At 34.4% G+C, this 56,348-nt stretch carries 69 protein-coding genes and 1 other RNA gene (2 of these 70 only partly in view); 43 read left to right on the top strand and 27 right to left on the bottom strand.

The genetic code is table 11. The features are described from left to right. The 8 genes from H7F21_RS06955 to typA all read right to left on the bottom strand — a co-directional run. Window positions 1-509 carry the start of an O-antigen translocase gene (locus H7F21_RS06955; RefSeq protein ID WP_185788470.1) on the bottom strand. It extends 781 nt beyond the left edge of the window, so 509 of the gene's 1,290 nt are visible here — the first part of the coding sequence; its start codon is at window positions 507-509; the stop codon falls past the left edge of the window. A 15-nt stretch (window positions 510-524) separates the two neighbouring features. Continuing rightward, window positions 525-1,832, bottom strand: coding sequence for an O-antigen translocase (locus H7F21_RS06950; RefSeq protein ID WP_185788469.1), 1,308 nt, complete (start codon window positions 1,830-1,832; stop codon window positions 525-527). Further along, entirely contained in the window at window positions 1,833-2,936 is a 1,104-nt protein-coding gene (locus tag H7F21_RS06945) for a DegT/DnrJ/EryC1/StrS family aminotransferase (protein WP_185788468.1), read from the bottom strand. It lies immediately after the preceding gene. Beyond that, on the bottom strand, window positions 2,936-3,778 hold the full coding sequence (locus H7F21_RS06940) for a FemAB family protein (protein WP_246431430.1): 843 nt from the start codon (window positions 3,776-3,778) through the stop codon (window positions 2,936-2,938). The genes H7F21_RS06945 and H7F21_RS06940 overlap by 1 nt, the downstream gene beginning before the upstream one ends. Window positions 3,779-3,897: 119 nt before the next feature. Then, window positions 3,898-5,067: a sulfatase-like hydrolase/transferase gene (locus tag H7F21_RS06935; RefSeq protein ID WP_185788467.1), complete on the bottom strand. Its 1,170-nt coding sequence runs from the start codon at window positions 5,065-5,067 to the stop codon at window positions 3,898-3,900. A 299-nt stretch (window positions 5,068-5,366) separates the two neighbouring features. Beyond that, a complete protein-coding gene (locus H7F21_RS06930; protein WP_185788466.1) occupies window positions 5,367-6,749 on the bottom strand; it encodes a class I SAM-dependent methyltransferase in 1,383 nt (460 codons plus the stop codon). A 5-nt stretch (window positions 6,750-6,754) separates the two neighbouring features. Further along, complete coding sequence (locus H7F21_RS06925) at window positions 6,755-6,949, bottom strand: hypothetical protein (protein ID WP_185788465.1); 195 nt, start codon at window positions 6,947-6,949, stop codon at window positions 6,755-6,757. A gap of 81 nt (window positions 6,950-7,030) precedes the next feature. Beyond that, window positions 7,031-8,830, bottom strand: a complete 1,800-nt coding sequence (gene typA / locus H7F21_RS06920) for a translational GTPase TypA (protein ID WP_185788464.1) — start codon at window positions 8,828-8,830, stop codon at window positions 7,031-7,033. A gap of 192 nt (window positions 8,831-9,022) precedes the next feature. Between typA and H7F21_RS06915 the strand changes: the two genes are divergently transcribed. Next, window positions 9,023-9,382, top strand: a complete 360-nt coding sequence (locus tag H7F21_RS06915; RefSeq protein ID WP_185788463.1) for a hypothetical protein — start codon at window positions 9,023-9,025, stop codon at window positions 9,380-9,382. A 38-nt stretch (window positions 9,383-9,420) separates the two neighbouring features. After that, entirely contained in the window at window positions 9,421-10,233 is an 813-nt protein-coding gene (kdsA, locus tag H7F21_RS06910; RefSeq protein ID WP_221892435.1) for a 3-deoxy-8-phosphooctulonate synthase, read from the top strand. Here kdsA and H7F21_RS06905 read toward each other — a convergent pair. Together H7F21_RS06905 and H7F21_RS06900 are read right to left on the bottom strand one after the other, a co-directional pair. After that, entirely contained in the window at window positions 10,223-10,609 is a 387-nt protein-coding gene (locus H7F21_RS06905) for a DUF1801 domain-containing protein (RefSeq protein ID WP_185788462.1), read from the bottom strand. The genes kdsA and H7F21_RS06905 overlap by 11 nt on opposite strands. A 6-nt stretch (window positions 10,610-10,615) precedes the next feature. After that, window positions 10,616-10,960 carry a hypothetical protein gene (locus tag H7F21_RS06900; protein WP_185788461.1) on the bottom strand — a complete coding sequence of 115 codons (345 nt, stop codon included), beginning with the start codon at window positions 10,958-10,960 and terminating at the stop codon, window positions 10,616-10,618. Between the two features lie 111 nt (window positions 10,961-11,071). On the opposite strand from H7F21_RS06900, the gene H7F21_RS06895 reads away from it, so the two are divergent. The 12 genes from H7F21_RS06895 to H7F21_RS06840 all read left to right on the top strand — a co-directional run bounded on the left by H7F21_RS06895 (window position 11,072) and on the right by H7F21_RS06840 (window position 19,271). Then, window positions 11,072-11,680, top strand: coding sequence for a hypothetical protein (locus H7F21_RS06895; RefSeq protein WP_185788460.1), 609 nt, complete (start codon window positions 11,072-11,074; stop codon window positions 11,678-11,680). Beyond that, the gene (locus H7F21_RS06890) at window positions 11,677-12,048 is read left to right on the top strand and encodes a hypothetical protein (RefSeq protein ID WP_185788459.1); all 372 of its coding nucleotides are present in this window, start codon (window positions 11,677-11,679) and stop codon (window positions 12,046-12,048) included. The genes H7F21_RS06895 and H7F21_RS06890 overlap by 4 nt, the downstream gene beginning before the upstream one ends. A 33-nt stretch (window positions 12,049-12,081) precedes the next feature. Next, window positions 12,082-12,375 carry a winged helix-turn-helix domain-containing protein gene (locus tag H7F21_RS06885; RefSeq protein WP_185788458.1) on the top strand — a complete coding sequence of 98 codons (294 nt, stop codon included), beginning with the start codon at window positions 12,082-12,084 and terminating at the stop codon, window positions 12,373-12,375. Between the two features lie 5 nt (window positions 12,376-12,380). Then, a complete protein-coding gene (locus tag H7F21_RS06880; RefSeq protein WP_185788457.1) occupies window positions 12,381-13,139 on the top strand; it encodes an oxygenase MpaB family protein in 759 nt (252 codons plus the stop codon). A 53-nt stretch (window positions 13,140-13,192) separates the two neighbouring features. Then, window positions 13,193-14,578 (top strand): DUF4153 domain-containing protein, encoded by a 1,386-nt coding sequence (locus H7F21_RS06875; protein ID WP_185788456.1) that lies wholly within the window; start codon window positions 13,193-13,195, stop codon window positions 14,576-14,578. Next, window positions 14,565-14,906 carry a hypothetical protein gene (locus tag H7F21_RS06870; protein ID WP_185788455.1) on the top strand — a complete coding sequence of 114 codons (342 nt, stop codon included), beginning with the start codon at window positions 14,565-14,567 and terminating at the stop codon, window positions 14,904-14,906. The genes H7F21_RS06875 and H7F21_RS06870 overlap by 14 nt, the downstream gene beginning before the upstream one ends. Further along, window positions 14,903-15,421 (top strand): Coq4 family protein, encoded by a 519-nt coding sequence (locus H7F21_RS06865; RefSeq protein WP_185788454.1) that lies wholly within the window; start codon window positions 14,903-14,905, stop codon window positions 15,419-15,421. Before H7F21_RS06870 ends, H7F21_RS06865 begins: the two co-directional genes overlap by 4 nt. Continuing rightward, the gene (locus H7F21_RS06860) at window positions 15,418-16,032 is read left to right on the top strand and encodes a SanA/YdcF family protein (RefSeq protein WP_185788453.1); all 615 of its coding nucleotides are present in this window, start codon (window positions 15,418-15,420) and stop codon (window positions 16,030-16,032) included. Before H7F21_RS06865 ends, H7F21_RS06860 begins: the two co-directional genes overlap by 4 nt. Continuing rightward, window positions 16,029-16,427 (top strand): ribosomal maturation YjgA family protein, encoded by a 399-nt coding sequence (locus H7F21_RS06855; protein WP_185788452.1) that lies wholly within the window; start codon window positions 16,029-16,031, stop codon window positions 16,425-16,427. The genes H7F21_RS06860 and H7F21_RS06855 overlap by 4 nt, the downstream gene beginning before the upstream one ends. Beyond that, entirely contained in the window at window positions 16,390-17,055 is a 666-nt protein-coding gene (locus tag H7F21_RS06850) for a DUF1361 domain-containing protein (RefSeq protein ID WP_185788451.1), read from the top strand. The genes H7F21_RS06855 and H7F21_RS06850 overlap by 38 nt, the downstream gene beginning before the upstream one ends. 112 nt (window positions 17,056-17,167) lie before the next feature. Further along, window positions 17,168-18,838: a M48 family metallopeptidase gene (locus H7F21_RS06845; protein ID WP_185788450.1), complete on the top strand. Its 1,671-nt coding sequence runs from the start codon at window positions 17,168-17,170 to the stop codon at window positions 18,836-18,838. A gap of 46 nt (window positions 18,839-18,884) precedes the next feature. Next, window positions 18,885-19,271, top strand: coding sequence for a hypothetical protein (locus tag H7F21_RS06840; protein ID WP_185788449.1), 387 nt, complete (start codon window positions 18,885-18,887; stop codon window positions 19,269-19,271). A gap of 1 nt (window position 19,272) precedes the next feature. On the opposite strand, the gene H7F21_RS06835 is transcribed toward H7F21_RS06840, so the two are convergent. Next, on the bottom strand, window positions 19,273-20,481 hold the full coding sequence (locus tag H7F21_RS06835) for an NAD(P)-dependent oxidoreductase (protein ID WP_185788448.1): 1,209 nt from the start codon (window positions 20,479-20,481) through the stop codon (window positions 19,273-19,275). A gap of 128 nt (window positions 20,482-20,609) precedes the next feature. Between H7F21_RS06835 and ssrA the strand changes: the two genes are divergently transcribed. Continuing rightward, window positions 20,610-21,003, top strand: a transfer-messenger RNA (tmRNA) gene (ssrA, locus tag H7F21_RS06830). A gap of 213 nt (window positions 21,004-21,216) precedes the next feature. Here the strand turns inward: ssrA and H7F21_RS06825 are convergent. Beyond that, window positions 21,217-22,107 (bottom strand): carboxylesterase family protein, encoded by an 891-nt coding sequence (locus tag H7F21_RS06825; protein WP_185788447.1) that lies wholly within the window; start codon window positions 22,105-22,107, stop codon window positions 21,217-21,219. Window positions 22,108-22,346: 239 nt separating this feature from the next. On the opposite strand from H7F21_RS06825, the gene H7F21_RS06820 reads away from it, so the two are divergent. From H7F21_RS06820 to H7F21_RS06800, 5 genes are all read left to right on the top strand, one after another. Beyond that, on the top strand, window positions 22,347-22,493 hold the full coding sequence (locus H7F21_RS06820) for a hypothetical protein (RefSeq protein WP_185788446.1): 147 nt from the start codon (window positions 22,347-22,349) through the stop codon (window positions 22,491-22,493). Window positions 22,494-22,705: 212 nt separating this feature from the next. Further along, the gene (msrB, locus tag H7F21_RS06815; protein WP_185788445.1) at window positions 22,706-23,158 is read left to right on the top strand and encodes a peptide-methionine (R)-S-oxide reductase MsrB; all 453 of its coding nucleotides are present in this window, start codon (window positions 22,706-22,708) and stop codon (window positions 23,156-23,158) included. Beyond that, window positions 23,158-23,703, top strand: a complete 546-nt coding sequence (gene msrA / locus H7F21_RS06810) for a peptide-methionine (S)-S-oxide reductase MsrA (protein ID WP_185788444.1) — start codon at window positions 23,158-23,160, stop codon at window positions 23,701-23,703. Before msrB ends, msrA begins: the two co-directional genes overlap by 1 nt. Further along, window positions 23,696-23,938: a DUF7672 family protein gene (locus tag H7F21_RS06805; protein WP_185788443.1), complete on the top strand. Its 243-nt coding sequence runs from the start codon at window positions 23,696-23,698 to the stop codon at window positions 23,936-23,938. Before msrA ends, H7F21_RS06805 begins: the two co-directional genes overlap by 8 nt. Window positions 23,939-23,950: 12 nt before the next feature. Beyond that, the gene (locus H7F21_RS06800; protein ID WP_185788442.1) at window positions 23,951-24,679 is read left to right on the top strand and encodes a nitroreductase family protein; all 729 of its coding nucleotides are present in this window, start codon (window positions 23,951-23,953) and stop codon (window positions 24,677-24,679) included. A gap of 1 nt (window position 24,680) precedes the next feature. Here H7F21_RS06800 and H7F21_RS06795 read toward each other — a convergent pair whose 3' ends face one another. The 5 genes from H7F21_RS06795 to H7F21_RS06775 all read right to left on the bottom strand — a co-directional run bounded on the left by H7F21_RS06795 (window position 24,681) and on the right by H7F21_RS06775 (window position 28,881). Next, window positions 24,681-26,657, bottom strand: coding sequence for a protein-disulfide reductase DsbD family protein (locus H7F21_RS06795; RefSeq protein ID WP_185788441.1), 1,977 nt, complete (start codon window positions 26,655-26,657; stop codon window positions 24,681-24,683). A gap of 139 nt (window positions 26,658-26,796) precedes the next feature. Further along, a complete protein-coding gene (locus H7F21_RS06790) occupies window positions 26,797-27,207 on the bottom strand; it encodes a rhodanese-like domain-containing protein (RefSeq protein WP_185788440.1) in 411 nt (136 codons plus the stop codon). Window positions 27,208-27,243: 36 nt separating this feature from the next. Continuing rightward, the gene (locus tag H7F21_RS06785; RefSeq protein WP_185788439.1) at window positions 27,244-27,567 is read right to left on the bottom strand and encodes a rhodanese-like domain-containing protein; all 324 of its coding nucleotides are present in this window, start codon (window positions 27,565-27,567) and stop codon (window positions 27,244-27,246) included. A gap of 95 nt (window positions 27,568-27,662) precedes the next feature. Continuing rightward, on the bottom strand, window positions 27,663-28,325 hold the full coding sequence (locus H7F21_RS06780; RefSeq protein ID WP_185788438.1) for a thioredoxin family protein: 663 nt from the start codon (window positions 28,323-28,325) through the stop codon (window positions 27,663-27,665). 7 nt (window positions 28,326-28,332) lie between these two features. Further along, complete coding sequence (locus tag H7F21_RS06775; protein ID WP_185788437.1) at window positions 28,333-28,881, bottom strand: TlpA family protein disulfide reductase; 549 nt, start codon at window positions 28,879-28,881, stop codon at window positions 28,333-28,335. A 229-nt stretch (window positions 28,882-29,110) separates the two neighbouring features. On the opposite strand from H7F21_RS06775, the gene H7F21_RS06770 reads away from it, so the two are divergent. From H7F21_RS06770 to H7F21_RS06705, 14 genes are all read left to right on the top strand, one after another. After that, window positions 29,111-30,511, top strand: coding sequence for an anthranilate synthase component I family protein (locus H7F21_RS06770; RefSeq protein ID WP_185788436.1), 1,401 nt, complete (start codon window positions 29,111-29,113; stop codon window positions 30,509-30,511). A 153-nt stretch (window positions 30,512-30,664) separates the two neighbouring features. Continuing rightward, window positions 30,665-31,231: an anthranilate synthase component II gene (locus H7F21_RS06765; RefSeq protein WP_185788435.1), complete on the top strand. Its 567-nt coding sequence runs from the start codon at window positions 30,665-30,667 to the stop codon at window positions 31,229-31,231. Window positions 31,232-31,315: 84 nt separating this feature from the next. Then, on the top strand, window positions 31,316-32,311 hold the full coding sequence (trpD, locus tag H7F21_RS06760; RefSeq protein WP_185788434.1) for an anthranilate phosphoribosyltransferase: 996 nt from the start codon (window positions 31,316-31,318) through the stop codon (window positions 32,309-32,311). Between the two features lie 268 nt (window positions 32,312-32,579). Beyond that, window positions 32,580-33,365: an indole-3-glycerol phosphate synthase TrpC gene (gene trpC / locus H7F21_RS06755; protein WP_185788433.1), complete on the top strand. Its 786-nt coding sequence runs from the start codon at window positions 32,580-32,582 to the stop codon at window positions 33,363-33,365. Beyond that, window positions 33,362-33,985 carry a phosphoribosylanthranilate isomerase gene (locus H7F21_RS06750; RefSeq protein WP_185788432.1) on the top strand — a complete coding sequence of 208 codons (624 nt, stop codon included), beginning with the start codon at window positions 33,362-33,364 and terminating at the stop codon, window positions 33,983-33,985. The genes trpC and H7F21_RS06750 overlap by 4 nt, the downstream gene beginning before the upstream one ends. A gap of 88 nt (window positions 33,986-34,073) precedes the next feature. Continuing rightward, a complete protein-coding gene (gene trpB / locus H7F21_RS06745; RefSeq protein WP_185788431.1) occupies window positions 34,074-35,255 on the top strand; it encodes a tryptophan synthase subunit beta in 1,182 nt (393 codons plus the stop codon). 151 nt (window positions 35,256-35,406) lie between these two features. After that, a complete protein-coding gene (gene trpA, locus H7F21_RS06740; RefSeq protein WP_185788430.1) occupies window positions 35,407-36,168 on the top strand; it encodes a tryptophan synthase subunit alpha in 762 nt (253 codons plus the stop codon). A gap of 255 nt (window positions 36,169-36,423) precedes the next feature. Beyond that, window positions 36,424-36,879 (top strand): tRNA (cytidine(34)-2'-O)-methyltransferase, encoded by a 456-nt coding sequence (locus H7F21_RS06735; protein ID WP_185788429.1) that lies wholly within the window; start codon window positions 36,424-36,426, stop codon window positions 36,877-36,879. Between the two features lie 23 nt (window positions 36,880-36,902). Next, a complete protein-coding gene (locus tag H7F21_RS06730; RefSeq protein WP_185788428.1) occupies window positions 36,903-37,268 on the top strand; it encodes a hypothetical protein in 366 nt (121 codons plus the stop codon). An 85-nt stretch (window positions 37,269-37,353) separates the two neighbouring features. Further along, a complete protein-coding gene (locus H7F21_RS06725; protein ID WP_185788427.1) occupies window positions 37,354-37,530 on the top strand; it encodes a hypothetical protein in 177 nt (58 codons plus the stop codon). Window positions 37,531-37,627: 97 nt separating this feature from the next. Beyond that, complete coding sequence (locus tag H7F21_RS06720) at window positions 37,628-38,053, top strand: EF-hand domain-containing protein (protein WP_185788426.1); 426 nt, start codon at window positions 37,628-37,630, stop codon at window positions 38,051-38,053. A 285-nt stretch (window positions 38,054-38,338) separates the two neighbouring features. Continuing rightward, window positions 38,339-38,812 carry a hypothetical protein gene (locus H7F21_RS06715; protein ID WP_185788425.1) on the top strand — a complete coding sequence of 158 codons (474 nt, stop codon included), beginning with the start codon at window positions 38,339-38,341 and terminating at the stop codon, window positions 38,810-38,812. A 10-nt stretch (window positions 38,813-38,822) separates the two neighbouring features. After that, window positions 38,823-39,359, top strand: coding sequence for a hypothetical protein (locus H7F21_RS06710; RefSeq protein WP_185788424.1), 537 nt, complete (start codon window positions 38,823-38,825; stop codon window positions 39,357-39,359). Between the two features lie 100 nt (window positions 39,360-39,459). After that, window positions 39,460-40,350, top strand: a complete 891-nt coding sequence (locus tag H7F21_RS06705) for a YitT family protein (protein ID WP_185788423.1) — start codon at window positions 39,460-39,462, stop codon at window positions 40,348-40,350. On the opposite strand, the gene H7F21_RS06700 is transcribed toward H7F21_RS06705, so the two are convergent. The 3 genes from H7F21_RS06700 to H7F21_RS06690 form a co-directional block, all read right to left on the bottom strand. Next, on the bottom strand, window positions 40,347-40,571 hold the full coding sequence (locus H7F21_RS06700) for a VF530 family protein (protein ID WP_185788422.1): 225 nt from the start codon (window positions 40,569-40,571) through the stop codon (window positions 40,347-40,349). The genes H7F21_RS06705 and H7F21_RS06700 overlap by 4 nt on opposite strands. Before the next feature lie 66 nt (window positions 40,572-40,637). Further along, a complete protein-coding gene (locus H7F21_RS06695; RefSeq protein ID WP_185788421.1) occupies window positions 40,638-40,856 on the bottom strand; it encodes a DUF6500 family protein in 219 nt (72 codons plus the stop codon). 3 nt (window positions 40,857-40,859) lie between these two features. After that, a complete protein-coding gene (locus tag H7F21_RS06690; protein ID WP_185788420.1) occupies window positions 40,860-42,149 on the bottom strand; it encodes a DEAD/DEAH box helicase in 1,290 nt (429 codons plus the stop codon). Window positions 42,150-42,457: 308 nt separating this feature from the next. Between H7F21_RS06690 and H7F21_RS06685 the strand changes: the two genes are divergently transcribed. Continuing rightward, window positions 42,458-42,877: an outer membrane insertion C- signal gene (locus H7F21_RS06685; protein ID WP_185788419.1), complete on the top strand. Its 420-nt coding sequence runs from the start codon at window positions 42,458-42,460 to the stop codon at window positions 42,875-42,877. On the opposite strand, the gene H7F21_RS06680 is transcribed toward H7F21_RS06685, so the two are convergent. The 5 genes from H7F21_RS06680 to H7F21_RS06660 all read right to left on the bottom strand — a co-directional run bounded on the left by H7F21_RS06680 (window position 42,874) and on the right by H7F21_RS06660 (window position 46,920). Continuing rightward, window positions 42,874-43,551: a uracil-DNA glycosylase family protein gene (locus H7F21_RS06680; protein WP_185788418.1), complete on the bottom strand. Its 678-nt coding sequence runs from the start codon at window positions 43,549-43,551 to the stop codon at window positions 42,874-42,876. The two genes, H7F21_RS06685 and H7F21_RS06680, sit on opposite strands and share 4 nt — an antisense overlap. Then, window positions 43,551-44,276, bottom strand: coding sequence for a hypothetical protein (locus tag H7F21_RS06675; protein WP_185788417.1), 726 nt, complete (start codon window positions 44,274-44,276; stop codon window positions 43,551-43,553). Before H7F21_RS06675 ends, H7F21_RS06680 begins: the two co-directional genes overlap by 1 nt. A 31-nt stretch (window positions 44,277-44,307) precedes the next feature. Further along, a complete protein-coding gene (gene yaaA, locus H7F21_RS06670; protein WP_185788589.1) occupies window positions 44,308-45,066 on the bottom strand; it encodes a peroxide stress protein YaaA in 759 nt (252 codons plus the stop codon). 265 nt (window positions 45,067-45,331) lie between these two features. Then, a complete protein-coding gene (locus tag H7F21_RS06665; RefSeq protein WP_185788416.1) occupies window positions 45,332-46,363 on the bottom strand; it encodes an RluA family pseudouridine synthase in 1,032 nt (343 codons plus the stop codon). Between the two features lie 5 nt (window positions 46,364-46,368). Further along, window positions 46,369-46,920 carry a PASTA domain-containing protein gene (locus H7F21_RS06660; RefSeq protein WP_185788415.1) on the bottom strand — a complete coding sequence of 184 codons (552 nt, stop codon included), beginning with the start codon at window positions 46,918-46,920 and terminating at the stop codon, window positions 46,369-46,371. Window positions 46,921-47,055: 135 nt separating this feature from the next. Between H7F21_RS06660 and H7F21_RS06655 the strand changes: the two genes are divergently transcribed. From H7F21_RS06655 to coaD, 3 genes are all read left to right on the top strand, one after another. Next, window positions 47,056-48,033, top strand: a complete 978-nt coding sequence (locus H7F21_RS06655; RefSeq protein ID WP_185788414.1) for a D-alanine--D-alanine ligase — start codon at window positions 47,056-47,058, stop codon at window positions 48,031-48,033. Between the two features lie 45 nt (window positions 48,034-48,078). Continuing rightward, window positions 48,079-48,687, top strand: a complete 609-nt coding sequence (locus H7F21_RS06650) for a zinc ribbon domain-containing protein (protein ID WP_185788413.1) — start codon at window positions 48,079-48,081, stop codon at window positions 48,685-48,687. Window positions 48,688-48,750: 63 nt separating this feature from the next. Beyond that, window positions 48,751-49,212 carry a pantetheine-phosphate adenylyltransferase gene (gene coaD, locus H7F21_RS06645; RefSeq protein ID WP_185788412.1) on the top strand — a complete coding sequence of 154 codons (462 nt, stop codon included), beginning with the start codon at window positions 48,751-48,753 and terminating at the stop codon, window positions 49,210-49,212. A 168-nt stretch (window positions 49,213-49,380) separates the two neighbouring features. Here coaD and H7F21_RS06640 read toward each other — a convergent pair whose 3' ends face one another. Together H7F21_RS06640 and alaS are read right to left on the bottom strand one after the other, a co-directional pair. Next, window positions 49,381-50,331 (bottom strand): GSCFA domain-containing protein, encoded by a 951-nt coding sequence (locus H7F21_RS06640; protein WP_185788411.1) that lies wholly within the window; start codon window positions 50,329-50,331, stop codon window positions 49,381-49,383. Window positions 50,332-50,367: 36 nt separating this feature from the next. Then, a complete protein-coding gene (gene alaS, locus H7F21_RS06635) occupies window positions 50,368-52,983 on the bottom strand; it encodes an alanine--tRNA ligase (protein WP_185788410.1) in 2,616 nt (871 codons plus the stop codon). Between the two features lie 227 nt (window positions 52,984-53,210). Here alaS and H7F21_RS06630 point away from each other — a divergent pair, with 227 nt between their 5' ends. The 5 genes in view from H7F21_RS06630 to H7F21_RS06610 are tightly spaced (at most 12 nt apart) and all read left to right on the top strand, a layout consistent with a single transcriptional unit that may run on beyond the window. Next, a complete protein-coding gene (locus tag H7F21_RS06630; RefSeq protein WP_185788409.1) occupies window positions 53,211-54,182 on the top strand; it encodes a M23 family metallopeptidase in 972 nt (323 codons plus the stop codon). A gap of 1 nt (window position 54,183) precedes the next feature. Continuing rightward, complete coding sequence (locus tag H7F21_RS06625) at window positions 54,184-54,513, top strand: MerR family transcriptional regulator (protein WP_185788408.1); 330 nt, start codon at window positions 54,184-54,186, stop codon at window positions 54,511-54,513. Window positions 54,514-54,525: 12 nt separating this feature from the next. Continuing rightward, complete coding sequence (locus H7F21_RS06620) at window positions 54,526-55,125, top strand: LemA family protein (protein ID WP_185788407.1); 600 nt, start codon at window positions 54,526-54,528, stop codon at window positions 55,123-55,125. Between the two features lie 9 nt (window positions 55,126-55,134). Continuing rightward, window positions 55,135-55,572, top strand: coding sequence for a TPM domain-containing protein (locus H7F21_RS06615; RefSeq protein WP_185788406.1), 438 nt, complete (start codon window positions 55,135-55,137; stop codon window positions 55,570-55,572). Then, on the top strand, window positions 55,572-56,348 hold the 5' portion of the coding sequence (locus H7F21_RS06610) for a TPM domain-containing protein (RefSeq protein ID WP_185788405.1). It continues 54 nt past the right edge of the window; only the first 777 of its 831 coding nucleotides appear in the window; it begins with the start codon at window positions 55,572-55,574; its stop codon lies beyond the right edge, outside the window. The genes H7F21_RS06615 and H7F21_RS06610 overlap by 1 nt, the downstream gene beginning before the upstream one ends.

Genomic DNA, 56,348 nt, shown 5'->3' with positions numbered 1-56,348 from the left:
GCTGTAGCTAATAAGTAGCTTATCAGTTCTATTTTGGCGTATTTCTTATAGTCAGATAGTCCGCTTACAATCCCATTAATTGTTCTATTAATAGCAATACAAGGTACGATTGCCGCCAACAGTTTAAAGACATATGAAAACTCATTAGATTTAAAGAGGTAGTTAGAAAAATAACTCGATCCAAAGAATAATACTAAACTAGATACTAAGGATCCCAGAATTACAAAGACGGTGGCTGTAGAGAAGAGTTTGGTCAACTCAGGTTTATCTTCCTTAAGTTCTGCAACATATTTGACGATACCACTAAACATTCCCAATGTTGATGTGCTAGTTAACATTGCGATAGCATTGCGCACTTGACCAATACTTGCAATACCGGCTTCACCGACCGTAATTGCCAATAAACGCTGCACAAAAATTGAAACAATTAACCTAATAAAAATGACAATGGCATTAAGCGAAGTAATCTTAAATACTATATTACCGCTAAGAAATTTTGGAAGCTTCACGTTAGTTTTATTTTTTTAGTAGTCATCTATTCCTTCTTCATTTAAAACACCAAATAAAGAACTACCAAAAATCAACAATATTATACCAAAATGCATTAAATAACTTAAACAATGTCCCATGACGGCACCTTTTAGTCCAAAAATATCTATGAGATAAATACTAGAAACATACATGATTACAAAAAGAAATATTTCAATAATTATAAAATGCGCAAACATTTTCTTGGCCAAAAATTGATAAGCTATTACCATGGACATGACACGCATAAAATCACCTAAGATTTGATATCCGAATAAATCCTCAATAGGCCTAAATTCTTCAGTAAACAATATAGTTACCAGGAAAGATCGCGTCAGATATACAATTAGTAAGATTAAGGCGAATATTGGTAAAACCGTTTTATAAAAGCTAAACACCTCTTTTCTAAATTCTTTTTTAGAATCAATTTGAGTAAAACGCGGTAAAATATAAAGAGCCATTAGAGAATAGATAAACATAAGATAATAGTCAGAAACGCGATTTACTGCTTCCCAATAACCAGCCTCTTTTATTCCAATTTCGTCAATAATATAATTCCTTATAATTATTAAAACAACTGGTATAGCAATTGAAGACACCAAGGCCATTATCATGTTAGGACTTAATTGTTTTAATACTGAAAAGTCTATGCTAGTGATTTTAATGTAAGGCGCTAGATTCTTTCTAAATACAATACCGACAAAAGTAATAAGTAAGCTCAATGCTGGCGTAATCACAATGGCCAATAAAGCACCATCAATTTTGTTCTGCCATATTAACAAAATAGTAACCAGTAAGCCTAGAACCTGGCCAATAATATTTATAACTAAGAGTATTCTATATTTTGAAAACCCATTCATTATGCAAAACAAAAACATATTCAAGGCATAGAATGGTAATACAATAGCCAATACTTTTATGATATACTCGTAGTCATTGTTAAGAAAGATCAGCTCATTAATATATTGGGCATTGTAAAAGCAAACGAATGCTAAAAATACAGATGAAAAAAAGCCAAAATAAAATACGGTTGATAGTGTATTGGTAAGCTTGTCAATATTGGTTTTCGTTCTGCTTATAAATTTCACAACACCATCATACAAGCCTGCAATAGCCACTGACTGTATCGCACTTAAAAAATTCCTCAGATTGCCTATAAGCGCCATGCCTTCCGGACCTATGAAAACGGCAATACATTTAGAAATTATAATCCCAGCAATAATCTTAACACTGATATTTGCAGTGTTAAGGCTAGCTGCTTTAATCAGTACCTCAGAATTTATATAATTAAAAAACTTCTTCAATTAGTAGGTGTTTACAACTTCTATGACAGAACGAACTTCTTCTCTAGCCATAACTGGGCTAATTGGCAAACTTATAATTCTTTTATGAATTTGTTCGGTTGTAGGTAATTTTAAATGGGAAAATCGATGCAGCGCATCTTGCTTATGAGGCGCAATCGGATAGTGAATCAACCATCCTATGTTATGTTTATCAAGAAATTTCGTGAAATCTGCTCTATGCTCTACTTCTACCACAAAAGCATAAAATACATGATTGGATGACCCATTGTAAAATGGTAATTTTATTTTTGGATTATTGATATCATTAAGATACTGCTTTGCAATCACACGACGTCTTTGGTTGTCGTCATCTAGGCACTTTAGCTTTATACTTAAAAATGTCGCCTGTACGTCATCCAATCTACTATTGTAACCTATAATGTTGTTTTTATATTTTTCTTTGCTGCCATAGTTCCTCAATAATTTGAGTGTTTCATGTAGTTCTGAATCGTTTGTAGTTATAGCTCCACCATCTCCCAAAGCGCCTAAATTTTTACTTGGGTAAAAACTAAATGCAGCTGCATCACTTAAGTTACCAGCTCTTGTAGATTTGGAATTTGTCATCGCTCCATGCGCTTGAGCTGCATCTTCAATCAGCAATAGATCATGTTGATTTGATAGATGTCTTAATTCTTCTGCTTCTGCCAGCTGACCATAGAGATGCACCATTATAATGGCTTTAACATCCTTAGTTAGTATTTTTTTAACTTCTTGAAGCGAGAGGTTATGAGTATCTGGATTGGGCTCTACCAAAACAGGTTCTAAATCAGCATGCAATACAGACAATATAGTAGCAATGAATGTATTTGCGGGAACAATGATCTTATCCCCTTTTTTTAATTTACCTAATTGAATATATCCTTTTAAAATTAAGGTCAAAGCGTCTAATCCATTGGCTGTACCAATACAAAATTTAGTGCCACAGTATTGAGAAAATTCTCTCTCAAATGTTGAAACATTTTCCCCTAATATAAAATGTGAAGCATCTAAAGATCTACTAAATGCTTCCTGAAATTCCTTGCGAAACCTATTATTTATTTTACGAAGATCTAAAAATGATATCATTACAATTCCAATTTATAAAAGTCTTGGGAATAAACCTCACATCCCAATTCCTCTTTTTGCTTTAATAGGCCCTTATTGTAACCCAACTCATTGTTCTCCGTAACTGTGCCCATGGAGAAAAAGTTTTTCTCAGATCCCTTATACTTATAGATGAGATGCAAAAACAAATACTCTAGAGCACGTTCTTTTTCACCTTTATTTGTCGTTGCTCCATATTGTGATTTAACAATTGGTCCTTTATCAAAAATGGTGATTCCTGCCAAAATATCATCATTTAAATAAATATTGAACTGCCTTACATGATTAGGAAATCGTGATCTCAAAAGGGTTATTTCTTCTAAATTATGAACTGGAGTTGCTTTGTGCTTCTCTTTTAATCGTGGTACTAAAACCATATTCCAAAATAACGAAAAATCGTCAGTCTCCTGTATTACAAACCCTTTTGCATGATTCTTTCTGTAATTTTTAAGTTTGGTCTTATGAATGGCGAATGGCTTGCTGTAATCGATTGCTAAAACCTTGTCTGTTCTATAAACTTCTGCATTTTTATTTGTTAAGGGTATCTCCAAAATATCAATGCCATCATTATAATAAAACTGAGGTAGATTCTTTATATAAAGTGCTTTTATATCTTTTTGCTTCAGGAAATTTGCAACAGCATCAATTATTTTTTCCATATTGGTTATTTCAGAATCGCCATTGATTATAATACCTCCATAAGTTAGGCCTAGATGCGAAAATACCTCATCATCAATTTTATTTGCAGGGAGCACTGCAACGAGTTCATCATCTTCGTAAATCATCAAAGAGAAATCCTGAAACCGATCGCTGTGATAATCCATGAAATTGCGATGGAATAAAAAAGAAGCTTGTTGAGCATTCAGCAAAAATTTATCCCAAACACTATGATCATCTTGCGTGTATTTGCGTATTTCTATAATGATATTGTCCCTTTAATTATTTATTGAATTATTCTACCCTCACCATCAATAAGCTTTTTCACACGCTTTATTCCGAGTGAGTTCAGTCTTAAATTGTAGCTAGAATCATCCTCTAAAGATTCTAAATACTTAGGATTTTCACTTAATGCCGAAAATAAAACACGAAAAATATTCACATTAGTCCTTAAAGCTGTATCATAGTTTTTAATCAAATTTCCATTCCACTTTATTGCAGAAATATTTGAAAAAGTCGAGGTAATCAATTCTGACTCCCTAGCCGAAAACAAATGATTAAAACTTTTTAATCCAACCCAACCGCCATGATCCGCTAAAATTATGATTATACTATTTTCATCATGCTCTGTAATATACTTAATCGTTGTCTTCAACCATAAATTCACTTCTTTGATTCTCTCTATATATCTATCTCGTTCTTGTACTACAGATTCATCGGTTTTATAAAAACCTACGTGATGTGGCAATAATTTCTCTACAAAGAAGAATTTTGGATTATCGCTATCATGCATCACCAACTTTAAGTCAGCTAGAACATCCTTAACCGTATCGTCCCCTTTGCTATTCAACGGAAAATCATCTATCGCAATATTATAATAATCAAAAACTTCTTGTTTTTTATTTTGTTGAAAGTATTCATCCTCAGCTATAAAATAGGTTTCATAGCCATTATTTTTAAAAATATTGGCTACCGCATTGGACGTTGTTATAGATTCTCTTGCATTAGCCATCTCTATTTCTGGAAAAATCATATCTGCGAACTTATGATGTTTCATATTAAACAAAGATGCATTCGATGTTAAGCTAGCTGGATAATTACTCCTGAAGTTATCATAAACTTTAAACTCGTTATTTCGTAACCAATCAAATAAATCATTTTGATAATTGTATGGACTTTTTTCCATCGTGCTTTGTGCAACATAACCATCAGGTTGAATCATATAAACGTTAGGAAAAGATTTGAATTGCACATTTTCAATGTCATCACTTTGCCTTAACCAATAATCTGGTTTTACATCTTCATACATATGAATAACAGTTCTAAAAAAAGAAAGACTTGAAAAGGCAAAAAAGAAAACTACAATCTTCTTATAGTTCTTTCTAGGATTTCGCCAAAGAAAATAGCCTAAAACTGAGACAACACAAAAAAGAGCCATTCCGCGGTTAAAATTCATAAAAAAAGTATACCACAAAAACAAAAATGCAAAAAGCAATACTAGAACCAGCAGTGCATGGCTAACATGCTTCTTTATAGCTATTGTATTGTTGAAACTGTAGTATATTGATAAACAAATTAAAAACGACGTACCCAAGAAAGACAAAGTGAAGTATCCTAAATGTAACCAAGAATTAACGGACCAATAATTATTTGCATAATGAAATATCATTGGTGTAAACCCACATATAAACGCTAAGAGAAATGGCGCCTCTTTTTCACTATTGATAAAGCTAATAATTTTATCTCTAAACCTTTTCATTGTTTAACTTCCATTAAAAACAAAATACGCTCCGAATCAGCGACCACTTCTTCTTCAAGAATATTAAAATACTTCTGATAGGAATTCTTGAATTCTACCAAATTATAAAACCCAAAATGATCCTTAAAATCCATCTTATTTTTTAAAAGTCGCTTTACCCAAGAATCCTCACGTTTAGGAAACTCAATAATGAGATGTTCTGAGAACGTGGCGAAAAACTCAGCAGATCGATCAAAAGGTACATTGCCAGATAAAGACATATGATGTATCACGGCCAATGCCAGGGTGATATCTGGAGCGAACGCCTTAACACGATCCAAAAACGAATCACGCTCCGTATTATTAAGACCAATTGCCGCTGATGGATTTAATACATCCAACACAAAAGGAAGCATATAATCTTCCTTGGCTAATTTCATCGTTTTATGATTAAAGTCTATAGCATTATTATCAATATCGCAGACCAAAGCGGTTTCAACGGATTGTTCTAGCTTTCTTACAAACGTACCATCGTTACCTCCAATATCAATCAAACTTTTTGGTTGTAAGGTGTTTACCCAATCATTGATAATTCTAGATTTCTCAACGAATGCCTCATCCGAATAGTTGATTTTATCGTAATAATTACCCCATTCCGAAGCTTCCTTTAATTCTAATTTCTTAATATAACCATAAAGACTCTCAATAATATTGAGTTGCCCCTTTTTTGTAAGTTTTCCTGCCTTTGCCTCTCCTTTATAGTCTTCGTTATGTTTATCTTCCAACTTGGCCAGTAAATGGATATTAGAATATAACAGCGGGCTCAATTTGGTCTTTAAAGGCAACATTGAGCTTATCATCTTTACCGGAATACCATCAATAAAATTACTCAATAACTTTAACTGCTGCGCACCATGATAATGTGCTAAAACCAATGGTCCAAAGAAATGCATGATAAATTGCTTATAGGCGCGCCACGGTGAATCCTCCTCATAAAAATCAAAAGATAAGGTATCAATAAATATCGCCTTGCTTTTATGAAAGGCAATATTGAAAGCCGTTGCATCCTTTAAAGAGAAACCATGCTCTAAACTATATTTCTGAAGTCTTAAGATTAGCAAAGCGGCTTCTTTATACATATTGAAGCTCCACTCGTAAGGATACGTTATAAAAGGGATTTTCTCTGCTTGAATGACAACATTGTCTTCGGAACTTGAAATCTCCTTATGAGCAATGAGCAAATCATTTTTAATAAGGTTCTGGTAGAAACCGCTATCTCTCAATGCTTTATATTGCTCAAAATATATTGGATTTATGACACGATTTATTTTTCCATCCTCAACAAAAATATAACCGGAAGGATCTCTAAACGAAGAAGCATGAGCGTTTTTGGCGTTCACTTGGGTTAGTTGTTTTCTTTATCGGAATCTTTAATATCTATATCATCAAAAACATCGTCCTCAATTGGTTTGCCTATGCCTAAAAACACTTTGATCTTATGCATCAGGTTTTTGGAGAAAAGAATCACTCCTGCAACGGCAGCTATAATAGTTTGAATTATCATAGCTCCTAAACCTGGATCGAAATAAAGAAGTGTCATATTGCTTTTTTTGTAAATATAAGAAAACAAAAAAGAGAATGTAAAATACATTCTCTTTAAATATTTAGTTTATAAACTCAATTATAAATTCTTGTTACGCTTACGATCTACCTCTTTCAATAAGACCTTACGTAATCTTAAATGATTTGGTGTTACCTCAACATATTCATCTTTCTGAATATATTCTAAAGCTTCTTCTAAGGAGAATTTAATTGCAGGTACAATCTTAGCCTTATCATCAGCTCCAGATGAACGCACATTACTCAATTTCTTGGTCTTTGTGACATTAACTACCATATCATCTCCACGAGAATTCTCACCTATGACTTGACCCTCATAAATATCTTCTCCCGGATCTACAAAGAACTTACCTCTATCCTGTAATTTATCAATAGAATAAGGAATAGCTTGTCCGTTTTCCATTGATACTAAGGATCCATTCTGACGTTCTGGTATTCCACCTTTAAGAGGTCTATAGTCCACAAAACGGTGGGCCATAATAGCCTCACCAGCCGTAGCAGTTAACAATTGATTACGTAAACCTATAATACCTCTTGACGGCACAATGAATTCACAGACCATACGATCTCCTTTGGCTTCCATACTCAACATTTCACCCTTACGCATCGTCACCATTTCTATAGCTTTACCAGATACATTTTCTGGTAAATCGATAGTCATTTCCTCAAATGGTTCGCATTTTATACCATCAACTTCTTTAATAATAACTTGTGGCTGACCAATTTGGAGCTCATAACCCTCGCGACGCATCGTCTCGATTAAAACCGATAAATGCAATACACCACGACCAAATACCATGAATTTGTCTGCGCTATCCGTTTCTTCAACCCTTAACGCCAGGTTCTTTTCAAGCTCTTTAGTCAAGCGCTCTTTAATATGTCTTGATGTTACAAATTTTCCATCCTTACCAAAGAATGGTGAATCGTTTATGGTAAATAGCATACTCATTGTAGGCTCATCAATCGCAATAGTCTTTAGACCTTCGGGATTTTCTAAATCGGCAACGGTATCGCCAATTTCAAAGCCTTCCAAGCCAACAATAGCACAAATATCACCCGCTTGTACGCCATCTACTTTCTTGCGTCCTAAACCTTCAAACGTATGTAATTCCTTAATCTTACTTTTTACGATCGAACCATCCCTCTTTACTAAAGAAATTTGCTGATTGGCTTTTAAAGTTCCTCTTGTTAAACGGCCAATAGCAATTCGTCCTGTAAATGATGAAAAGTCTAAAGAGGTAATCAACATTTGTGTCGTTCCTTCCTGAATTTTTGGTTCCGGAATATGCTCAATAACCATATCCAATAGAGGCTCAATATTTTCAGTTTCATCTTTCCAATCGTCACTCATCCAGTTGTTCTTTGCAGAACCATAAACCGTAGGAAAATCCAATTGCCATTCTTCAGCACCTAGTTCGAACATTAAATCAAACACCTTTTCGTGAACTTCGTCTGGTGTGCAATTTTCCTTATCGACCTTATTTATGACAACACAAGGTTTCAGTCCTAGATCAATAGCCTTTTGCAATACAAAACGTGTTTGTGGCATTGGTCCCTCAAATGCATCAACCAACAACAAAACACCATCAGCCATGTTCAGAACACGCTCTACTTCTCCTCCAAAATCCGCGTGACCAGGAGTATCAATAATATTGATTTTAGTATCCCTGTAAACGACAGAAACATTTTTTGAGGTAATGGTTATTCCGCGCTCGCGTTCCAAATCATTATTATCTAGAATCAAGTCTCCAGTATTTTCATTTTCGCGGAATAACTGACAATGGTACATTATCTTATCTACCAAGGTAGTTTTACCGTGATCAACGTGCGCAATAATGGCAATATTTTTAATCTTAGTCATAACAGATGCTGATTTAAAGCGCGCAAAGGTACATCTTATTATTGGCATTGCGTTAATTATATGTTATATTTTGGAAATCAGACAATTTGAGTTCGTATCTTACGTTAAAATCATATGATTAATAGTAGCAGCCTACGTTGAAAATCAAAGGCTAATTGGACTATTTATTCTCTAGTGGCTTACATTTTCACGATGCATACAATTAGCAAATACACCAAGTTTATTCCTTATCTGTATTTTTTATCAGTAATCGTTTGTTGGTTTACTGACGTTAATAAACTTGAAGGTATTTCAGCCTATCCTATTTTGTTATTTGGCATTCCATTTATTTGGCAATTGATTAAACCCAGCGGAAAATTAAATTTTTCCTTAGGCATTGTGTTTGTCTGCTTATCGTCTTATCTCATATTAGCTTATCTCGCTGATATCTTAAATATTGTAGATTGGTCCGAATCGGCTAAACGCATTTTATTTTATGGTGGCGCATTGGTCGTTGGGAATTTTGTAATGTCACTTTGGATCATAAGAAACAGTATAAAAAAGGTGTTTTAAAATGTTATCTTTGTGGCTTAATATTTAAGTCTTAAGCTTTGATTTCTATTCCAAAACTAAAACATACCGACTCCAATAATTTCTTTTTACTTTGTGGGCCTTGCGCTATAGAAGGGGAAGACATGGCACTTCGTATTGCTGAGAAAGTCATTACCATTACGGACAAACTTGAAATTCCATACGTTTTTAAAGGTAGTTTTAAAAAAGCCAACAGAAGTAGAATCGACAGTTTTACAGGAATAGGCAACGAAAAAGCACTAAAAATTCTAAAGAAAGTTTCAGAAACTTTTGACGTCCCAACTGTTACGGATATTCATGAAGTATCTGATGCTGAAATGGCTGCGGCATTTGTAGATGTATTACAAATACCTGCGTTCTTAGTGAGACAAACAGATTTGGTCGTTGCAGCTGCAAAAACAGGTAAGGTAGTGAACCTTAAAAAAGGACAATTTATGAGTCCTGAAGCCATGAAGCATGCCGTTCAAAAAGTAAAAGATGCTGGTAATGAAAACGCATGGATAACAGATAGAGGTACCATGTTTGGTTATCAAGATATGATTGTGGATTTTAGAGGTATCCCAACCATGAGAAAATATGCACCTACGGTATTGGATGTCACCCATTCTTTACAGCAACCCAATCAGAGTATTGGAGTTACTGGTGGACGACCAGATATGATTGAAACCATCGCTAGAGCTGGTGTTGTAAATAATGTCGATGGTTTATTTATTGAAACACACTTTGATCCATCCAACGCTAAAAGTGATGGCGCCAATATGTTACATTTAGATAATTTAGAACCTTTATTGACCAATTTAGTAGCCATCAGGAAAGTGGTTGCTACCTTTTAGATTGTTTAGGCTTTAAAATTAGTTTAAACGGATTTGTGTTGATCTCCAATTGCTTTTGAAGCACGTATACCACGACCTCATCATTAATATCTTCTACGGATTTATAGCGTAGTGACCGTATCGATTTTCGATTGGCATCGACAAAATATTCAGTAAAGGCATCCATTTGGTCAAAGTGCCAAAAAGCTAGATCTACATAATCCTTGGATTGATTAAAATAGCATAGGGGAATACCATTGCAATAGTAAAAAGGGATTCGCCATTTATATAATAATTCAGAGTCTGGAGCTACGGCTTCAACAATAGCTTGTAGTTGAAGTAAGATAGATTTATAGGGTTCTTGCTGTTTTAATATGTAAGCTTCTGCTGGATTCAAATCAAACTAAAATAAACTCAAAACACCAAGTACAATAAGTACAATTCCGATAATCGCTTTAAAAGGCATGAGCTTAGCAGATATTTTCCTTAGACTGGTTTCTAAGGCTGGCACTTTGCCAAAAACATGCGTTAACAATAAAATCCCTCCCAAGATACTTACCAAGCCCAGAAGATTAAATTTTAATATTGGTAACACCACAAGTGCACCTCCAATTACAGTCTGAAATGGTGCTAAGACGCCAGCAATCTTATTAAAAAAATTACTTTCTCCATCCCATTTATCTAATGTAGCAAGTCCTAGTAATACACCACCTGCTATATTCGCTATTGTTAAAAGTAATCCGATCATACTATTAAATGTATTTAATTGTTAGAGCATAAATTTAGTTAATATCTTCTAAAATTGTTTTGCTGAATTGAAATAAATTCATTTACTTTGTATTTCAAAGTACTTTTTATTATGAGCAACGAAGATTATTTAAAAGACATCAGCGAGATTAAAAACCTAATGAACAAGTCGTCTCGTTTTATTTCGTTAAGTGGCTTGTCAGGCGTTTTAGCCGGTATTTATGCCTTAATTGGTGCAGCTATAGCTTATTGGTTGGTAATTGCAAAAAGTGATGGTACATTATATATCTTTCATGGGTGGGTATTTTGGACATGTATGTTTGTGCTCGCTATGGTAGCATTTTTAAGTGCCTTAACAGGAATCATACTTACAACACAAAAAGCAAAAAAGAATGACGAAAAAATATGGGACGGTTCTTCTAAACGATTATTAATTAATTTTTTAATTCCTCTTGTGGTTGGCGGTATTTACTGCCTCATCATTCTAAATCAAGGACGATATGGCCAAACTGGTGGATTAATGCTTATATTTTACGGACTTGCTTTAGTAAGTGCTTCAAAATATAGTATTGGAGACATTAAATATTTAGGATATATTGAAATCATTCTTGGACTAGTCGCTAGTTATTATCCTGGTTCTGGGTTTTGGCTTTGGATCTTAGGTTTTGGAATTATGCATATTATTTATGGGAGTTGGATGCATTTTAAGTATGATAGATGAAAAAAAACACGCTGAAAATATTAGTAATACTTTTAATACTCTCTTCTTGTAATAACAAAGTTGAGGCAATTTTCAAAATTTCTAATCAAACAGGTTTTGAAATTGATTCATTAAAAATTGAACCTATGGTAATCCAGGACGGCAAATATATTTCTCTGAAACCTGAAGAAGAAATTAAGTATAGCTCTGATATGACTGGCATTGCTAAAATTGATGGTAATTACAGAATTTCCTACCATCAAAATGGTGAAACCATAGTAAAAGACTTTGGGTATTACACTAATGGTTACCCACTTGAAGATTTAACAATTATTGAAATATTAAGTGACACCATTTTAATTAAAAGTGAAATTGACAATACTTATTAAACAAAAGAGATTCCTGCTTTCGCCGGAAGTTATATGAGCATCATTACCAACATAAACAAACTTTTTGATCATAGGATACGACTTGGTATTATGTCCATTCTTATGGTAAACGAGTATGCTGATTTTAATACCTTAAAAGAACTATTAGGTGCGACAGACGGTAATTTGGCGAGCCATACTAAAGCCCTAGAAAAAGCCGAATATATCTTAGTCGAAAAACAATTTATTGGTAGAAAACCAAATACAAGATATAGTGCAACTAAACTCGGCAAAGCTGAATTTAAAAAGCACATTGAAGCCCTTGAAAAATTAATAAAGAAGACCTAAACAGGATGGAATATTTTGTACATAAAGATTCAATAGTCCGAGAGATCTGGGGCAAAAGCGATACTATTTTACTCGTTTTTGCCGGTGCCTCTGCAGAATTTGCTTTAAACAAGGCTGTAGATTGGCTTTATTTCACAGGAAAATTACCTAAGGACCCTTTGGATCGTTTATTCTCCACCGTTAATTACGCTAGATCCATTGTGTTCTCAAAAAAAACTTCTGCCCTAAAAGCGATAGATGGCATCAACGCTATTCATGGTTCAGTTGAAAAAAGTCGTGGGCAAAACATTCCAGAATGGGCTTATAAAGATGTGTTGTTTATGTTGATCGGTTATTCTATAAAGTCTTTCGAACTATTAGAAAGGCCTTTATCAATTTCAGAAAAGCAAGAAGTTCTCGATGTGTTTAACAACGTTGGTAATACAATGGGATTAAAAAGCCTACCTCTAACCTATGCCGATTTTGTAGTCCTAAGAAACGAACACTTAGAGACCAATTTAAATAACGGAGAATTTACTAAAGACTTATATAAACAATACAGAAAACATTTAGGTTTATTGAGATATCAATTGCTGTTGGAATCACAAATTTTATTAGTGCCAAAATCGGTAAGACTATTGCTCAACCTAAGAGGCATCTCATTGTTAACACCTTTGATTTCTGTATACATACTATTTAGAAGTATAAAACTTGATTGGCTGGTGAAAGAAGTGCTTTTACCAGCTGCTTACAAACAAGATATTAAACGCATGAATAGAACATAGTCTATTTTTTTAATCATTTACTTTGAAATACAAAGTACTTTAAAATTCTTAAAATGAAAAAACTAATATTATTTATTGGAGCTTTATTATTCAGCACCTTATTCTATGATAAGAGCATCGGATTAAATTTATTCTTATTCAGTATAGTGACACTAATCGTGCTCTATGTCAATAACAAGGATGATTTTAAAAATAAAAGAGCTATCCTCTACTCTAGCTTATATGTTATTACTGGCTTAGCTGTTTTCTTTCATGATTCATCTTTGGCAATCATTGCCAATATCGTGGCTTTCTTTACTCTCATTGGTTTACTTTCAGAACACAAGTCCTCAATTTATGTCAATTGGCTCAATGGACTCTATACGACCATTGCTGGTTTTTTCCATCGTAATTTTTCTGTCAATGAAGTCACACAAAAGGTAGAGTCTAAAAAAGAAGTTGACTACATGCATTTAGCAAAGATCATAATCATCCCTTTTATCATACTTATCATATTCATCGCACTGTATCAAAACGGAAACCCACTATTTGGCGAATTAATTGATAAAATAGATTTTGGTTTCATAAATGTGCAATGGCTACTTTTTGCAGGCTTAGGTTACTATCTTTTTTCAAACATCCATAAGCCTATTGAAGTAGAACCTGCCACCGAAATCGACCTACAAACTGAAAATGAATTAATAAAAACCAATAACTTTTCTGAACCTAAACTAAAACAAGAGAATCAATTAGGCGTCATTCTTATTGCTATGTTAAACGTCTTAATCGTTATTTTTCTCATAACCGATATCACATTCATTTTTACCAATCTGGAGATAAGAGGTTCCGTATTTTCGGAACAAGTGCACAATGGCATTAATGCCCTTATTGCTTCCATTATAATCGCTATTATTATTCTACTTTATGTTTTTAGAGGTGATCTAAATTTCTATAAAGACAATATTACTGTAAAGCGATTAGCGTTTACATGGATTATTCTCAATACGATTTTGGTACTGAGTATTGCCATTAAGAATGGCCAGTACATTTATTATTTCGGATTGACATATAAGCGTATTGGTGTTATGGTATATCTCATACTTACCGTTACAGGTCTTGTAACTACACTCTTAAAAATCGATAAGCTAAGAAACATCTGGTATTTGCTTAGAATGAACACTAAAGCAGCCTTTGTGGTCTTGATTATGTCAAGCACAGTGAATTGGGATTATCACATCACCAATTACAACTTCAACTTTGCCAAATCCATGGATTTTGAATACCTCATTGAGTTGTCCGACAACAATACGTTTCTATTAAAAGAACAGCTTGAAACAAAAGAATTAGATCAAGATTCGATTCAACTAATTGAACAAAAATACAACTCGTATGTCTATGAATTAAGAACAAATTCATGGCAAGAACTACAATATGATAATTTAAAACTTGAAACGAAGTAATATGCTGGCCTTGATACTTTTTGGTTTCTTGTTTGTTGGGCTAATGACCTTTGTAATCATTAGACTCAGTATATCTTGCATCTTCTGGACCTACTCAAGACCAATTGATAAGCAACATGTATTTAAATTGTGTTTCCCATATTACATCATTGTACTAACTATAATGTGCATAGGCTTGATAATGAATTCAGACTATCATCCATTAGCCATGTGCTACTTCTCCTGTGTTTACTTCATGGCAATCTTAACCTGGAAATATGAATTAAAATCTAGCTTAAAAAAGAATCAAAATTTTGCCGTTGAACCAAATCTATCCCAACTACCATGAACAACCTATTTTACAAATTAAAGGCCTTAAGAAAGCAGCTGATCATTTGGTTGTTTGACCATTCTCAGCGTCTCTATACGTCATTGCTCAAGAATCATGAATCTTGGAATATCACCAAGGTCGAATTACTCAATCTACCAAAACCTACTTTTGGACGACATCTTGGTGAGTTCTTAGATAAGAACAATTTTGAACTGATTCCAAAAGTAGAGCGTCATGATTGTTACCATGTACTTTGTGGCTACAGCACAAAAGTAGAAGACGAAATTGCACTACAATGTCTTTGTTATGGTAATGGCAAGCGAAGTCTGTATCTATATGGAGCCATTATCCTTGGGGTAGCCATTCTACCTGATTACTATGTCTATTATTATAAATCTTATAAAACGGGTAAAAAGGCCAATCCGTTTCATCATTTCGACTATGAGAAATTATTAAACGTATCTATTAGAGACTTTAGAGAGGCTATTTTCCCGAAGTCTGAATTATATAATCTTAGCATTATTACATCATGAAAAAATTGAAATTTATAGTTTTACTAACCTTATTCGTCTTAATGGGAGTTTTTATGACCTACCATTGGATAAGTTTTAGAACAAAAGACTTCATTTACAATGACGTTAACACTGTCCCTAAAAACAAAGTTGGCTTAGTACTTGGTACTGGAAAATATGCCGCAAGTGGCAATATTAATTTGTTTTATAAATACAGAGTTGATGCTGCCGTAAAACTCTATAAAGCTGGTAAAATAGAGTACATATTAGTCAGTGGTGACAATAGCAGAAAAGACTACGACGAGCCATCAGACTTTAAAAACGATTTAATTGCCAGAGGTATTCCTGAACATAAAATCTTTTTGGACTATGCTGGCTTTAGAACTTTGGATTCAGTAGTAAGAGCCAAAGAAATATTTGGACAGACTTCCATAACCTTTATATCTCAGAAATTCCATAATCAACGTGCTATTTATATCGCCAAACATTTTGGTATTGAGGCAGTTGGCTTTAATGCTAAAGATGTTTACAAATCACACTTTAGAGAATATCTGGCGCGTTCTAAGGCTAGTCTAGACCTAGCTTTTAACGTACAACCAAAATTTTTAGGGGAAAAAATCACAATACAATGAAGTTACAATTCAATAAAAACTATTTAGTACTTGCGCACAGTCTATTTTTGATAGAATTAGCCATTGCGTTTATCATAAAAACCGGATTTATTCGCTACACGTTTGGCGATTATCTCGTAGTCATTTTACTATATGCAATTATAAGAGGATGCTCTAGCTTGAGTGTGAGGGCCTCAGCTTTTGTCGTCCTCTTTATTGCTTATGGTATAGAGTTGCTTCAACTTACATCGTTCTTAACCTACTTTAATTTGCAAGACAGTTTTACAGCCAAACTCATTTTTGGAAGTACTTTCCAGTTTGGAGATTTAGTGGCTTATACACTCGGAATAACAACAGTATTATTAATAGAGCATTACAATGGAAACTATAAAAACACTAATACAGTCAAGGTTTAAGACCTTATCACTAATTACGGTGGCATTAACCTTTAGCATTATTGTGCTCATGGTAAGAATAAAGTTGAACAAATCATTCTGTTATTTGTTCTTGGTCTGGAACGTCCTTTTGGCTATTATTCCTTATACCATAACCATGTATCTCAATACCAATAAAAACCTGAGCAAACTAAAGCTAGGGTTTTGGTTTTTGGTTTGGTTAGCCTTTTTACCAAATGCACCTTATATCGTTACTGACTTAATACATGTTAGAATTGGCAATGATGCGTCGCTATGGTTAGATGTATTAGTCATTCTATCTTTCGCCTTAAGCGGCTTATTCCTCTTTTACCTCTCTATTTTAGATATGCAAAAATCGATAGTCGATAAAAATAAAAGAATACCAATAGAAACCTCAACTGTTGTTATTCTCCTGCTTTGTGCATTTGGTGTATATCTTGGGCGATTCTTACGTTATAATTCCTGGGAAATCATAAGTAATCCACAAGTCTTAATCATGGATGTCCTCAACATTTTAATGTCTCCATTTCAAAATGCAGATGCTTGGTTCTTTACCTTGGGATTTGGAATATTTTTAGTTGTTGGGTATTGGATATTCAAAAATCTTAATAATTGCCGAGAAGATTAAAAAGGTTTACCCCATTCATTTTATAGAAAATAATTGTTGTTAATCTATTATCGATAATTGGTGAATTATGTTCATACATAAATTCCTATATTTCTTACCAATTTTCATAGAAATGACTACAAATTTATATCCACCAAGCCCAATTGAGGTACCAAAAAAATTAACTGCTTTACCAGCATCTTATCAAACCAGAGCGTTCTTAGCAATACTATCCATACTATTATTCTTTGTACTATATGGAGCCCTTGTTGTAGCCCTAGGCTACCTAGTGCATTGGGCAATTACCTATGACATTGGCAATGTTAATAAAGTGACCATTTTAGGCAAAGTAGGTGCAGTTGCAGGTTCGGTGATGCTCTTCTTTTTCACGTTGAAGTTCATTTTCAAATTAAAAAACCATAAGCGAGAAAACAGAATCAAACTCACCAAAAAAGACTATCCAGAACTTTGGAGTTTTATATTAAAAATATGTAACGAAACTGGTGCACCTAAACCAAAAGCTATTTATGCCGATCCAGATGTTAATGCCTACGTGTCTTACACCAATATGTGGCTAAGTTTGTTTCTACCAGTTAAGAAAGAGCTCACCATTGGGCTAGGCTTGGTTAGTTGCTTAAACTTATCTGAATTTAAAGCTGTTATGAGTCATGAATTTGGTCACTTTTCCCAACGTAGTATGAAGATTGGTAGTTACATTATTTCTGCCAATACCATAATCCATGACATGATTTTTGATAGAGATAAATGGGACGATCTTTTAGATCAATGGAGAGCGTCTGATTTAAGGTTATCTTTTGCTGCTTGGATTATTACGCCTATTATTTGGCTAATTAGACAAGTACTTAATTTGTTTTATCAATTTCTTAATATTATGTACTCTTCATTGTCCAGAGAAATGGAGTTTAATGCGGATAAAGTAGCTATAAGTACTTCAGGTAGTGATGCTATTATTTCTGGATTGTGGAAACTAGATAGTGGTTTCGAAAAATGGAATAGCACCATAAATTATGCCTATTTAGCATCACAAAAGAAGTTATTTACTGAGAACTTATATACCCATAACAACTTAAGTCTTTCTAGAATTAAAGATGCGCAATCTGCGTTATTAAATGCCTTACCAAAAGATAAGAGAGGCGGTAAAACATTCTTTACAGGCTCAGAACATTCTAAGGTGAACATGTACGCAAGTCACCCACCTAACGATATGCGTCAAGACAATGCCAAAATTCCTTTTGTGCCTTGCGAAAGCAATGAAAATTCTCCTTGGTTATTATTTGGGAATCAAGAAAAACTTCAAAAAGAAATGACTCAGCTTATTTACCAACAATATGTCAATAAAAAAGCAGAGAAATTTTGTAGTGTTGAAGAGTTCGAAAACTTCATTGCTTCAGAAAATCATGGTAAAGAATTACTAAATGAGTTTGGTAATTCATTTGAAAACAGATTTATAAATATTCCTGAAATAGATACTCTTGAAAAAGAGCTTGATGGAGTAGATCTTAGAGCATCTAACTACGAAAAGCTCAAAAAGGATTTAGAGACATTAATGCAACCCGTAAAAAACATTGAATCCTTAATGGTTAAAGCTGGAGAAATTGCACAAGGTACAACCAAAGACAACTCTTTTGCGTTTAAAGGAAAAACCTATAAAAAGAAAACCATAGAAGAGGGATATGGCGAACTTGTTACAGAAAGAGAAAAGTTGTTTTCTGAGACTTTTATTGATTGGGACAAAGCGTTTTGCAAGTTTCATTTAGCACTTGCTAAAAAAGAAAGTAAGTAAGTATAATCACTTAAAAAACCTATATCTACAACATCAAGAACTTACTATGTTCTACAAAAAAACAGTTGGTATTAAGAATACTATTTATAACGAATTGGCCCAACTACAAGCTCAGGAAGTCACTGAAAATGATGTGAGACGATTTGGATATAGAGTAAATGATTTAGTGTTTAGTCTTAATGAGGATTTAGATAATTTTGAAAAGATGACCTTTGTTAAATTACCTAATATTGATGAAGTCAATGATTTAAAAGAAGCTATCATTGATGGTGGTGCATTTAAAAAACAATCTGGCAATATTTTTGAAAACGGAGGCTTTAATGTACTACTAACAGATGTTGAAAATGCTATAGTGCATTGCCAGAGGTTGGACCAAAAAAGTTTAAGCGTTATTTTAGACTTCCATAAGAAACTACATGAAAGATTAAATTAAGCTATTCTTTCCCGTCTACATAATTCTGTAAATAACTAAAACGCTCAGTAAGTTGACCATCTTCTGCGGTAATCCTAGCCCTATTTAAAATACCTTTTTTATCATTATTGAAAAATGCTGGGATAACATGCTCTAGAAAGGTTTCCCCAAAACCCTCACTAGCATCTTTGGGTAATTCACATGGTAAATTATCAACTGCCATAACTGTTATGGCGTCATTAGTATCAAAAGCCACTTCTTTTTCGGTTTGAGGATCGTAACCATAAAAAGGGTCTGCGATAGTGGATGGACGAATCGTACTCGCTACAGGTCCATCGATATCGCATGAGATATCCGCTACCAGATTAATTTTAAAATCGGGATGTTTGGCATCTTCCCTAGTAAATAGAAAAGGCGCATTATTCCCATAAAAGTGACCAGCAATAAAGTAATCGGTTTCCTTGGCATAAGGCATAAAATTACTTTCATAACCTGTTGGATCTTTATAGAATTCCCACTTATCGCCTACTTTACCATCAACACGCTTAGCATATTCCATAACGTCAGCCATGACGTAAACGGGTTCTGTAAATTTTGAAGTCAGATATAAGGCATCACTTATTTCCTTAATACCTAAATGATCTAAAATCTCCTTAGCGCCATGAGCTACTTTCCCAGTACCAGTTAATAAAATTTTAATATTGGGAACCGTGATTTTATCAAGTTTTGATTTGACCTCGTTTAGATCGGCAAGTGTTTCCACTTTTGGCAAATTGAATAATCCATCCCTTAACCCTAGAGCTCTAAAACCATTGTAAGCACCCACCAAACCAGCATAGCGACCAAAACCTATTAAACGCATATTGTCTTCACGAACTATGGTCTCATGATCGTACATTTCAATATTTTTCTTCAACATAGCAACCAAAAGCTTCCTGTTATAAGGTTGCTTTTTAATAGTGTGGGAAAAATAAAAGTACTTTTTATTGGAAATTAAATGTTCTATTGGCACTTCCTTTACACCAATCATCACATCCGCATCAGAGACATCATTAGTCACTTCAAATCCTAATCTAGCATAAGCCTCATCTGAAAACACACGAATATCAGAAGATTCAACCACAAACTGCGCATCAGGAAATCGTTTCCTGGCTTCGGCTAAAGTTTCTGGTGATAATACCACACGTCTATCTGGCGGGTTTTTACGTTCTTTGATGATAGCGAATTTCATAATGATCTATTTTAAAACTGCCAAAATGGTTAGTTTTTAGTCTGGAATAATTTTTGCACGAAAATAATTGGATTTAAGAGGTTGCACAACTTTTTTTGTAACTTCGCCATCCTTTTCAATTAAATTTTGGGGTCGACTGGTTTTGACAGCGAGATTAATGAAATGGTAAGCACGTCGTGTAATGGCATTGAAACACGTAAAAGGCTAGACCAAATTTTAAACGGCGAGAATAACTACGCTTTAGCTGCATAATCTGAATTATAGTAAGATTGGCCTAGGTACACGAGGTGTACAAGCTAAATGTCTCCAGAAAGCCTTGGTTAATGGCGTTCTTTTTAGAGGCATCGTAAATATTAACTAAGATTGGGTAGTGCTTTGATGCCCATTCGAGATTAAGAAGCTAAGTTTTAAGTAGGTTGTCTTTAACCAGCTTATAATCGAAAACCCAAGAATAGACTAAGCGTGTAGAAAGCTCTTTGATTACTTGTTTGGACGAGAGTTCGATTCTCTCCGACTCCACGACACTCACAACTGCGTTGTGAATGAAAATATATAAACTCATCAAGTTTACTTGAATGGGTTTTTATATTTTCAGGCACCTGTCTTGCAAAGACAGGCCGTTGTATTTGCAACTTTGGAAATACTAGAGAACAACGACGTTAATCTCTCCGACTCCTAAAAACTTTCAAAAACGAAATAAAGGTTTTATACCTTTTTTAAATTAAGAAAGGATATTTATTCACTTTTAGTTTGAATAACTTTAGTTTGGATGACCTCATCATTTATAACGGTCTGCTCAAAAAAGTTGAAGATTTTATCCAAGTCTGCGAAAGGAATCGAGGAAATTTCATGTCCTGCTTCTTTTACGATTTTAAAATAAAATGAACTTTCAAAATCAGCCAATTTTTCGGCAATCGCATTTGAACCGTCCAACATAATATAGCCATCACGTTCTGGAGCACAGTAATGATGTGGGGCACTACCATAGGGCACTAATTGATCTTGTGTGCCATGATATAGAACTGCTGGTATCACATTATTTTTAGTCATGTAACGAGCATCTACAATGGCTCCAGCGCATGAAAACACACCAGCAAAATTAACGTGGTTGTAATTCTCCAAACTATCAACAAAAAATTCACGCATAAAAACGGCGTTCAAAACACCTTCAGCACCTGCACTTCTTCCGCCTGCGATAATCTTGGTGGTATCAATCTTAAGTTCATCAGCATGCTCGATAATATATTTTGCAGCATCCATATAATCAACAACAGCTTGTTTAAATGTTTCAAGTTTTAGATCTCTCGAGCACTCACAACCAAAACCTGTTTTTGTTCCTTTTCTCAATAGTCGGTAGGACATTGAAATTCCTATGTAATTTTGCTCTTTAACCGCATATTTAGCTAACTTCACATCATCGGAATCAGCGCGACTCCCTTCAGAAAACCCTCCACCATGCATCCATAGCAATACAGGTAGGCTATCATTTTTCTTAATATTCTTTGGTGTGTAAACATCGAGACTCAATGTATCCTCCCCTTTTATGGAATATATATACGTTTTCTTTTTTTGAGCAGACAATGACATTGTCACTACAACTGTGAAAATGATGATTATTTTTTGCATGTAATTCTTTGTTTTGAACCCTACTAATTACTGGTTATAATAATTAATAGAATCATCTCATTTTGTGCTACAATTTAAGAAATTACCAAGGCATATTATAGTGCTCATCAAATTATGACCAATTAATCTGCCATTAACAATCCTTAACAAACACTACTATAATTTTGTTAACCCATCTAAAAAACTTGAAAATGGCTTTAAATTCTTTTATATTAAAAAGAACCAAAAATTAAATAATTATGAAATTCATAAAAGATAAAGAAGAAGAAAGACGAGATTATATTTTTCAAAAAGATAAGAAAACAAAAATAGGTGCAACCTTTGTTTCTAGCGTACTTATCATACTAATAATTGCAGTTGCTACTACATATTTTACATTAAGTTAAATCTAATCTCGAAATTATTTTAAAAGACCAAAAATTTGAAAGTTTTTGGTCTTTTTTTCGACTATCTTTATAGTTATATTCAAAAGCATATTTATTAATTAGAAAAGAAACCAAACAACTTCAATCGAGATTAAATTTCTTATTTCAACAATGAGGTTGTTTCTGACCTAATTAATACATTATTAACTTACACAAAGAAAGGAAAACAAAGTATGCTAACTTGGAAAGATGTTATCAACTTTTCCGTAAACGGAAATCCAACGCCAGATAGACGCGTTGAAAAAACAGAAGAAGAATGGAGGGCTCAATTAACTCCAGAACAATTCAGAATTACAAGACAAAAGGGTACAGAACGCGCACATAGCGGTGCACTTTGCAGCATCTATGATGAAGGTAAATACAATTGTGTCTGTTGCGACACACCTTTATTTGATTCTACAATTAAATTTAGTTCTGGTACAGGTTGGCCAAGCTTCACACAGCCTATTAAGGAAAATGCCATTAAGTACGAAAAAGACTCTTCTTTTGGTATGGTGCGTGTGGAAGTAATGTGTAATACTTGTAATGCACATTTGGGACATATTTTCCCTGATGGACCTGAGCCAAGTGGACTGCGCTATTGTATTAATTCAGAATCCATGACTTTAGATACCGAGAACGCCTAATGACTTCTAAAAATTTACAAATCGCTACGGTTGGTGGCGGCTGCTTTTGGTGCACAGAAGCAGTATTTCAAGAAATAAATGGTGTAAGAAAAGTTGTTTCTGGTTATTCTGGTGGAAATGTACCAGGAAGACCAACATACAGAGAAATATGCTCTGGTTTAACAGGGCATGCCGAAGTTGTTCAAGTTACTTTTGATCCTAGTGTAATTTCTTACGAGGATATTCTTGTCATTTTTATGACTACACACGATCCTACTACTCTTAACAGACAAGGTGCAGATCGCGGTACTCAATATCGTTCGGTAATTTTTTATAATGACGAAAACCAAAAGGGAATTGCAGAAGTCGTGATAAGAGAACTAGCTAAGTACTACAAAAACCCAATAGTTACTGAAGTTTCTGAGGCTGTTACCTTGTATGAGGCAGAAAAGGAACATCAAGATTTTTATAAGAACAATCCTGATTATGGTTATTGTAATTTTGTGATTGACCCAAAGTTGGCGAAGTTGCGAAAATTGCATTCAGATAAATTAAAAAATGCTTAAAATCTATATCGTAGGGATTACCATTTTATTAATTGCCATTTTAGCAAATGGCTTAGTCATTAAATTAGGGATTAAATCTTGGTATGACTTTATTTCATTACTTTCCAATGATGGAAGTTTAGGATTCAATAAACTTTCGATTATTGACTATCTCTGGCTATTTATTGGTTATCCATTCGTTTTAGGCTTTGGATACTGGATTGGAGATAAAATATATCATCAAATCTTTACATAATTTTTACAAAAAATGGAAAAAACGGTTTCCGAAGCTATTGCACACAGACGCTCTACTAGAGTCTACACAGACGACCCAATAGATTCCGAAAAAGTAAAGCAATGCTTAGTCAATGCTTCCCTGGCTCCAACAAGCAGCAACCTGCAACTTTGGGAATTTTACCATGTTACTAACAAGGATAAATTAAAACGACTGGCAGAAGCTTGTTTTAATCAAAGTGCTGCAAAGACGGCACAGCAATTAGTTGTTGTAGTTACCCGTAAAGATTTGTGGCGTAAACGGGCTAAAGCGAATGTTGAATTCCTAAATAAAGTCTACAATAAGGAAGGTCTTAGTGAACGTGATTTAAAACGTAAAAAAATGGCCATTAATTACTACAAAAAACTAATTCCTACTATTTATACAGACTTTTTAGGAATATTGGGCTACATAAAATACTTTATCTTTCAAATTATTGGTTTGTTTAAACCCATTTATAGACAAACGCGATTAAGTGATATGCGCATCGTAGCTCATAAAAGTGCTGGTTTGGCCGCACAGAATTTTATGACCAGTATGGCGGCAATTGGTTATGATACTTGCCCTATGGAAGGTAGTGATACACTTAGGGTAAAACAAATTTTAAAGCTTCCAAGAGGAGCAGAAATAAATATGGTCGTTGGCTGTGGTATCCGAGCCAATAAGGGCATTTACGGCCCACGCTTTAGAATTCCTTTTGAAGAGGTCTATTTTGAAGCCTAATCTACTTCCTAAAATTCTCTAATCCCATTTTTAACCACTCCAAATAAGTCTCAGCATTAGGTTCATAAGCATTTGTTATATTTAAAAGCTCCATATTATGATCTAATAGAACATAGTATGGCTGAGAATTATTTTTAAAATTTATAGTTTGCAATGTTGCCCATTTATCACCTATGGTCTCAATGTCTTTAACTGTGCCATTAGATCTCAAATATTGAAATTGTTCACCCTCTGGCAACTCTTTTTTATCATCGACATAAAGTGAAATAATCACATAATTGTCCTGTAACATATCATATACATCTGATGTACTCCACACCTGCTCTTCCATTTTTCTGCAATTCACACATGCCCAGCCTGTAAAGTCTAACAAAATTGGCTTATTTTCTGCTTTTGCAGCTGCGACGCCTTGTTCGAAATCCTTATGACAATTAAGATCTAATGGACATTCTGATGTCTTTTCATATAGGCTATAAAACATCGGAGGTGGAAAACCACTTAGTAGTTTTAAGTTGGCGTATTTTGTATTTGTGAGACCTGGTATTAAGTAGATGACAAATGCAATGACTAAAATGCCTGTAGTAATTCTTCCTTTACTTAATTTTTGAAGCAGACTATCATGTGGAAACTTTATTTTTCCAAAAAGATAAAGTACCAAACCTATTCCTATGATGACCCAAAGACCTATAAACACTTCTCTTTTTAAAAGTCCCCAATGCTCCACCAAGTCCGCATTAGACAAGAATTTAAGCGCTAATGCCAATTCAATGAAACCTAAAACTACTTTAACCGTATTTAACCATCCACCAGATTTAGGCAGTGAGTTTAACCATTTTGGAAACATGGCAAACAAGGTAAAAGGAAGTGCCAATGCCAAGCCAAAACCACTCATTCCCATTGTTAACTGTGTTGCTCCGCCATCGGCTGTTAACGAGCTACCTAGTAAAGTACCTAATATTGGACCTGTACAAGAAAATGATACAATTGCCAATGTCAAAGCCATAAAAAAAACACCTATAAAACCACCTATCTTATTAGCTTTACTGTCCATTGCAGCACTCCAAGACTGAGGTAAGGTTAATTCATAATAGCCAAAGAACGAAAATGCAAAAGCAATAAAAATCACAAAGAATATCACATTTAGCGTTACGTTAGTAGATATATTATTTAGGATTCCTGGATCTAATGAATCTAATAAATGAAAAGGAATACTTAATAAAGCATAAATCAAAAAGATGAAGAAACCGTATAAGATAGAATTAAATAATCCTTTTTTGGGATCACTGGCGCTCTTTGTAAAGAATGAAACAGTAAGGGGAATCATAGGAAACACACAAGGCGTAAGTAATGCTATTAAACCTCCTAAAAAGCCCAAAAAGAAAATAGTTAGATTGCTTTTCTCCTCTACATTTTGTTCTTCGTACTTGTCCCAACCTGAAACATTAAGATCCAAGGCTTCTGAAAGCCTTTTACTGCGTTCATCAATAATGACTTCTTTCTTTTCTACTATAGAACCATCTAATGAAAGGTTAAAAGTATAATCACCAGGAATACATTTTGAACTATCACATGTTTGATATGACACAAAAACCTCAACCTGATTTAATGTCCTATTTATTAGACTGATTCTTTGGTAGAATACAGCTTCACCCTTAAATTTCACAACGTTTTCTTCAAAAATCTCATCAAAAACTGGTTCTACCTTTGGTTCGGAAGTATCTCCCTCTAGTTTGTAATTATTATCCTGATCTTTATATTCAAAATAAGTAGTTGGAGCAAAACTATCCTCACTCATCGGGTGTTGCGAATATATGTACCAACCTTTTTCTATTTTGGCTTTAAAGACTAACTTAAATTCAGTGTCTGAAATTTTCTCAACAGTTGATTCCCATTTAACTGGTTCTAGAATCTGGGAATGTAAATTGAATAAAAAACAAATAGTTAAAAAGCAGTAGAGTAGTCCTTTTTTAAGTGCCATATACTTGTTGTTAAAACGCAAATGTAACCGTTGCGCTTTTATTATTTCTTAAGAGTCGTCTAATTTATAAAAACCTTATGAAATAATCAGCTAACCATACAGCATAAAAAAAACCGAGCAGATAACTCGGTTTGAATGTTTAAGATTTTACTTCGATATTTAACTTATCGGAATGTTTCCATTTAGAAATGCCTCCTTCCAAATCATATATTTTTTTAAAACCTGCTTCTTTTAATTTTCGCGCACATTTTGCACTTCTATTACCTCCCTTACAATATAGGATCACTGGTTTTGCCTTGTCCAACTTAGAAATATCGTCATCAAAGGTAGGAGACGTAAAATCGATATTTTGTGAGTTCACAATATGCTCTTGGTCATGTTCTTCTGGTGTGCGGACATCGACCAATTGTACATCCTCCATTTCTAAGATGGATTTCATTTCTTCAGCAGTGACTAGTTTTACATCTGCACTAACTTCTTTACTGTCTAAGCAACTTGTGCTGAAACTCATTGCTAATAAAAGACAACAGATGGTAAAATTTTTTTTCATCTTATAATGTTCCGCGACGACGGAATAATTTTTAATTTATTTGTTGGCTACCTCACCTTGCCATTCGCTAAAACCTCCTTTGAGGTTATAGGTGGTTTTAAATCCTAATTGGTTCATTATTGCACAAGCTTGAGCACTGCGTCCACCAGCCTTACAATACACATAATAATTCTTGGCTTTATCTAATTGTTCTATCGCATCGATAAAACCCTGCCCTTTATATATATCAATATGAATAGAATTAGGTATCATACCCAACCCTATTTCTTCTTCTGTTCTAACATCCAAGACAACGGCATTATTGTCTTCATTAAGCTGTTCTGTCCAATCATGTTGCGATAAATCCACTATTTCTAACATTTTTATTGAACAAAATTAACATTTCCTTATGATATAGACGTAAAAAAATCCGAAGTGTTACACTCCGGATTCAAAATTTAACTTTTAGGTAATACTTAGACTTTAATGGAGCAACCAATTGCTCTTGTCTCTTTTATCTCAATGTCCTGTTTGTTTAACAAGGCATTTACGGCATCTTCAACATATTTAGTTGTTACTGCTTTAGCATCCTTATAATTATCGTCAATGGCCCCTATATACTTTACAATATTTCCTTTTTTGGTTTTTTCTAATATATAAACGTGTGGTGTCTTTGTTGCTCCATACTGTGGATAAATCTTTTGTCCCTTATCCATTAAGTAAGCAAAGGTAAACCCTTTAGCTTTTGCTCTTGCTTTCATAGCCTCCATGTTATCTCCTGGTTTTATATCCGTATTATTCGGCATAATCGCAACTACAGGGTAACCAGCATCGGCATATTTTTTATTTAATGCCTCGATTCTATCTTCGTAGGCAACAGCATAAGGACATGTATTACAAGTAAAGATTACAATAAAGCCTTTCGCGTCATTATAATCAGTTAACGAAACCATACTTCCATCAATATTTTCCAAGCTAAAATCTGTAGCGATATCACCGATTTTATAACCATCGCCATCAATATTAATTGTAAAAGCAGACAGTGTTACTGCCAACACTAATACTGCAAGTAATTTTAAAGTTTTACTCACCACACTTCTACGGTTTAAGTGTTCGTGATTTTTTTTAGTAAAATTCATAAGTCTATTAATTTAAAAATTGTTTTAATTCGATTTCTAATTCTTCTTGGGTAAACGACCTCTCATAGAATTGTCGCTTATTATTATTGTAGATTATTGTTGCCGGTAATGCGCCTGACCATTTTTCATTAATTGCAGGTATCCATCTATTTTGATCAACATCATCAAAGGCGATAACCTTAGATTGTAGATTATGTTTTTTCATAAACAGTTTTAACTTCGTTTCATAGTTTCTTGGAAAATCTAAGCTCACCAAGAGCACTTCAACATTTTCATCTTTATATTCTTGATTTAATTTTTCAAAATAAGGTAATTCCTTAACACAAGGTGCACACCATGTTGCCCAAAAATTTACAACGTGGATTTTATCATCCTTTTTATTTATTAATGGCTCTAAGCCGTCATAATCATAAATTTCAAGATCTATTTGCGAGACATCAATAGCCGTTTCTTTTTTTTCTGGAACAGCCGTATTGGCCTTAACTTCAGCAGCATTTTTTGATTCTTCTTTGCAAGAAAAAACAACAAATAAGCATAAAAGTATTATTTGCTTCATGGCATAAAGTTATTAATCCATTCACTGAACATTAAATAATTAACAAAAAATTAATTCATTCGCTTGAAATTACAAATTATCATTTCTATATTTGACATTCAAATGAAAATAACAACAAATCATATCTGGTGGTGGAAATTCTCAAACTTATGTTCGTGAAATAACCCTTGGTATAAAAAATATAGAAAAGGCTTGTCATTCACGACAAGCCTTTTTTTAATTAAAATTGATGAAAACATTTAGCCTATATACGCATTATAAAAAGATACTCGCAGATACTATTACACCTGTAAGTATTTATCTTAAAATAAGGGATAAGTTCCCCAATAGTATATTGTTAGAGAGTAGTGATTACCATGCTAATGACAATAGCTTTTCGTATATATGTTGTAATCCTATTGCTTCAATAAAAGTTAAAGATGGTAATATTTATCAAATATATCCAGACGGCAGCTCAAAGCATAACTTTACAGATACTGTTGGTGTCGTAGAAGAAATACACAAATTCACACAACGATTCAAAGTAGACTCCAAGAAAAAATTTAAATTTATAAATAATGGGATTTTTGGATATACCTCATATGACGCTGTAAAGTATTTTGAAGATATTGACATATCAAAAAAAGAAGACTCCATTGATATTCCGGACATTTATTATGCTGTATATCAAAACATCATCGCCATTAATCACTTTAAAAACGAAGCATACATTTTCGCACATTGTTTTGATACAGAAAATAATATTAATGACATCCTTCAATTAATTCAAACGCGACAATATGCGTCATATGATTTCAATACCAAAGGTGGTATTGAGTCAAATCTTTCGGACGAAGCATATAAACAACAGGTAGAACTAGCGAAAAAGCATTGTGCAAGAGGAGATGTATTTCAACTCGTACTTTCAAAACGATTTTCACAACAATTTAGTGGCGATGAATTCAACGTATATCGTGCTTTAAGAAGTATTAATCCATCTCCCTACCTATTCTATTTTGATTATGGGAATTTTAAAATATTTGGCAGCTCACCAGAGGCACAATTGATAGTAAGTGACGGTAAAGCCGAGATACATCCAATTGCCGGTACGTTTAAACGCACAGGAAATGATCTTAAAGATGCTGAACTTGCGGAACAACTTATTGAAGATGACAAGGAGAATAGTGAACATGTAATGTTAGTAGATTTAGCTCGAAATGATTTAAGTAGACATGGTCACGATGTTACTGTCGAAAACTATAGGGAAGTCCAATTCTTTTCGCATGTTATTCACTTAGTAAGTAAAGTAACTGGGCTAAAGCATAAAGGAACCGATACCATGCAAGTGGTTGCAGACACCTTTCCTGCAGGTACTTTAAGTGGTGCGCCAAAACATATGGCTATGCAACTCATAGAAAAGTACGAAAAAACAAGTAGAGCTTATTATGGAGGCGCAATTGGTTTTATGGATTTTGAAGGCAATTTTAATCATGCCATAATGATTAGAACATTTTTAAGCAAAAATCATAAACTCTTCTGGCAGGCTGGTGCAGGTTTGGTTGCTAAATCTAATCCTGAAAGCGAATTACAAGAAGTATATAATAAGCTTGGTGCTTTAACTAACGCTATTGAACAAGCTAAAGATATTTAAGAGTGATGAATGATGAGTGATGAGTGATGAGTGATGAGTGATGAGTGATGAGTGATGAGTGAAAAATACAGTTAGAATCATAAAGTTGAGAACAAATACTATTAATTCAAAAAACAAATTCCCTTTCCTCTGGAAAGGGCTAGGGAAAGGCTTATGAAAAAAATACTAGTCATAGATAATTACGACAGTTTTACATATAATCTGGTTCATTATTTAGAGGATTTAGATTGTGATGTGACGGTTAAAAGAAATGACAAATTGACCATCGAAGAAGTTGATGCATTTGACAAAATAGTCTTATCACCAGGTCCAGGAATACCTGATGAAGCCGGTTTACTTAAAGAAATTATTGCTGTATATGCTCCTACTAAAAGTATTTTAGGGGTTTGTTTAGGACAACAAGCCATAGGTGAAGTTTTTGGCGGTTCTTTAGAAAATTTGGATAAGGTTTACCATGGTGTTGCTACTAATATTACACTTTCTGTTGACGATGAAACATTGTTTAAAGGACTGGATAAAACATTTGAAGTAGGTCGATATCATTCTTGGGTGGTTAACACTAATTTACCTGATAGTCTTGAAGCAACATCTTTCGACAATAATGGACAGATCATGTCTCTAAGACATAAGATTTATGATGTTAAAGGCGTTCAATATCATCCTGAATCCGTGCTAACACCGGATGGAAAAAAAATATTGGAGAATTGGGTGAATAGTTAGTAATTGACAATTGACTAAAAAGAGGGAATTTGAACAGAAGCGATAAATTTAAAATAGATTCCTAACTGCACAGGAATGACAAATATGAAAGCACTATTAAATAGACTTATTAATCAAGAAAGTATCTCAAGTGAGGAAGCGAAAAACGTTTTGGTGAATATTTCCAACGGAAAATATAACCAAAGTCAAATAGCTTCATTCCTGACGGTATACATGATGCGCAGTATTACTATAGACGAGCTTCGCGGATTTAGAGATGCGCTTTTAGAATTATGTATTCCAGTAAATTTAGAAGACTATAATAGCATTGATTTATGTGGTACAGGAGGAGATGGAAAGGATACATTTAACATTTCAACCTTGTCATCATTTGTAACTGCCGGAGCTGGAGTCCATGTAACAAAGCATGGCAATTACGGTGTCTCTTCAGCGTGCGGTTCTTCAAATGTCATGGAGCATTTAGGAATAAAATTTACGAATGATATTGGCTTCTTAAAACGCAGTATGGATGAAGCGGGAATTTGTGTTTTGCATGCACCTCTATTTCATCCTGCCATGAAAAATGTAGCGCCAATTCGAAAAGAACTAGGTGTAAAAACATTCTTCAATATGCTAGGACCAATGGTAAATCCGGCCTTTCCGAAAAATCAAATGGTTGGCGTATTTAATTTAGAGTTACTGAGACTTTATGGCTACCTATATCAAGAATCTGAAAAAAACTATGCGGTCGTTCATGCTTTAGATGGTTATGATGAAATCTCTTTGACAGGTAAAACAAAAGTGATCTCTAATAATTCTGAAGCTCTTTTCGGACCTGAAGATTTAGGGTTGAATAAAGTAGAGCAAACCGAAATTTTTGGAGGGAATACAGTACCGCAAGCTGCAGAATTATTTACCAAGATCATTAATGGTAATGGCACTGAAGCACATAACAACGTGGTTTGTGCCAATGCAGGGTTGGCCATAGCTACTGTAAAACAGATTTCGCATATGGAAGGGTTTGAATTAGCTAAAGCATCACTATTAAATGGTAAAGCAAAAGCGAGTTTAGACAAACTAATTGAGTTGAGCAGGAGTTAGGAAGAATGATTAACAATTGGAATTAAAAACAAAATAAAGTAAATATAAAAGTCCTGATTTCCGACAAAGTCGGAATCATCAAAATTCAGAAATAATGAACGAAAGAACGAAGATGCGAGGCGCAGCCTTAAGCACGAAGTTCTAAAAGTGAAAGGTGCTTTAGCAATTTCCTAATTTTGATTGTGATTTTTTGGTTCGTTTTGCATCAAGGCAAAATGAATAGAAGCTATAAATTTAAAATAGATTCCTGCCTTCGCAGGAAATAAGTATGAATATATTAGACAAAATAGTAATTGATAAACGTAAAGAAGTCGATTTACGTAAATCTCTGATTCCAATTCATCAATTGGAAGCTTCAATACTCTTTGAGCGCAAAACAAACTCGCTTGTCCAGAAATTAAAAGCAAGTACCTCAGGAATAATAGCTGAGCATAAAAGACGTTCTCCATCAAAATCTGTTATTAATCAAAGTTTGAATGTTCAAGATGTAGCGATTGGTTATGAAGAAGCTGCAGTTTGTGGTATGTCCGTGTTAACGGATGGAAAGTATTTTGGTGGTTCGCTAGACGATTTGTTGCTGGCGCGTGCGAGTTGTAATCTTCCACTCCTGAGAAAAGAATTTATAATTGATACCTATCAAATCATAGAAGCTAAGGCCTATGGAGCCGATGTTATTCTTTTGATTGGAGCAATATTGACAAGAGAAGAGATTAAACAATTTTCAGAACTAGCAAAAAGTCTTAGCCTAGATGTCTTGCTAGAAATACATAACGAAGAAGAATTACAAAAATCTATTATGCCGTCATTAGATATGCTCGGCGTTAACAATAGAAATCTAAAGACTTTTGAAGTCAGTTTAGAAACTTCAAAACAACTCAGTCAGATTATACCTAATGATTTTGTAAAAGTCTCCGAAAGCGGTATTAGTTCAGTTGAAGCCATTAGAGCATTGCAAGCCTATGGTTACAAAGGCTTTTTAATTGGCGAAAACTTCATGAAGACAGATAATCCAGGAGTGAGTGCAACAGAATTCATAAACACTTTAGAGTCATGAAACTAAAAATCTGTGGCATGAAATCCAATACCGCTGAAGTTGCACAATTGCAACCAGATTATCTTGGCTTTATATTTTATGAAAATTCCCAGCGACATTTTGAGGACACAATCCCAAAGATGTCAAAGACTATAAAAAAAGCAGGAGTTTTTGTTGATGAAAAAGTAGAAGTTATTGTAGCTAAAATCGAAAAATATAAACTTGATGCTATTCAATTGCATGGTTATGAATCACCTGAGATTTGCAGGCTATTAAAATCCACTAATAAAGAAATCATTAAAGTTTTTTCTATAAAAGATGAATTTGATTTTTCTGTGTTAAGTAACTATGAAGATGTTTGCGATTATTTCTTATTTGACACCAAAGGAAAATTGCCAGGAGGAAATGGGTATACCTTTAATTGGAATGTTCTTAAAGATTATCCATCTACCAAGCCATACTTTTTAAGTGGAGGTATTGGGTTGAATGAGATAGAAAAAATTAAAGCGTTTAAAAAGAGTCTAGCATCAAAATATTGTTACGCCATTGACGTTAACAGCAAATTTGAAATTGAACCTGGATTAAAACATATTGAAGAATTAGAAAAATTTAAAAAACATGTCACTTCGAGTGATTTTTGAAGTATGAAAAAATTGTATTGAGAAGCATTAGGTCTTGATACAAAATTCTTGTTAGAATTTCACTCGACATGACATAAATACTTAAAACATGAGTTACAACATTAACAACAAAGGCTATTACGGGGCATTTGGAGGCGCATTTATCCCAGAGATGCTCTATCCAAATGTTGAAGAGCTCCGTCAGAACTATCTAAAAATAATGGCTGAACCTTCATTTCAGGAAGAGTTTCATCAATTACTAAAAGATTATGTTGGTCGACCCTCTCCTCTCTATTTCGCAAAGCGTCTTTCAGAAAAATACAATACTAAGGTTTACCTGAAGCGAGAAGACCTGAACCATACTGGTGCTCATAAAGTCAATAATACGATTGGGCAAATCCTAATGGCAAAACGTTTGGGTAAAAACAGAATTATTGCTGAAACTGGTGCAGGCCAACATGGTGTGGCAACTGCGACAGTTTGCGCGCTAATGGGTATAGAATGTATTGTGTATATGGGTGAAATTGATATCGCAAGGCAAGCGCCAAATGTAGCACGCATGAAAATGCTAGGAGCTAAAGTCATTCCCGCTTTATCTGGCAGTCGTACACTTAAAGACGCTACTAATGAGGCTATTAGAGACTGGATTAATAATCCTGTAGATACGCATTACATTATTGGTTCTGCAATTGGACCTCATCCTTATCCTGATATGGTGACTAAATTTCAATCTGTAATCTCAGAAGAAATCAAATGGCAATTAAAGGAAAAAGAAGGTAAAGAAGATCCGGATTATGTTGTGGCTTGTATTGGAGGCGGTAGCAACGCAGCCGGAACCTACTATCACTTTTTAGATAAGGAACATGTTGGTATTATCGCTGTTGAAGCTGCAGGTAAAGGCATTCATTCTGGTGAAAGTGCCGCAACTTCCGCATTGGGAAAAGAAGGTATTATTCATGGTTGTAAAACACTATTAATGCAAACACCTGATGGTCAAATCACAGAGCCTTATTCTATATCTGCTGGATTGGATTATCCAGGAGTTGGACCATTACATTCACATTTATATAAATCTGGTCGTGGTGAATTCTATTCGGCTACGGATGATGAAGCGATGACAGCTGGTTTGGAGTTAGCACAACTAGAAGGTATCATTCCTGCTATAGAAACGAGCCATGCGCTTGCCATTTTTGAACATAAAACGTTTCACCCAGATGATATCGTTGTGATTAGCTTATCTGGTCGTGGAGATAAAGATTTACAGAATTATATTGATTATTTTAAGTTGTAACAAGGTCATACTGAACTGTCACACTGAGCTTGTCGAAGTGTCGTTTCAGCATCGCACAAGAGGAGAAAACTATGCGACCCTGAAACAAGTTCAGGGTGACGAAAAAATATAAGTTTAATTAAAAAAATTCCCACTTTCATGGGAAGTGAACATGAACAGAATAAATCAAAAACTACAGGAAGACAAAAAATTGCTTTCCATATACTTCACGGCAGGTTATCCCAATGTAGATGACACAGCTACTATTATTCAAAATCTTGAAACAAGCGGTGTTGATATGATTGAAATAGGGTTGCCTTTTAGTGATCCCTTAGCAGATGGGCCAACCATACAAGCAAGTTCTACAGCAGCACTTAAAAATGGAATGACAAGCGAATTATTGTTTGAACAACTTAAGGATATTCGTCAATCCGTATCCATTCCTTTGATTATCATGGGATACTTTAATCCAATGTTGCAATATGGTATAGAGGCCTTTTGCGAAAAGTGTCAAGCCATTGGTATTGATGGGCTAATTATTCCTGATTTACCAGTTGATGTCTATCACTCAGAATATAAAGCAACCTTTGAAAAGTATGGTTTAATCAATGTCTTTTTAATTACACCACAAACCTCTGATAAGCGTATTCATTTCATTGACTCAGTTTCAGATGGATTTATTTACATGGTAAGTTCTGCGAGCACAACAGGTGCTAAAGTGGGCTTTGGAAATACACAAACCGAATACTTCGAACGTATAGCCGACATGAATCTTAAAAATCCACAAATTGTTGGATTTGGAATTTCCAATAATGAAACTTTTACACAAGCTACAACTTATGCAAAAGGTGCAATAATAGGTAGTGCTTTTATAAAACATCTTACCAAAAATGGGGTTAACGCTACTGATGAGTTTATAAATACAATTTTATAAGATGAAACTTTTAAATGACTGGCGTATTATAATTCTATTATGCTTAACTTTAGGATTAGCGCCCTTTTTTCCAGAACCGCATATTGTAGGCAAAGTGAAATGGTTAGTTGGAGGAGGACATGGAATGACAGTTAAAGACTATTTTGATGTGCTTTTACACGGCTTTCCATTTGTTTTATTAGTGAGATTAATCATTATTAAAAATCAGAAAGTGAGATCCTGAAACAAGTTCAGGATGACAAAATGGAAGTAATTATGCCACTAAACATCGTACTCATAGAACCCGAGATTCCAAACAACACAGGCAATATAGGCCGACTAGCTTTAGCTACAGGCTCGCGATTACACTTAGTAAAACCTTTTGGTTTCGAAATAGACGATAAACGCCTAAAACGCGCAGGTCTTGATTATTGGCAACACCTAGACGTTATCCATTACGAGTCTATTGATGATTTCTTTAAAAATAATAAAGATGCAAAGATGATCTTCCTTTCTAGTCATGGCCAACAATCATATTGGGATATTGATTTTTCCAATGATATGTTCTTAGTATTTGGAAAAGAATCTGTTGGATTACCTAAGGCTTTAACAGAAAAACATCTGGAAAATCTATTCAAAATACCCATGTTTAGTGAGCATATTAGAAGTCTAAATCTTGCTAATGCAGTAAGTATTATAGTTTACGAAGGCTTGCGGCAAATTAAGCCATAAGTAGACATTTGTTATCTTTGAATATGAAAATCGCAAAAAATACCAACTTTTTATTTTTTGGACTAACACTCCTACTGAGTTTGGTTTCATTTTCTGGCTTTGCAAATCAATTACCTGTTGAGGCCACAAAAACGACTTTGGTTGTAAAGGGTACTGCCCAAGATTTTAGTCGTTCCATTTTATTTAAGGCTATAAATAAAGGGACTGTTGTTTTAGACAACATGTTTTCAGAGCATTCATTTACAATGCTTCTAACTATTCAAAATTTGCATGATTTGTCCTACTTCAAAACCTATACGCACAAAACTCTTGAGCTTAGAACAGCACAATTGCAGACCAAGCTCTATACATTCTGCACGCATCAAACGCTTTATAGCGACATCGTATAATAGCTTTAGATAGCCTTTATGGCTATACCACAACCTATTATTAATAGCATCTCAAATTCTGGAGATGCCATAAGCTATTATACATATGAAGATTAAAAAAAAGTTCAGATTACTGGCTTTAATAGTTATGATTTTTTTGGCTTGTTTGGTACCATTTCCTTTAAGATTCACATCTAAAGATAACCTGCCTAAAAACCTTATCGAAAATGTTGAAATAAAAGATGACGAAGAAGACAATGACATTTTAAAAGAGATCTTTTAAACCTTTTTTAAATTCTAGAGTCCTACTAGTGTTCATTAATCCATTCGTCTATGCTTTCAAATAGCTTTAGCTATGGCGAATAAAAAAATATAAAATTATGATTTCAAAAACATTAAAATTTAGCCTACTTGCAGTGGCACTGTGCTCCATATCATTTGTAAGCGCACAAGAAAGAAAGGGAAAGAAAAGAGCTAATCCAGAAAAACTATTTCAGAAGTTGGATACAAATGCTGATGGCTCACTATCATTAGATGAATTTAAGGACAAAAAGCAAAGAGAAGAAATAAAAGCAGAAGTCATTGACGAGCGCTTTAAGGCTCTAGATCAAGATACTGATGGTGCTTTATCTTTCGAAGAGTTTAAGTCTAGAAAAGAAATCACAAAAAAGGAACGTTTGCAAAAGCGTTTTGCAGAAATGGATGCCGATGGTAATGGCACTATTGATATGGCAGAATACGAAGCCTTCATGGAAAAAGCAGAGAAAAAGCATCGTGGCAAAAAGCGTAAGCAGCGAAGACGTTAAGAAGTAATCCAAACACTTCCAAATCCTCTAGAAATTCTAGGGGATTTTTTTATTAAAATATACGTAAGGTTACGCATAAAATTGTGCTTAGGGTTTTGTAATTTTAAGAACAGATAACACAAGCACGAATATTGGTTATCTAGAAATATAAACAGGATAAGAGTTGCTTGTTATTACCTGCTTACCAAAGTCCTTGCGAATTTTCTATTCGGTTTGTATTTACTAATTTAGTTGCTCAAACACACAAAGAAATTATACATTAACACCTCTTGTATAATGTCACAAATGATAAATCAATTTAACCTCAAGCTCATTTTATTAGAATGTTTCGCTCTAATTTTTATTATAAGTGGAATTGACCGACAATACGTTACATATCATGGAGACAAATTTGATGCGCTTCTCAATGATGATATAAAAACATTTGCTTCTTTGACCGACATAAGAATGGGAGAATTTTTTCTTAATCAATTATACTGGACTTTTGCATCTATACTAATCGGTATTATAATTGTTAGTTTAGTAAACTGGAAAAACACATTTGGAATTATAAATTCAATAATAGTTCTAATTCTGACTATAGGAATTTATGCAACCGGATTTTACTCATCAGGAATTATAAATAGATACCTGAATTATTTTTGCGGAATATTTGCTAAAGGGTATGGAATGTCTTTTTTAATTGGAGGTTTGATTATACTATTAGTTGGAGTTTTAATCTTATGGAAAACCATAGACCTTAATAAGAAGCACAGCTAGAACCAACCAAATGACAAAAACCGTTTTAAAAATAATTACTATAGCATTAGGCTTATTAGCCATTAAAATGGCTATTAACTTGTTCCCAGATAAAACAGACAGAAGTGTAATAGCTTTTTGTGAAGGGTTTCCTTTTGAAAAGGAACTAAACATTTCAGAGACCTTCACTACAGACTTTGAGTCTTACTACACCATAGGTTATAGTTTAGAGCACCCTAGATCTTATGACAACATAGATTCTTTGCAACCCATACAAACCAATTTTGAGATTTTACATAACAACAAACCCATAGAAATTTTCAAAGACGATAGCTTTTTTACTGAAGCTAATGCAGAGTATCAATTAAACTTCAAATTTGTCAATTCTAACTCTAAACAAAATACAATTAATATTTGTATACAGACCGAACTTCCCGGGCCAAGTTACACGTCATTATTCGAGAGAGAATTCAAATGGGTTTCTTGGATGATTAATGGTATCGTGCTTTTAATTGCTATTATTGCTGGCTATTTAGGGTTTAAAAGAACACATAAGCGACATAACTAACAATAAGGATCCATCATAAAATTCGAAAGGATTTTTTTTATAACTTAATCATTCAAAAACAATTTTGGTTTTGTAACTTTTCAACAAACAAAACTAACTCTTGAAAAACTCAAAAACACTCAAGCTCATATCAGAATACGGACAAATTGCTTTAGGTATCGTACTTGCTAGTATTGGACTAAAAGCATTTCTATTACCTAACGGTTTTTTAGATGGAGGAGTTACAGGTATTGCTCTATTGGTAAGCAGACTTGTAGACATTAATATCTCCATACTTCTTGTTGTATTTAGTATTCCGTTTTTAATTCTTGGTTATTATACGGTTTCCAAACGCATCGTTGTGAAGTCCATAGCAAGTATTTTAGGTTTGGCACTCTTTATTCACTTTGAAAACTTTGGAACCATAACAGATGATAAATTATTAATTTCAATTTTTGGCGGTTTGTTTTTAGGTGCCGGTATTGGTATTTCAATACGAAATGGTTCCGTGCTAGATGGCTCCGAAATTTTAGGGGTTTACTTAAATGATAAATTCGGTTTTAGCATTGGTCAAGTGATTCTATTGTTCAACATTATACTATTTAGCATTACAGCTTATGTCATTTCTATCGAAGTTGCGCTCTATTCTATTCTCACTTATATCGTTACCGCAAAGGTTACGGATCTCACCATCGAAGGGTTTGAAGATTTTATTGGAGTAACAATAGTTTCAAAAAAATATTTGGAGATTAAAGTGACCATTATGAAAGAGTTAGGAGCCGGTTTAACGACTTATAAAGGCTCTAAAGGTTTTGGAAGCCAAGGTGAACAGGAAGATTTTGATATTATTCATACCATCATCAACCGAATTGATATAAAAAAAATGCATCGAATTATTGACAGGATAGACGAAAATGCCTTTATTGTTGAGTTTGACGTCAATAATGTAAAAGGAGGTGTCTTACGACATTACTTGGATAAAAAGAAAAACAAGATATTACCGAAGATTTAAGGTCTTTTCTTTATCATGTTTAAGTACATGTTTTCAACCTTAGTTCGTGCCCAAGGTGTACGTCTTAAAAATTTTAAGCTAGATTTTACGGAAGGGTCGTGTGTAAAACAACGAATATTAATCTGATAACCCATATATTCCCAACCATAATGGGCTTGTAGTTCAGTGATGATCTGTTCTAGTTTCACGCCATGTAGTGGGTTGTTGGGTTGTTTGGACATCGTTGTTTCTGTCTGGTCGAACGGAGTCGAGACCTCATTAAAACCTCTCGACTCCGCTCGAGGTTACTATTTTGAAGTTTTAACCATTGTCTTAATCTTAACCGCCTTTTCAAAATGATCTAATTGATGGGTTTGTATCCACCAAGTTGCAGCCTCCATTAGTAATTTTGGATTATCGTTCTTGTTTTTAAAAAAGGCATAGAAAGAAATACCAACATTAGTGCTTTTCTGAGCAATTTTCTTATCACAAACTTCTATGATTTTAGCTTTTAAGGTTGGTGACATTACTTACCGTCTATTATCGTTATTGCGTCTTCGATTCTTATTTCTATTTCTGTTTCGGTTAGAATTGGTAGTGTTTCCAGAATTTCTAGGACTAGAATTATTTCGTCCTTGATTTCTATTTCTATTCTGTCCAGGCTTAATAGGTTCTGTAGATGCATTTGGGTCTGGCTCAAAGCCCTCAATGATTTCAACATCAATAGGCATACCTATCAGCTTTTCAATACTTCTCAAATAACTAATCTCATCTGCACTTACTAACGAAATAGCTTGCCCACTTGCTCCTGCTCTACCTGTTCTACCAATTCTATGAACGTAATCTTCAGAAATATTAGGTAATTCAAAATTCACCACATGCGGCAATAACGGAATATCTAATCCACGTGCTGCAATATCTGTAGCTACCAACACGCGTATCGAATTATTTTTAAATCCAGCTAAAGCTTTTGTTCTCGCGCCTTGGCTTTTATTACCATGAATTGCAGCTGCAGTAATACCTGCGCTAATCATTTTCTTGGTTAATCTATTGGCACCATGTTTTGTGCGTGTAAAGACCAATACTTGTTTCCAATCACCATCAGAAATAAGCTTTATAATTAAGCCCGTTTTTTTGTTCTTAGCAACACGATGTACTTTCTGATCTATAATCTCCACCGCTGTATTCTCTGGTGTCGCTTCAACTTGAACTGGGTTATTTAAAATAGAATAGGCCAGTTTTTTAATATCCTTAGAAAATGTTGCTGAGAACATTAAATTCTGTCGTTTACTAGGTATTAATTTCATGACACGTTCAATATCACGCAGAAAACCCATATCTAGCATACGATCTGCTTCATCTAAAACAAATATTTCTACGCGCCTCAACGATAACAACCCTTGGCTTTCTAAATCAATCAATCGACCAGGTGTAGCCACCAGAACATCGACACCTTGTCTTAACTTTGACACTTGTGGCTTTTGGTTTACACCACCGAAAATTACCGCACTCCTGATATCTAAAAACTCACTATATTCTTTGACGTTAGCATACACTTGAGCCGCCAATTCTCTTGTAGGCGTTAAGACTAATGCGCGTATTGGCCTGTGCTTTTGAACTGGGTTTTTAGATAGTAAATGAAGCATTGGCAATGTAAAACCAGCTGTTTTACCAGTACCTGTTTGTGCTGAGGCCAGGATGTCTTTCCCATCTAAAATTGGTGGAATCGCTTTGGCTTGAATGGGTGATGGCGTTTCGTATCCTTTTTTACTAACAGCTTCTAATAGAGGCTCAGATAAGCCCAATGATTTAAATGACATACATCGTATTTAGTTAAGATGAATATCGTTGCAAATCTCACCTCTTTTAATTGGGGGCAAGGTACAGCTAATTTTGGTGTTGAAACCTAAAATAACACGCATTTTATAATTTATGTTCTAAGCCAGTTCGCATGGTTTTTAGATACGAAAAATCGTACTTCGACTGCACTCGGCAGAACTATCGAGAACTTCTTCATAAGTTGAAGCTATTATTCTAGGTTGATTTTAATATAAATTCAAAAATTATTTGGATTACACCTAGGCTTTTATAGCTTTACCACATATTAAAAAACTAAATAATCATAATTATGAGGATCATCGTCTTAGGTTTAGTCCTATTATTATCTACGACTATAAACGCACAAGAAATAGGTGTAAGATTTGGTGAGGTTACAGGAAACAATATTGCTGTTGATGGTGTATTTGAATTTGATGGCAGTCGTATTCATGCTAATGTTTCTTTTGGTGACGGTCTTGGTTTGGATGCGCTATACGATTTTATTTATGAGTCCTTAGAGGATGAATTGTATTGGTATGCTGGTGTTGGTGCATCAACGTTCATCGAAGATGATTTTAATCTTGGTGTGAGTGGCGAAATTGGTTTGGAATATCAATTTGATAGTGCGCCAATTGTTATAGGTTTTGATTATAGACCAACCTTTTGGATTATTGATGATACTAGTTTTAAATGGGATGGTTTTGGCGTAAATGTACGCTATCGCTTTTAGAAGAACTCTCTATACTGCATTACCCGAAAATCGAACGTATTAAAACTTGGATCTTTTGTCTTTAACTGCTTGAATAATGGCATTCTACTAATTGAAATGTTTGCTGCACCAGAACCTGAAGTTAAGGATACCGTTTTCATAGTTCTGAGAGATCCTGAGGCAGGATCAGGATGGCAAAGTGAAAATTGATGAATTCTCGGAACTTCATTATTGACTACTTCTAATTTTAAACCATAGTCTTTTAAATGCTTTCTAAAAAAGTATTCTGGGCCGTTTTTACTATTCCCACCAGTGAATAGTATAGTTTCGATACTAGGAAACTGTTTGAGATAACTAACAATATCTCTTAACTTTATATTTTGCATACCTAAATCTGAAGCATCTATTTTTTCGCGCTCGGCACTTTCTACAATATCACAAACACCTATTTTATGACTAATTAAAAACTGTTTGCGTTGTTCTATGGCCTCTAATGAATTATCATAACGCAAATCAAGATTATGGATTTTATCAATAAACAACCATAAGGAATTATAATAACTTCCATAGCAGAAATTCACATCCTTTTTTAACAATTCCCCAGTTGAAAATCTTGGAGGAGGCAGGGTACCAACAATAAGTTTTTTAGTGTCCTTTGGAATAAAAGGTTCATAAGGATGTTTGTGAAAAAACATTATAATGTTTTCAATAAACGTTCTACCTCATTGACGGTATTTTTGTAGATACGTCGGTTAGGTTTTGTCATATGCTCTGACTCTGAAGAAATTTCTTCAAGCAGTTCTTTTGCTTCAGAAACTCTACTATTAGCAAGATAAAACTTAGCCAGTTCTAAACGTTCATTATAATTGGAATAAGGTCTATCTATTTGTTTTAATTGTTCTTCCGCCTTATCAACCTGGCCCAGTTCTCTCAAAGCTAAACCATAACAAAATTGTTGTTTAGAACCTTTAAATTGAGACTTATCGATAATCTTTTCAGCATATTCTGCAACACCAACATAGTCTTCAAGTTGAAAATAACATAGCACCAATTGCTGTATGGCATACAAATCATTCTGATCTATATCGTTTAACGTATGCTTATAATTATGTATGGCATTTGGCATATCACCATTATCGACATAGGCATCTGCCAATGCAATTCTGTTTGCATATGTATCTGAAAATTCCAGTTTCTTTTCTAAGTCACGAATCTTCTTCGTTGGATTTATTATCGATACTATTTCGTTCTGAATTTTTTCAGCATCTCTTTTATTATAAATATTGGTAATAAAGTAAATTATAGGACCAACAATGGGAATGAAGAATACCAAGAAATACCAGTAATATGGTTTCCTGTTTTTATAAATATGATATAAACAATAGCCCTGAATGGCAATAACTAAATAATAGCGAATCATACAAGATTGGTTAACTTCTGAAAGATAACAACTATCTTACAAAAACCAATTCTTTTTCAGAAGACAGACTGTCACTAAAACCATAACCTTCATAATTAAAGCTCTTTACATCATCCAAAGTCTTAGCATCGGTATCTATAATATAGCGCGTCATTAAGCCACGCGCTAACTTCGCAAATATGGCTATCATCTTATATTCGCCATTTTTAAACTCTTTAAAAACAATATTAATAACAGGTACCTTTAAGGCTTTAGTATCAATAGCTTTAAAGTATTCGTTACTTGCTAAATTCAAGAACAGTTCGTCATCTTCTAACTCGTCATTCAATGTTTGGGTGACCTTCTTCTTCCAGAATTCATAAAGGTTTTTGTTTTTTCCAACTGGCATTCTGGTACCCATTTCCAAACGATAAGGCTGAATTAAATCCAAAGGCTTTAAAATACCATATAGCCCAGATATGATCCTAACTGTATCTTGTACCTTATCTAGTTTTTCAGTGTCAATGGAATAGGCATCTAGACCTCTATATACATCACCACTAAAGGCGTACAAGGCTTGTCTAGCATTATCTTTTGTAAAAGGCAATTGCCATTCTTGATTACGTTCATAATTCAATTGCCCTAGGTTGTCTGAGATATGCATTAGCTTAGATAAGCTTTTTGCGGATTTCTTCTTCAACAATTTATTTAAACGCTCGGCTTCGGCTAAAAAACAACTTTCAGTAGTCTTAATTGTAGGCAATTTACTTTCAAAATCTAAGGATTTCGCTGGTGATAATACGAGTTTCATATAAAGGCCCACGACAGTGGGTATTTCATTATAGGTTAAACAAATTTCTTTTTCCATGGTAAAAATACGATGGAAATTGGCCAGATTCAAGCAGAGATCAAAACTTATTTTGATAGTGGCATAAGGGATGTCTATTATTTAGATTCTTAGATTCCCAGATATATGATAGGCAGAAACAAGCTCAGTATGACAAAATTTAATTCACGATATAGAGATCAATCAATAGTTTCGTTCTTCAACTAAGAGATTACTGAGTTCGCGGGAATTAGCTTTGATGCTTTGCATAACCTCGCCATTTCTCTATACATTGTTGCATATCTTCTGGTACTTCTGTAGAAAAACTCAACCACTTTCCAGTTATGGGATGCTCAAAACCAAGTGTTTTTGCATGTAAGGCTTGCCTAGGCAGCACTTTAAAACAATTTTCTACAAACTGTTTGTATTTGGTAAATGTCGTGCCTTTTAAGATTTTTTCACCGCCATAGCGTTCGTCATTAAATAATGTATGACCAATATGCTTCATGTGGACCCGAATCTGATGTGTACGTCCTGTTTCTAGTTTACAACTCACTAAAGTCACATAGCCTAAACGCTCTAAAACACTATAATGTGTTATTGCTGGTTTACCCTTGTATGCCTCGTCACCTTCATAAACCGTATTTTGTAATCTGTTCTTGGGGTGGCGACCAATATGTCCTTCTACTGTGCCCTCATCTTCATTCATATTTCCCCAAACCAACGCAACATATTCACGCTCACTGGTCTTTTCAGCAAACTGGTTAGACAAATGAGCCATGGCTTGTTCAGTTTTAGCGACGACCAATAAACCACTCGTGTCTTTATCTATGCGATGGACCAAACCAGGTCTGTCACTAGAGTTATTTGGTAAGTTTTCAAAATGAAATATCAACCCATTGATTAAAGTTCCTGAATAGTTACCATGACCTGGATGCACCACCATGCCAGCTGGCTTGTTGACAACAAGTAAATCATCATCTTCATAAACAATATCAATAGGAATGTCTTCAGCAACCAACAAATGCTCATGTGGCGGATGCTCAAACTTTACAGTGATTTGATCATTAGGTTTAACCTTGTAGTTGGATTTTACATTACTGCCATTGACAAAAATACTACCGTCTTTTGCTGCTTGTTGGATTTTATTGCGTGTTGCATTCTCAACAAAATTCATTAAATATTTATCGATGCGAAGTGGCTGTTGACCTTTCTCTACCTTAAAAGCATAATGCTCATAAAGCTCATCATCTTGATTGGAGTCATCAACAATAGTGCTCATAGTATTTAGCGTTTACCGTTACCTAATACTAGGTCTATGGTAGAAGTCAATGGTAGCATTGCACCAGGTTTCAGGGTTTCACCATTATGTTTCATGCCTAAAACTACATCTTTGCCAATGTTATCAATATAAGTGATCTCACCAATTTTAAACTCTAAAGCCTGTAATTGTGGTTTGGCTTGTCTAAACGTGCGCTTTAATACATTAGGCACTTCAACTTTGCGGTAGCCTGAAGGGTTTAATATGAGATAAATCTTTCTGTTTTCCTTGACTTGAGAACCAGCAATAGGATCTTGTTCTATAACCGAATATTTAGGGTAATTAGGATTATAATTTGCCGAGTCTTGAATTTCCATTGCCAAATCATTGTCAGCCAATTCTATTTTTACCGTCTCTATAGATTTACCTTTAAGGTCTGGTACGACAACAAACTCGCCGTGGTTAGTTGTAATATTCAACCACTTGAGCATTATAAAACTCAATACCACGATGGCCACAATAGCTAAGGCCAATTGCTTCAAAAAGACCTTACTTGTAATAAACTTAACAAAACTCATAAGCTAGATAATTGTTGACAAAACTAATAAATTATAACGTTATACAAACGTATTAAATTTAATATACGTATCAATACCTGATATTGTTTATTCAAAATAAATGATACTTTTACATTACAGCATTTAAATTAAAGCATGAAAAAAAATATTGCCATCATTATGGGAGGTTACTCTAGCGAATATCAAATTTCGTTAAAGAGTGGTAACGTGGTATATAACACTTTGAATAAGATAAAGTACAATGCGTATCGCATTCATATTTTTAAGGATAAATGGGTATTTGTAAATGACATGGATGAAGAATTCCCTGTAGATAAGAATGATTTTTCCGTTATGGTCAATGAAACTAGAATTACCTTTGATTGTGTCTTTAATGCCATACATGGCTCTCCAGGCGAAGACGGTTTTATGCAAGGCTATTTTGAATTAATTGGTATGCCACATACCAGTTGCAATATGTATCAAGCTGCATTAACATTCAATAAAAGGGATTTGCTGGCATCGCTGAAACCTTATGGTATTAAAACCGCAGAGAGTTTTTATCTGAATCTAGGGGATGCCATTGATGAGGATGCCATTGTAGCCAAAGTGGGTTTACCTTGTTTTGTAAAAGCCAATAAAGCTGGAAGTAGTTTTGGGATTTCTAAAGTTTATAAAAAAGAAAACTTAAAGTCAGCCATTGAGAACTCCTTTAAGGAAGATAATGAGATCATAATCGAACAATTTTTAGACGGTGTTGAAGTTTCAGTTGGTGTTATTTCCTATAACGGCGAAACCAAGGTTTTACCAATAACTGAGATCGTTTCTGAAAATGATTTTTTTGACTATGCTGCAAAATATGAAGGAAAATCTCAGGAAATAACACCTGCTCGTATTTCTAAGGATTACGAAGAAAAAACAAGAACCATGGCTAAGAAAATCTATGAGGTTTTAGGCATGACGGGGTTTTCCCGAAGTGAGTTTATATTTAAAAACGACGAGCCTTATCTTCTTGAAATGAATACCGTTCCTGGCCTAACCAATGAAAGTATTTTACCACAACAAGCTCATGAAGCTGGCATTAGCATGGAAAACTTGTTTCATAATGCTATTGAGGAGGCGTTGAAAAAATAATTTCTATATTTAATCCTTACTTATCTAACCAATCAATAACTTTTTATGATTTTTTATGGAACTAATGCCTCAAGATTAAAAGACGGACGCTTAAGTAATGTAATTTGCCCTAACTGTAACGAGCAAACATCAATGACTTACAGTGTATTTGGCAAATACGCCTATATTTATTGGATACCAATCTTTCCCTTGGGAAAAACCAATGTCCTAGAGTGTAATAACTGCAAGAGAACCTACAAATTAAAAGAACTCCCGCAACAAATTCAGCAAAAATTTGAGCTAGAAAAACATACTGGTGTACCTATAAAACACTTTGCTGGAATTGGCGTTATAGCTCTGATTATTGCAGGTATAAGCTACTCTAGTTTTAAACATAAAGAAGATGAAGCTAAATATATTGTGGATCCAATGATTGGCGATGTATATAGCACAGAAACAACATCTTCAGGCTACTTTACAACAGCAAAAGTAGCCAAAGTAACCAATGATAGTGTTTTTGTAATTTTCAATGACTACGAAATTGACAAAAAGCATAGTACGAGTGAAATAGATAAGGCTGAAAATTATAAAACCGAAAACATGGAAGGTTACACGCTTAATGAATTGCAACAACTTTACAAGGATGAAGTCATATACAATATTGAAAGGGATTAATATCCTTACCTTTGTTAGAGTTTAAATAGATTCCCACGTTTGCGGAATGACAAAACATTGTGAATGAGAAGAGCCATTTTTCCGGGATCCTTTGACCCAATTACCAACGGACACTATGATATTGTACAACGAGGTGTTAAACTTTTTGACGAAGTAGTCGTTGCTATTGGTGTCAATGCAGATAAGAAATATATGTTTTCTCTTGAGGAACGTCAATCCTTTATTGAAAAATCTTTTAAGGATGAGCCCAAGGTAAAAGTTGTGACTTATCAAGGTCTTACTATTGATTTTTGCAAAGATATTGATGCGCAATTCATCTTAAGAGGGCTTCGAAATCCTGCTGATTTTGAATTCGAAAAAGCCATTGCCCACACCAATAGAAAGCTTTCTAAAATTGAAACAGTGTTTTTATTGACCGCCGCCAAAACATCTTTTATTTCGTCATCGATTGTAAGGGATGTTATTAGAAATAATGGCGATTATACACAGCTTGTTCCCGAAAGTGTTGTAGTTAAAAATATTTGACTTAACCTTATTTAAAAACATCATCTGCCTTTGTAAAACAAAAACAAATGATGTTCAAAAATTGATTAATAGCTTATAGAAGTTATAACTATTTAGAGTCGAATAGCATTCTTTTCGATATATAGAAAGTTTCAAAGTTTAAACGTATTTGCTACGTAATAATATTCCTCAAAATGATATATGAGGATACCTTTCGCAGACATCATCAATCTCATTTTTAAGCTTCTCCAAGAACTGTTGATGCGCTTCTGAATGAGGGTTGAAAGGTCGGTGCGATTTTTTAGTCTGAATAGACGCCACTAGTTCCGAGGTTTCCAAAGCCTCTTGCGATAACCAAACCGTTTTAAATTTTTCCCAGATATAATCTATCGCCAATTCATTGGGGTGAATCATATCAGAATTATAGAAGCGATAATCCCTTAACTCGTCCATGACGATTTCGTAAGATGGAAAATAATACAACTGGTTTCTTGCGTCAATAACCTGATGAATTGCAGCTATTAAATGCGACTTGCTTCGTGTATTCTCAACAAAGCCATCTTTTAAATGCCTGACTGGCGATACCGTAAAGACGAAGTTTACTTTTGGATTAACGCTCCTAATTAAAGTTATAATAGCTTCAAGCGACTCGGTAATTTGCTCTACAGAAAGGAGCTCTTTTAAAAATTGTTTATGAGGTAACTTATGACAATTAGCAACAAATTTATCTGAGGAAATATGCCTGTAAATCCAACCCGTACCCAAGGTGATTATGATATGGTTTGATGCGTTGAGTTGCTTATTCGTTTGGTCTAAAAACTCATTTAGGTTGGATAACAGCTCCTCCGCTGAAACACCATTCAATTTTGAATGCGCATCTAAACAACTCCATTGTTCGTTATGAAAAATAAGCTCATCCTCTGTATAATGATCTTTATTGATAGCTCGTGCAACAAGATTTTCAATAGCCAATGGATGGAATAATATTCCAAAAGGGTTTATTGTACTCTGAAACTTATGATATTCAAATTTGCTTCCAATATGTTCTGAAAAACAGGAACCCAACAACAGTATCTTTGAATTATAATCAATTTGATCATGCTGTTGTGGCTCTAATTTTATATTGGTCTGCAGTTTCATGTTATGGAATCCTGAAATAAGTTCAGAATGACAATTTTATTCAATATATGCTTTACCTGCATTCAATGCCTCCTCAATGCCAGCAGGATGCTTTCCTCCTGCAGTCGCGAAGAATGGTTGTCCACCGCCACCACCTTGAATATATTTACCCAATTCCCTTACGATGGCTCCTGCATTCAAGTCTTTACTCGCTACCAATTCTTTTGAGATGTAACAAGATAGAACAGCCTTACCATTATGTTCTGCTCCAAATAACAAGAACAAATTATCAAACTGGCTTCCCAATTCAAAACAGACATCTTTTATACCTCCAGCATCTAAATCTAGCTTCTTAGCCAGAAACTTTACACCATTAATTTCAGTTAACTCACTCTTAAGTTCTCCTTTAATATTTTTAGCTTTATCTTTTAGTAAGTTCTCTATCTGTTTTTTTAAATCTGCATTTTCAGCTTGTAGACTTTTTAAAGCCTTTATTGGTTCCTTCGAGTTATTCAGTAGATCTCTCATTTCAAAATAAGCTCTGTTGTTTTCAAAATAGAAATCTTTTACTGCATCATTAGTAATTGCTTCAATACGACGAATTCCAGCAGCTACAGCACCTTCCGAAGTAATTTTAAAGTGCCAAATATCCCCAGTATTTTTAACATGAGTACCACCACAAAGTTCTATGGATTGTCCAAAGCGGATTGTACGCACTGCATCTCCATATTTCTCTCCGAATAAAGACATCGCACCATCTGCAATTGCCTCATCTTTAGGTACATTTCGTTTTTCCTCAAGAGGAAGCTTTCCTTCAATACGTGAGTTCACAAAGTTTTCGACATCTCTTAATTCTTCAATAGTCAATTTGGAAAAATGCGAAAAATCAAAGCGCAAATATTTAGAATGCACAGCTGAACCTTTTTGCTCAACATGTGTTCCTAGAACTTCTCGTAATGCCTGATGTAATAAATGGGTAGCTGTATGATTGCATTCTGTTCTGTAGCGCTGTTTAGCATCCACAACAGCTTTAAAAGTTTCATTGATATGCTCTGGTAAACTTTTAGTGAAATGGATAATGACATTATTCTCTTTCTTGGTATCCACGATATAAATCGTATCTCCATGAACATCTTGTAAATAACCTTTGTCACCTACTTGTCCTCCTCCTTCAGCATAAAATGGTGTAAGATTAAATACTAACTGATACATATCACCATCTTTCTTGGAAGACACTTTTCTATATCGGGTTATTTTCACATTAGATTCAAGAGCATCGTACCCTATAAATTCTTGTTCTGCATCATCGATTAGTATAGTCCAGTCGTCGGTTGACATTTCACTCGCTTTACGCGACCTATCTTTTTGAACTTGCAAGTGCTTCTCAAAACCTTTCTCATCCAGTTTTAAATTCTTCTCAGACAGAATCAAAGCCGTCAAATCTATTGGAAACCCATAAGTATCGTATAATTCAAAAGCCTTTTCACCAGAAACAGTATTGCCTTTGGTTTCTTCAACAATGCGATTCAGTAGAATCAACCCTTGCTCTAGAGTTCTTAAAAAAGAAGCTTCTTCTTCCTTAATTACATTTTCAATTAATTGTTTTTGAGCTTTTAGTTCTGGGAATGCAGTTCCCATTTTTTTACTCAAAACATCAACCAAGCGATATATAAAAGGTTCTTTCTTATCTAAAAAAGTAAAGCCGTATCTCACAGCACGACGCAAAATTCTTCGAATCACGTAACCTGCACCGGTATTACTCGGTAACTGACCATCTGCGATTGAAAATGCTACCGCTCTTACATGATCTGATATGACACGAATGGCAACATCTACTTTTTCATCTTTACCATAGTCTTTATTAGTAATGGCCTCTACCTCCCGAATAATTGGCGTAAATACATCTGTATTATAGTTGGACTGTACACCTTGAAGTACCATGCACAAACGCTCAAACCCCATTCCAGTATCAATGTGCTTATTAGGTAAACTTTCAAGGGAACCATTCGCCTTACGGTTGTACTGCATAAACACCAAGTTCCAGATTTCCACAACTTGCGGATGATCCATATTAACTAAGGATTTTCCATCAACTTTAGCTTTCTCTTCAGCACAACGAATATCAACATGTATTTCACTACAAGGACCACAAGGTCCTTGCTCTCCCATCTCCCAGAAATTATCTTTCTTATTCCCCTTAAGAATCCGATCTTCAGGAATAAATGTTTTCCATAAGTCATAAGCTTCTTGATCCATTTTTAGATTATCAGCGTCATCACTTCCTTCAAAAACAGTCACATATAGAATGTCTTTGTTAATGCCATAGACTTCTGTCAATAATTCCCAAGCCCAAGCAATAGCCTCTCTTTTAAAGTAATCTCCAAAACTCCAATTACCCAACATCTCAAAAAGCGTATGGTGATAAGTGTCATAGCCCACTTCCTCTAAATCATTATGCTTACCTGATACCCGCAGGCATTTTTGAGAATCTGCAATTCTATTTTGCTTAGGTTCTGCATTGCCCAAGAAATATTCCTTAAATGGGGCCATACCAGAATTAACAAACATTAAAGTAGGATCATCCTTGAGTACCATTGGTGCAGACGGCACAATAAGGTGCTTTTTGCCTTCAAAAAAATTTAAGAACTTATTACGAATATCTTGAGATGTCATATAATGAATTATAGCTTGTTTCGTTTATATTATTACAATTGCAAAACAATCTTTATATTTTCTCTGTCATTTTTTATTTAATTTTATGGTCAGAGAGAACCTACCTCAATTATTTCCACTTTATTAATTCAATTTAAAATGGAAATATTTTTGTAGGTTTGAAAGTTCAGCAATTCTTATAGACACGTTAAGTGCTTATTTGCTGCAAAAATAGTATAAATTCGAACATGGCTAAGGTAAAATATTATTACGATGCAGAAACGCTTTCGTATCGTAAAATAAAGCGCAAAAAAAGAACAACGTTTAAATATATTGTTGTTTTCTTATTGGCTGCTGCATTATTTGGTTTCTTGTCCTTCGCAATTTCCAGTAATTATATAGAATCTCCTAAGGAACGTCAGCTAACACGAGAATTACAAAACATGGAATTGCAGTATCAATTACTTGATAAGCGCATGGATGACGCCATTGCGGCTTTGGAAAATGTAGAAGAACGTGACAATGCCATTTACAGATTATATTTTGAATCTAATCCAATACCAGAGGAACAACGACGTGCAGGTTTTGGAGGTATTAACCGTTATAAAAAATTTGAAGGCTTCGACAACTCCCAAATGATAGCCGAAAGTAATAAACGACTAGACATCCTAGAGAAAGCTATTGTTGTACAATCAAAATCTTTGGATGAAATAGCAAAACTTGCAGAAGACAAAGAAAAGTTTTTAGAAGCTATTCCTGCTATACAACCTGTAAGTAATGAAAGTTTAACCCGTATGGCTTCTGGTTATGGCTACAGAACTGATCCGTTTACCAAAGTGAGGAAATTTCATTTTGGAATGGACTTTACAGCACCTAGAGGAACACCTATTTATGCCACAGGAGATGGCGTAGTAAAACGCGCAGATAATGGATCTTCTGGATTTGGCAACCATATTAGAATAGATCATGGCTATGGCTATATGTCTTTGTATGCCCACCTCTACAAATATAATGTCAAAGTAAATCAGCGTGTAAAGCGAGGAGATGTCATTGGTTTTGTAGGAAGTACAGGTCGTTCCGAAGCACCTCATCTGCACTACGAAGTGCATAAAGATGGTGAACGCATTAACCCAATCAACTTCTATTATGGTAACCTATCTGCAGCTGAGTTTAATGTATTACTCAGAAAAGCTTCATTAGAAAACCAATCCCTCGATTAAGATGCATATAGAGTTACCAGAAAAACGATATTATGGCATTGGCGAAGTCGCCAAGGCTTTCAACGTCAATGCTTCACTAATCCGGTTCTGGGAAAAGGAGTTTGATGTCATAAAACCAAAGAAAAATGCCAAGGGTAATCGAAAGTTTACACCTGAAGACATTAAAAACTTAAAATTTATATATCATCTTGTAAAGGAAAGGGGCTTTACATTAGAAGGGGCTAAAATCCATTTGAAAGAGGAGAAAAAACAGTCCTTAGATAAATTTGAAATTATTGAAAAGCTTGAAGACATTAAGGCACAACTAATTAAAATTAAAACTCAACTTTAAAACTAACTAATCATGAAAAAATGGCTAATCCCTTTAATCGTAATTGCAATAATAGGTTTTGGAATCTATAATTGGGCTGTAGGATTTAACAATACAGCAGTAGAATATGAAGCAGATGCTAAAACAGCTTGGTCTAATGTAGAGAGCACCTATCAGCGAAGAAATGATCTGATTGGCAATTTAATAAAAACCGTTCAGGGTGCTGCAGACTTTGAAAGAACAACTTTAAGAGAAGTTATAGAAGCAAGAGCAAAAGCTACATCTACAACTATTGATGCAAGTAATATTACTTCCGAAAACATAGCGCAGTTTCAACAAGCTCAAAGTGGTTTGACAGGAGCGCTTTCCAAATTATTGGTGTCTGTTGAACGTTATCCTGAATTAAAAGCCAATCAAAACTTTTTAGAATTGCAGAGTCAATTAGAAGGTACCGAAAATCGCATTAATATAGCTAGAGATAAGTATAACGAAACGGTTAATATCTACGACAAACACACAACCAAATTCCCAGGTAAGATTCTCGCAGGATGGTTTGGCTTTGAAGAAATGCCTCGTTACAAAGCAGACCCTGGAAGTGAAAAAAATCCTGATGCGAGTTTTGAATTTAACTAATATTTAGTCATGCCCTATATTGAAGATTTCCTTACAACTCAAGAAGAACAGGAAATCATTGAAGCCATTCGTATTGCAGAACGAGAGACCTCTGGTGAAATTCGTGTGCACATAGAACAAAATTGTGATGTGGATGTATACGAACATGCGCTAGACGTATTTCATATCCTAAAAATGGATAATACCAAAGAACAAAACGGTGTATTAATTTATGTTGCCGTAGATAATAAGTCGTTTGTGATTTTTGGAGACCATGGCATAAATAATTGTGTAGGGGTAGATTTCTGGAATTCTACACGTGATAAAATTGCCATTCAATTTAAAATTGGAAACTTTAAGCAAGGTTTGATTGATGGTATCAAAGAAGCTGGTGAAGTACTTTCCAACTATTTTCCTTGGAATCATGGTGATAGAAACGAATTAGATAATACAATTTCTAAGGGGTAATGCAACAACTAAAACACATAGCATTCGTTATTTTTCTAGTAAGCATTTCTAGCGTTTTTGCACAATATGAAATTCCGCCTAAACCTAAAGATTCAAAACAGCATTTCGTTTACGATTATACCGATTTACTTTCAAAAAGAGATAGTATATCACTTAATTTAAAGCTCAGAACATATGCTGACACGACCTCTACCCAAGTTGTTGTGGCAATTATTAGCTCAACTCAGGGTGAATATATTAACTATTTAGGGGCTCAATGGGGAGAAAAATGGCGAATTGGACAAGAAAATGAAGATAATGGCATATTAATCCTTTTAGCCAAGGATGATCGTAAAATTGGCATTAATACTGGTAAAGGTGTTGAGCATTTACTAACAGATGCTATAAGTAAACGTATTATTAATAGAGATATCATTCCATACTTTAAGCGTAATGATTACTACGGAGGTCTAAATAGAGCAACTGATGCTATTTTTGAAGTTATGAATGGTGAGTATCAAGGCACACGCCAAAATAACGCTACTGATTTTCCCTTTGAAATTTTTATTATCCTATTTATAATTTTTATCATCTTCATCATTGCAATTTCCAAAAGAAGAGGCGGTGGAAGAGGTGGTCGAGGCGGTGGTAGAAATGAAGATGCAAGAAGCATTCTTGAAGCTATCATTTTGAGTAATATGGGACGAGGAAGTTATTCCAGAGGATCATCATCTGGTGGTTTTGGTGGCTTTGGAGGCAGCTCTGGTGGCGGAAGTTTTGGTGGCGACGGATTCGGT

This window comes from Winogradskyella flava (assembly GCF_014243395.1).
Classification (GTDB): Bacteria; Bacteroidota; Bacteroidia; order Flavobacteriales; family Flavobacteriaceae; genus Winogradskyella; species Winogradskyella flava.
The sequence above is the reverse complement of the archived record's forward strand: the minus strand, read 5'-3'. Positions and strand labels throughout refer to the sequence as shown.

Excerpts from the sequence above, each read along its gene's own strand:
- H7F21_RS06865 (WP_185788454.1), top strand. The coding sequence starts at position 14,903 with ATGAACAACCTATTTTACAAATTAAAGGCCTTAAGAAAGCAGCTGATC.
- coaD (WP_185788412.1), top strand. The coding sequence starts at position 48,751 with ATGAGAAGAGCCATTTTTCCGGGATCCTTTGACCCAATTACCAACGGA.
- H7F21_RS06685 (WP_185788419.1), top strand. The coding sequence starts at position 42,458 with ATGAGGATCATCGTCTTAGGTTTAGTCCTATTATTATCTACGACTATA.
- H7F21_RS06700 (WP_185788422.1), bottom strand. The coding sequence starts at position 40,571 with ATGTCCAAACAACCCAACAACCCACTACATGGCGTGAAACTAGAACAG.
- H7F21_RS06925 (WP_185788465.1), bottom strand. The coding sequence starts at position 6,949 with ATGACACTTCTTTATTTCGATCCAGGTTTAGGAGCTATGATAATTCAA.
- typA (WP_185788464.1), bottom strand. The coding sequence starts at position 8,830 with ATGACTAAGATTAAAAATATTGCCATTATTGCGCACGTTGATCACGGT.
- msrB (WP_185788445.1), top strand. The coding sequence starts at position 22,706 with ATGCTAACTTGGAAAGATGTTATCAACTTTTCCGTAAACGGAAATCCA.
- H7F21_RS06885 (WP_185788458.1), top strand. The coding sequence starts at position 12,082 with ATGAGCATCATTACCAACATAAACAAACTTTTTGATCATAGGATACGA.
- H7F21_RS06940 (WP_246431430.1), bottom strand. The coding sequence starts at position 3,778 with ATGGATTATCACAGCGATCGGTTTCAGGATTTCTCTTTGATGATTTAC.
- H7F21_RS06660 (WP_185788415.1), bottom strand. The coding sequence starts at position 46,920 with ATGAGTTTTGTTAAGTTTATTACAAGTAAGGTCTTTTTGAAGCAATTG.
- H7F21_RS06895 (WP_185788460.1), top strand. The coding sequence starts at position 11,072 with ATGAGCAACGAAGATTATTTAAAAGACATCAGCGAGATTAAAAACCTA.
- H7F21_RS06765 (WP_185788435.1), top strand. The coding sequence starts at position 30,665 with ATGAAAAAAATACTAGTCATAGATAATTACGACAGTTTTACATATAAT.
- H7F21_RS06805 (WP_185788443.1), top strand. The coding sequence starts at position 23,696 with ATGCTTAAAATCTATATCGTAGGGATTACCATTTTATTAATTGCCATT.
- H7F21_RS06855 (WP_185788452.1), top strand. The coding sequence starts at position 16,029 with ATGAAGTTACAATTCAATAAAAACTATTTAGTACTTGCGCACAGTCTA.
- alaS (WP_185788410.1), bottom strand. The coding sequence starts at position 52,983 with ATGACATCTCAAGATATTCGTAATAAGTTCTTAAATTTTTTTGAAGGC.
- H7F21_RS06625 (WP_185788408.1), top strand. The coding sequence starts at position 54,184 with ATGCATATAGAGTTACCAGAAAAACGATATTATGGCATTGGCGAAGTC.
- H7F21_RS06780 (WP_185788438.1), bottom strand. The coding sequence starts at position 28,325 with ATGAATTTTACTAAAAAAAATCACGAACACTTAAACCGTAGAAGTGTG.
- H7F21_RS06775 (WP_185788437.1), bottom strand. The coding sequence starts at position 28,881 with ATGAAGCAAATAATACTTTTATGCTTATTTGTTGTTTTTTCTTGCAAA.
- H7F21_RS06835 (WP_185788448.1), bottom strand. The coding sequence starts at position 20,481 with ATGAAATTCGCTATCATCAAAGAACGTAAAAACCCGCCAGATAGACGT.
- H7F21_RS06750 (WP_185788432.1), top strand. The coding sequence starts at position 33,362 with ATGAAACTAAAAATCTGTGGCATGAAATCCAATACCGCTGAAGTTGCA.
- H7F21_RS06845 (WP_185788450.1), top strand. The coding sequence starts at position 17,168 with ATGACTACAAATTTATATCCACCAAGCCCAATTGAGGTACCAAAAAAA.
- H7F21_RS06665 (WP_185788416.1), bottom strand. The coding sequence starts at position 46,363 with ATGAGCACTATTGTTGATGACTCCAATCAAGATGATGAGCTTTATGAG.
- H7F21_RS06935 (WP_185788467.1), bottom strand. The coding sequence starts at position 5,067 with ATGAATTTTAACCGCGGAATGGCTCTTTTTTGTGTTGTCTCAGTTTTA.
- H7F21_RS06890 (WP_185788459.1), top strand. The coding sequence starts at position 11,677 with ATGAAAAAAAACACGCTGAAAATATTAGTAATACTTTTAATACTCTCT.
- H7F21_RS06900 (WP_185788461.1), bottom strand. The coding sequence starts at position 10,960 with ATGATCGGATTACTTTTAACAATAGCGAATATAGCAGGTGGTGTATTA.
- H7F21_RS06730 (WP_185788428.1), top strand. The coding sequence starts at position 36,903 with ATGAAAATCGCAAAAAATACCAACTTTTTATTTTTTGGACTAACACTC.
- H7F21_RS06790 (WP_185788440.1), bottom strand. The coding sequence starts at position 27,207 with ATGAAAAAAAATTTTACCATCTGTTGTCTTTTATTAGCAATGAGTTTC.
- H7F21_RS06690 (WP_185788420.1), bottom strand. The coding sequence starts at position 42,149 with ATGTCATTTAAATCATTGGGCTTATCTGAGCCTCTATTAGAAGCTGTT.
- H7F21_RS06620 (WP_185788407.1), top strand. The coding sequence starts at position 54,526 with ATGAAAAAATGGCTAATCCCTTTAATCGTAATTGCAATAATAGGTTTT.
- trpC (WP_185788433.1), top strand. The coding sequence starts at position 32,580 with ATGAATATATTAGACAAAATAGTAATTGATAAACGTAAAGAAGTCGAT.
- H7F21_RS06725 (WP_185788427.1), top strand. The coding sequence starts at position 37,354 with ATGAAGATTAAAAAAAAGTTCAGATTACTGGCTTTAATAGTTATGATT.
- yaaA (WP_185788589.1), bottom strand. The coding sequence starts at position 45,066 with ATGAAACTCGTATTATCACCAGCGAAATCCTTAGATTTTGAAAGTAAA.
- H7F21_RS06630 (WP_185788409.1), top strand. The coding sequence starts at position 53,211 with ATGGCTAAGGTAAAATATTATTACGATGCAGAAACGCTTTCGTATCGT.
- H7F21_RS06825 (WP_185788447.1), bottom strand. The coding sequence starts at position 22,107 with ATGCAAAAAATAATCATCATTTTCACAGTTGTAGTGACAATGTCATTG.
- H7F21_RS06720 (WP_185788426.1), top strand. The coding sequence starts at position 37,628 with ATGATTTCAAAAACATTAAAATTTAGCCTACTTGCAGTGGCACTGTGC.
- H7F21_RS06850 (WP_185788451.1), top strand. The coding sequence starts at position 16,390 with ATGGAAACTATAAAAACACTAATACAGTCAAGGTTTAAGACCTTATCA.
- H7F21_RS06820 (WP_185788446.1), top strand. The coding sequence starts at position 22,347 with ATGAAATTCATAAAAGATAAAGAAGAAGAAAGACGAGATTATATTTTT.
- H7F21_RS06875 (WP_185788456.1), top strand. The coding sequence starts at position 13,193 with ATGAAAAAACTAATATTATTTATTGGAGCTTTATTATTCAGCACCTTA.
- H7F21_RS06675 (WP_185788417.1), bottom strand. The coding sequence starts at position 44,276 with ATGATTCGCTATTATTTAGTTATTGCCATTCAGGGCTATTGTTTATAT.
- H7F21_RS06860 (WP_185788453.1), top strand. The coding sequence starts at position 15,418 with ATGAAAAAATTGAAATTTATAGTTTTACTAACCTTATTCGTCTTAATG.
- H7F21_RS06735 (WP_185788429.1), top strand. The coding sequence starts at position 36,424 with ATGCCACTAAACATCGTACTCATAGAACCCGAGATTCCAAACAACACA.
- H7F21_RS06615 (WP_185788406.1), top strand. The coding sequence starts at position 55,135 with ATGCCCTATATTGAAGATTTCCTTACAACTCAAGAAGAACAGGAAATC.
- H7F21_RS06785 (WP_185788439.1), bottom strand. The coding sequence starts at position 27,567 with ATGTTAGAAATAGTGGATTTATCGCAACATGATTGGACAGAACAGCTT.
- H7F21_RS06800 (WP_185788442.1), top strand. The coding sequence starts at position 23,951 with ATGGAAAAAACGGTTTCCGAAGCTATTGCACACAGACGCTCTACTAGA.
- H7F21_RS06915 (WP_185788463.1), top strand. The coding sequence starts at position 9,023 with ATGCATACAATTAGCAAATACACCAAGTTTATTCCTTATCTGTATTTT.
- trpD (WP_185788434.1), top strand. The coding sequence starts at position 31,316 with ATGAAAGCACTATTAAATAGACTTATTAATCAAGAAAGTATCTCAAGT.
- H7F21_RS06695 (WP_185788421.1), bottom strand. The coding sequence starts at position 40,856 with ATGTCACCAACCTTAAAAGCTAAAATCATAGAAGTTTGTGATAAGAAA.
- H7F21_RS06880 (WP_185788457.1), top strand. The coding sequence starts at position 12,381 with ATGGAATATTTTGTACATAAAGATTCAATAGTCCGAGAGATCTGGGGC.
- H7F21_RS06650 (WP_185788413.1), top strand. The coding sequence starts at position 48,079 with ATGATTTTTTATGGAACTAATGCCTCAAGATTAAAAGACGGACGCTTA.
- H7F21_RS06710 (WP_185788424.1), top strand. The coding sequence starts at position 38,823 with ATGACAAAAACCGTTTTAAAAATAATTACTATAGCATTAGGCTTATTA.
- H7F21_RS06715 (WP_185788425.1), top strand. The coding sequence starts at position 38,339 with ATGATAAATCAATTTAACCTCAAGCTCATTTTATTAGAATGTTTCGCT.
- H7F21_RS06795 (WP_185788441.1), bottom strand. The coding sequence starts at position 26,657 with ATGGCACTTAAAAAAGGACTACTCTACTGCTTTTTAACTATTTGTTTT.
- msrA (WP_185788444.1), top strand. The coding sequence starts at position 23,158 with ATGACTTCTAAAAATTTACAAATCGCTACGGTTGGTGGCGGCTGCTTT.
- H7F21_RS06680 (WP_185788418.1), bottom strand. The coding sequence starts at position 43,551 with ATGTTTTTTCACAAACATCCTTATGAACCTTTTATTCCAAAGGACACT.
- H7F21_RS06945 (WP_185788468.1), bottom strand. The coding sequence starts at position 2,936 with ATGATATCATTTTTAGATCTTCGTAAAATAAATAATAGGTTTCGCAAG.
- H7F21_RS06640 (WP_185788411.1), bottom strand. The coding sequence starts at position 50,331 with ATGAAACTGCAGACCAATATAAAATTAGAGCCACAACAGCATGATCAA.
- trpB (WP_185788431.1), top strand. The coding sequence starts at position 34,074 with ATGAGTTACAACATTAACAACAAAGGCTATTACGGGGCATTTGGAGGC.
- H7F21_RS06840 (WP_185788449.1), top strand. The coding sequence starts at position 18,885 with ATGTTCTACAAAAAAACAGTTGGTATTAAGAATACTATTTATAACGAA.
- H7F21_RS06770 (WP_185788436.1), top strand. The coding sequence starts at position 29,111 with ATGAAAACATTTAGCCTATATACGCATTATAAAAAGATACTCGCAGAT.
- H7F21_RS06655 (WP_185788414.1), top strand. The coding sequence starts at position 47,056 with ATGAAAAAAAATATTGCCATCATTATGGGAGGTTACTCTAGCGAATAT.
- trpA (WP_185788430.1), top strand. The coding sequence starts at position 35,407 with ATGAACAGAATAAATCAAAAACTACAGGAAGACAAAAAATTGCTTTCC.